This window comes from Microvirga splendida (assembly GCF_016427565.1).
Taxonomy (GTDB): domain Bacteria; phylum Pseudomonadota; class Alphaproteobacteria; order Rhizobiales; family Beijerinckiaceae; genus Microvirga; species Microvirga splendida.
This window is the reverse complement of the sequence record NZ_JAELXT010000002.1, coordinates 221200-277362: the sequence shown is the minus strand read 5'-3', so window position 1 is coordinate 277362 and position 56163 is coordinate 221200. Positions and strand designations below refer to the sequence as shown.

Genomic DNA, 56163 nt, shown 5'->3' with positions numbered 1-56163 from the left:
GCTGACGGCGATGCGGGCGCCTCCATCCTGCGCGAAGCAACCAGAACCTATGGCGGCCATGCCACCCTCGTGCGGGCGCCCACGGAAGTGCGCTCGACCCTCGACGTGTTCGAGCCGCAAACCGATGCGCTGATGACGCTGACCCGTGGCATCAAGGCGTCCTTCGATCCGGCCGGGATTCTGAATCCGGGGCGGATGTATGCGGGGATCTGAGATGGCCGGAACGACTTTGCTCACCTCGGAGGCAAGGGCCTCCAACGGTACGCGCCCAACGCTGGTCGTCGGGCTCGCGCTCGGGCTCATCGCGCTCACCGCCACCATTCTTCTCATGATGGGGCGCACGCCGATCTGCACCTGCGGCACCGTCGAGCTGTGGCATGGGACCGTGAAGGATTCCGGCAACTCGCAGCATCTGACCGATTGGTACACGCCCTCACACATCATCCACGGCTTCCTGTTCTATTGCGGCGCCTGGATGATCGGTGTTCTGCGCGGAAAGGCGCTTCCCTTCGGTATCGCGCTTCTGCTCGCCATCGGGCTGGAGGCGGCGTGGGAGATCGCCGAGAACACCGACACGATCATTAACCGCTATCGGGCAACCACCATCGCCCTCGACTACTATGGCGACAGCGTCATCAACTCCGTCTCGGACATTCTCGCCATGATCGCCGGGTTCACGTTGGCGCGGCTCTGGCCTGTCTGGCTGACGCTCCTCATCGCGTTGGTCATGGAGGCTTTCGTCGGCTTCTGGATCCGCGACAATCTCATCCTCAACATCATCATGCTGATCCACCCCATTGATGCCATCAATCAATGGCAAGGGTCGCAGTGAGATAAACCATGCAAACCAATTTCACGCCCGATCAGCTGAGAGATCCCGCCATGGCGGCGTCGGAGGCCATTCTCCGCACCTGCGTTCATTGCGGCTTCTGCACCGCCACCTGCCCGACCTACCTTCTGCTCGGGGACGAGCTCGACTCTCCCCGCGGGCGTATCTACCTGATGAAGGACATGCTGGAGAGCGGCAAGCCCGCCTCTCCCGAGGTGGTCAAGCACATCGACCGCTGCCTCTCTTGTCTGTCCTGCATGACCACGTGTCCGTCGGGCGTGCATTACATGCACCTCGTCGATCATGCCCGCGCCTACATCGAGGCCACCTACACGCGGCCCTGGCACGACCGGCTCCTGCGCTGGGTGCTCGCCACCGTGCTGCCCTATCCCAACCGCTTCCGCTTCGCGCTCGGCGCCGCGATGCTGGCCAAGCCCTTCAAGGGTCTGGTGGGCGCGCTGCCGTTCCTGGGCAGCCGCCTGCAGGCGATGATCGAGCTGGCGCCCGCGCAGGTGCCGGCCCGCACCCCCTTCGACCAGCCCGGCACCTACAAGGCGCATGGGGAGCGCCGGGGCCGTGTCGCCATCCTGTCCGGCTGCGCCCAGCCGGTGCTCAAGCCCGGCTTCAACGAGGCCGCCACCCGCCTCCTCAACCGTCACGGCATCGACGTGGTGCAGCCGAAGGGGGAGGGGTGCTGCGGCGCTCTCGTCCACCACATGGGCCGGGACGAGCAAAGCCACGATTTCGCCAAGCGCAACATCGACGCCTGGATCGCCGAGATGGACGGGGAGGGGCTGGACGCCATCGTCATCACCGCCTCCGGCTGCGGCACCACGATCAAGGATTACGGCTTCATGTTCCGGGAGGACCCCGCCTATGCCGAGAAGGCGGCCCGGGTGTCGGCGCTTGCCAAGGACATCACGGAATACGTCACGTCCCTGACGCTGATGGAGCCGGTGCGGGAGACGGACCTGGTGGTGGCCTATCATTCGGCCTGTTCCATGCAGCACGGGCAGGCGATCCGCACCGAGCCCAAGACCCTGCTGAAGAAGGCGGGCTTCACCGTGAAGGACGTGCCGGAAGGGCATATCTGCTGCGGCTCGGCCGGCACCTACAACCTGCTCCAGCCGGAGATCGCCGCCCAGCTCCGCGCCCGCAAGGTGGCCAATATCGAGCGCACCAAGCCCGACCTCATCGCCACCGGCAATATCGGCTGCATGACCCAGATCGGGAAGGGCACAGGGATCCCCATCGTCCATACGGTCGAGCTTCTGGACTGGGCGACCGGCGGTCCCATGCCGGAAACCCTGGAGGAAGCGGGCTTCGGCAAGCGCCTCGGCGAGCCGTTAACCATCGCGGCAGAGTGAGGCTGCTACACTCTTACGCAACGAAATTTTATTTCCAAACTGCGCCCATCTGGGGTAAAAGTTAGGAAAGTATGAATTTCTAGGGCGTAAGGGCCGGCACCATGTCTTCGGGATGGACGTCTTTCAGGAACCGTTTTGGCAAGAAGCAGGATGAGGCCGAGCCCGAGTCTTTGCCCCAGCAGGCGGGTGAAGCGGTTGCAGCCGCCGCGGCGCTTCCCGTGGCCGCTGCGCCGGAAAAGGGCGAGCCGGTCATCGTCCGCCCCAACGGCATGCTCGATTCCGTCGGCCAGAAGAACGAGCTGATCCGGGTCCGCTTCGCCAACATGATCGACCGGCTCGAGGAGCTTCGCAGCCTCAAGGAGGACTTCGCCCTCCTGAACGAGCCGGTGACCGAGCTCATCCGCAGCTATCCGCAGCTCCAGTCGCGGCTGCTCGAGACCGAGGCGGTGCTCAGGCAGGAGACCGAGACCGCCCAGGCCCTGCGCCGGGAGCTGGGGGATCTCGGCAGCGTCCATGCCCGCACGGTGGACGACCTGAACGCGGCCGTCTCCCAGCTGCGCAAGGCCGAGTCCAAGATCCGCGAGCAGGACAGCTTCATCGAGGACCTGCGCCTGAACGTGAAGGACAAGGAGGCGATCGTCGCCGACCTTGAAAACCAGCTCTCCATCGAGACCGAGCGCGCCCGCAACATCACGGAAGAGAACCAGGCCCTGCGCCTCGAGGCCCAGGAGGCCGACCAGACGGTGGCCCGCGCCGAGCGGGAGCTCATCGAGACCCGCGAGCGCAACGGCCTGCTCGATCACGAGGTCAAGCGCCTGCAGAAGGTGGCCGAGGAGCAGAACTACCGCCTCTCCAGCCTCGGCAACCGCTATGGCGAGCTGGAGACGCAGCTCGAATCCACCCGCCAGCGCGCCTCCGAGCTCGAGACCAAGCTCATGGCCGAGCAGGTGCTGCGCCAGCGCCTCGAAACGCAGATCGATTCCGAGCGCTCGGCCCACCAGACCGATCTCTCCTCGCTCGACATGAAGATCGAGGGCCTGACCTCGCGTCTGTCGGCCACCGACAAGATCCTGGCCCATACCCGCGATCAGCTGCGCGACAAGAACGAGGCGCTGCGCGGCGTCGAGCGCAATCTGAAAGAGACCACCATCGAGAAGAACACCCTCGACCGTCGCCTGGAAGCGACCCAGCAGGAGGTCGAGCGTCAGGTGGCCATGGTCAACGAGCTGCAGCGCTCGCGCATCGAGCTGCAGGAGCGCGTCGAGATGCTGGGCAAGGCCATCGCGGCCAAGGACTTCCAGATCGAAAGCTCCGACAACAAGGTGGCGAGCCTCTCCGAGCGCATCGACCAGCTCACCAAGCGCTTCGAGCAGGATCGCAGCACCCTGGAGGCCGCCAACCGGCGCCTCACGGAAGAGCTGCAGAACGAGAAGGCCGAGCGTTCGCTCATCCAGGGCGCCCTCGAGATCGCCCGCGAGAGCCGCACCAAGATCCAGAAGAAATACGTGGCCCTGCGCAAGAAGACCCGCCTCGACACGCAGGAGGACGATCCGATGCTCTTCGACGAGGAGGAGATCGAGACCAATGTCCGGCCGCTCAAGTCGCCGGACGCGGAATAAGCAAGCTACCTCCAAAGCCCCGCCTGTTGCGGGGCTTTCTTTTTTGCGCCTCCCCAATGTTGACCGCTCGACCGCGAGGCATGACAGCATGGATTGGCTGATCCATGCCGAATGGGTGCGGCTCTCCGCAATGAGTGATGGGACGCCATGACCTTCGACCCTGCCGCCTTCCGAAAGCATGTTCTTGTCCTCCTCGATGAGTGGACGAAAACCTTCGATATCCCCGAGGACAGCCATGCTCTCCTGCGGCGGCAGATCGCGAACGGGGATGACATCCATTCCCGCCGCACCTTTCCCGGTCACGTCACCACATCGGCGTTCATCCTCGATGCGGAGGGAAAGCGAATCCTGCTGATCCATCACCGCTCCCTCGGCCGATGGCTGCAGCCGGGCGGGCATTACGAGGCCCCGGAGGATCTGGCGGCCTCGGCCCTGCGCGAGGCCGTGGAGGAGACCGGCATGGAGGGGCTCGCGATCGATCCCTGGCACCGCACGTCCGGCCTGCCCGTCGACATCGACAGCCACCGCATTCCCGCCCGGCCCGAGCGGGACGAGCCCGAGCATTGGCACCACGACATCCGCTACGTCGTGAGAGCGCAAGAAGGCAGCGCCCTCCGGCCGGACCTGCGGGAGGTGCATGGGGCCGCGTGGCGCAGCCTTGAGGAACTGGAAGCGATTGCGCCACGGGCCTTGCGGAACCTGCGCAGGCTCGGCCTCGTGCACCCCTGACAAACCCGAAGGCCATGCTTACATCTGTCTCCGATACCCTTGAAGGAGGCTTGCCATGAACGATCAGGAACGCCAGGTCATCGGCGACATCTTCCGACGCCTCGAGCAGGTAGCGAACCAGCCGCGCGATCCTGAGGCCGAGCGCTTCATCGCCGAGAAGCTGCGCGAGCAGCCCTACGCGCCCTACGCGATGGCCCAGGCGGTCTATGTGCAGGAGCAGGCGCTCGCCAATCTCCAGGCCGAGAACGAGCACCTGCGCGCCGAGCTCGATCAGGCCAGCCGGCGCCCGCAACAGGGCGGCTTCCTGTCCGGCATCTTCGGCGGCGGCTCGCGCCCACCCGGCCCGACCTACAACACGCCGCCGGCCCGCCAGGCCTCGCCCTGGGGCCAGCCGCAGCGCCACCCGCAGCAGCCTTACGGTGCTCCCCAGGGCGGCATGATGGGCGGCGCGCCAGGCCCGTGGGGCGGCGCCATGCAGCGCGGCGGCGGGGGCTCGTTCCTGGGAACGGCGCTCTCGACGGCGGCCGGCGTCGCCGGTGGCATGATGATCGCCAACGCCCTGACCAGCGCCTTCAGCGGCGACAACAATCCGGTGAGCGACGTGGCGTCCGCGGCCGGGCTCGGAGGCGCCGATCAGGCTGCCGACAGCGGCAATGCGGGCATCACGGATTCGCTCTATCAGGATCAGGCCAACCAGGATTCCGCGCAGGATTTCTCCGATTTCGGCGGCGATGGCGGAGATGCGGGCGACTGGGCCTGAAACCTCGGATCATGACAGCGCCCGCCGCCAGGCGGGCGTTCCGCTTCAGTGGCCTGCCGTTTTCGAGAACAGGTTGATCACCAGCACGCCGGCGAGGATCAGCCCCATGCCGGCGAGAGCCGGCGCGTCCAGGGGCTGCCGGTAGAGCACGAAGCCCGCGATCGCGATCAGCACGATGCCGATGCCGGACCAGATCGCATAGGCGATGCCTATGGGAATGGTGCGCATGGTCAGGGACAGGAAGTAGAAGGCGAGCCCGTAGCCGACGATCACGACGACGGACGGCCAGAGCCGGGAGAAGCCTTCCGCCGCCTTGAGAGCCGAGGTTGCGATGACCTCGCAGATGATGGCGGCGAAGAGATAGGCGTAGTTCATGGCGGCACCAATCGAGCGGCGGATGCCGGGTTAGATCGGACGTTGCGCGATTCTCACAAGAGAATGGCCGGGCTCAAGCCCGGCCATCGCAAGGGAGATGGAACTCCGTCTTCGCGCGATCAGATCACGACGACCTTGGTTCCGACCTTCACGCGGTTGTAGAGGTCGACCACGTCGTCGTTGAGCATGCGGATGCAGCCCGAGGAGACGGCCTGGCCGATGGTGTGCGGCTCGTTGGTGCCGTGGATGCGATAGAGCGACGAGCCGAGGTAAAGGGCGCGCGCGCCGAGCGGGTTGTCGGGGCCGCCTTCCATGAACCGGGGCAGGTCCGGACGACGCTTCAGCATCTCGGCCGGCGGACGCCAGGAGGGCCACTCGCGCTTCATGGAAACGGTCTGGCGCCCGCTCCACTCGAAGCCTTCGCGGCCGACGCCGATGCCGTACCGGAGGGCGCGGCCGCCCTCCTGCACGAGATAGAGGAACCTGTTGTTGGTATCGACCACGATCGTGCCGGGGCGCTCATTGCCGCGATAGGACACGATCTGGCGCTGGAACTGCGGGGCGATCGCATAATCGATGCTGTTGTCGTAGCCGCTGCCGTTGCCGTAATCCTGCGGCAGGGACGCCACCGTGCTGCCGGTGGAGCGCACGTCATACGGGTAGCCGGTGCGATAGGCCTGGCTCCGCGACGAAGGGCGCGTGACGCGCGGATAATCTTCCGCGTAGCCGTTCTGGGCGCGGGCATAGGGATAGTAGTCGTACTGGGACGGGATGTAGGTGTTGCCGTAGAACTGCCCGGCGCGACCCATCGGCTGGGCCGAGACCGCGGCCGGCAGGAGGGTGGCTAAAAGCATTGCAGAGCAAGGGATCCAAACGCGCATTGAAGTGTCCTGTTGCTGTGTTTTGCTGAAATAACGGCAAGCGAGGCTTTTGTTTCCGCCAAGCTCTCATGAATTTAAGCGCGGAGCCCAGGATCCATTTCCTGTCGATCCTGTGAAAAGAAAGGTGAAGCCCCGGTCAAAGTGCTGTAAGAGCCTTCGCTTCGACGGCGCTCATCCCGAACGCTGCTCTTCACATCGTCGTGACATCATGAAATTCGGTCCCGCCCTGCGGGCGGCCTCGGGCATCGCAGTTCTGTCCATCATGGATGCGGTCATCAAGGGAATGGCCGCCTTCTACCCGATCTTCCAGGTAGCCTTCCTGCGCTTTGCCTGCGGCTCTCTCATCGTGGCGGCCGTTGTGTCCGTCATGCGGCCCGGCTGGCCGAGCCGCGAGACGGTTCTGGCCAATTCCCTGCGCTCAGTGATCGCCGTCGTCACGGCGGTCAGCTTCTTCTATGCGCTGGGCCAGTTGCCCCTGGCCGAAACCCTCGTCCTGTCGTTCCTCTCGCCCATGTTCATCGCCCTCTTTGGGCTCCTGATGCTCAAGGAGAGGGTGGACATCCGGATCATTGGGGCCATCGCCATCGGTTTCGCCGGAACGCTCATCGTGGTCCTGGGCCAGACCGAGGAGGCGAATGCGGCGCGGTCCTGGGGCGGCGTCGCGGCGGCGCTGACATCGGCGGTCACCTATGCGCTCAGCCTCGTGCTGCTGCGCCAGCGGGCGCAGCGAGACAAGTTCCTGCACATCGTGGTCTTCCAGAACATCGGCCCGGCGATTCTCGTGGCACCCTTCGCGTTCTTCTTCTGGCAGTCGCTCGACTTCATGCACCTGGGCTGGTTCATGCTCATGGGGCTCTTAGGCTTCACGGGCCACATGCTCATGGTCACGGCCTATGCCAAGGCCGAGGCGGCCCGCCTGGCCCCGCTCGAATACACCGCCCTGATCTGGGCGGTGCTGATCGGCTACGGGGTCTTCAGCGAGATTCCCACTTGGGCGACGCTGGGCGGCGGTCTTCTCATCGTGGCCGCGGCCGCGATGACGTCGAAGCGCTAAACGCCTTCAAGAGTTGAGCATCGGATGGGTTCCAAACGTGCACATCCACTTTCGGGTCCGATGATCTAGGCAGCCTTTTGCGCTGCTGCGCTGAAGATCATGCAGGTCTCGGTGCCGTGGGCGAGAAGCCGGCCTTTGGCGTCGAAGAGCTTGCCCTCGGAGGTGGCCAGCGTTCCGCCGCGGTGGATGAGGGTGCCCTCGCAGGTGACCTTGCCCATGTTCGGCAGGATCGGGCGCACGAAGTTGAGCTTCATCTCCACCGTCGTGTAGCCCTGTCCGGCCGCAAGCGTCGAGTGCACGGCGCAGGCCATGGCGCTGTCGAGGATGGCCGAGGTCCAGCCGCCATGGATCGTGCCGAGCGGGTTGAAGAAATTGTCCGTCGGCTCGCCCTCGAACACCACCCGGCCCTCCTCGGCCTGGATCATGTAGACATTGGTCGAGCGCGAGAAGGGCGGGGCCGGATGGCGGCCCTCCAGCATGCCCCTCAGGAAGGCAAGGCCCGGCTCGGCCGTCAGCACATCCCGCGATACGATCCCATGAACCCGCTCAAGCATCGTGCTCTCCCATCTGTGTAGATACACATTATGTGAGAAGCCGCCATGGCGCAATGTTGCTCAGGAGGGGTAGGCCGCTTTGCGCAGGGCTCTCATGGCTCTACGCGCCTCCTCCGCATCCGTTTCCTGAAGCTTGCTTTCGAGCTGCGACTGGGCCTGCTGCCAGAGAGGAATCGCGGCCGAGAGAAGTGCTTGGCCCTCAGGGGTGAGCCTGTGCCGCACACCGCGTCCCTTTTCGGAGATCGGCTCGATCCATCCGTTCTGGGTCAGGACCTTCAGGTTGCGCACAAGGGTGGTGCGCTCCAGCCCCAGCCGCTCGGCGAGCACCGTTTCGGACGCCGTCGTCCCGTGCCCGATGGCGCCCAGGATGCCGAATTGAGGCAGCGTGAGGCCCAAAGGGCGCAGGGCCGCCTCGTAGGAGCGGCTCAGGAGCCGCGCCGTCATTCGGGCGTGGAGGGCGAAGCAGCTCCGGCCGATGGCTTCCAGGTCGGTCATGAAAAGATCATGACCTGCCCTTATAGGGCGTCAAGGCCTCTTTCTGGGGCTCCCCTTGAGGCAGGCGTCTTGACTCCCCGCCGGCATGAGCCTATCTCGCGGCCAGCGTTGGCACTCCTCGAACGACAGTGCTAACAGCCACAAGACCAGGGTGCGGCCAGAGGGGTCGCGCCAACAGTCAAAGGGGAAGTTCCATGAAGTTCCGTCCGCTGCACGACCGTGTTGTCGTCCGCCGCATCGAAGCCGAAGAGAAGACGGCCGGCGGCATCATCATCCCGGACACCGCCAAGGAAAAGCCGCAAGAGGGCGAAATCGTCGCCGTCGGCCCCGGCGCCCGTGACGAAAGCGGCAAGGTTGTCGCCCTCGACGTGAAGGCCGGCGACCGCGTCCTGTTCGGCAAGTGGTCCGGCACCGAAGTGCGTATCGACGGTCAGGATCTCCTGATCATGAAGGAATCCGACATCATGGGCGTCGTCGCGAAGTAAGTTCGCCCAAAGCCCTTTCCTGAATTTTCCGAACATACCTGGAGGCAAAGCCCATGGCTGCCAAAGACGTTAAGTTCTCCTCCGATGCCCGCGACAAGATGCTTCGTGGCGTCGACATCCTCGCCGATGCCGTGAAGGTCACGCTGGGCCCCAAGGGCCGCAACGTGGTGATCGAGAAGTCGTTCGGCGCTCCGCGCATCACCAAGGACGGCGTCACCGTCGCCAAGGAGATCGAGCTCGCCGACAAGTTCGAGAACATGGGCGCCCAGATGGTGCGCGAAGTGGCCTCGAAGACCAACGACATCGCCGGTGACGGCACCACCACCGCGACGGTTCTGGCCCAGGCCATCGTCCGCGAGGGCGCCAAGGCTGTGGCCGCCGGCATGAACCCCATGGACCTCAAGCGCGGCATCGATCTCGCCACCGCCGAGGCCGTGAAGGACATCCAGGCCCGCGCCAAGAAGGTGAAGTCCTCCGACGAGGTTGCCCAGGTCGGCACGATTTCCGCCAACGGCGACAAGGACATCGGCGAGATGATCGCCCATGCCATGCAGAAGGTCGGCAACGAGGGTGTCATCACCGTCGAGGAAGCCAAGACCGCCGAGACCGAGCTCGATGTCGTCGAAGGCATGCAGTTCGACCGCGGCTACCTCTCGCCGTACTTCATCACCAATGCCGAGAAGATGGTGGCCGAGCTCGAGGATCCCTACATCCTCATCCACGAGAAGAAGCTCTCCTCGCTGCAGCCGATGCTGCCGATCCTCGAGGCCGTTGTTCAGACCGGCAAGCCGCTGCTGATCATCGCCGAGGACGTTGAGGGCGAGGCTCTCGCCACCCTCGTGGTCAACAAGCTCCGTGGCGGCCTGAAGATCGCCGCCGTGAAGGCGCCGGGCTTCGGCGATCGCCGCAAGGCCATGCTCGAGGACATCGCGATCCTGACCGCCGGTCAGACGATCTCCGAAGACCTCGGCATCAAGCTCGAGACCGTGCAGCTCCCGATGCTCGGCCGCGCCAAGCGCGTCCGCATCGAGAAGGAGAACACCACGATCATCGACGGCGCCGGCAAGAAGGCCGACATCGAGGCTCGCGTTTCGCAGATCAAGGCGCAGATCGAGGAGACCACCTCGGACTACGACCGTGAGAAGCTCCAGGAGCGCCTTGCCAAGCTCGCAGGCGGCGTCGCGGTGATCCGCGTCGGCGGCGCGACCGAGGTCGAGGTGAAGGAGAAGAAGGACCGCGTTGACGACGCCCTGAACGCCACCCGCGCTGCGGTGGAAGAAGGCATCGTCCCCGGCGGCGGCACGGCTCTGCTGCGCGCCAAGGGCGCGGTTGCGAAGCTCACCACCGACAACCCGGACGTCCAGGCCGGCATCAAGATCGTTCTGCGCGCTCTTGAGGCTCCGATCCGTCAGATCTCCGAGAACGCCGGTGTCGAAGGCTCCATCGTTGTCGGCAAGATCAACGACAACACGAAGTCCGACACCTTCGGCTTCAACGCCCAGACGGAAGAGTTCGTGGACATGCTCCAGGCCGGTATCGTCGATCCGGCGAAGGTCGTGCGCACCGCTCTGCAGGACGCCGCTTCGGTGGCCGGCCTGCTCGTGACCACCGAGGCCATGGTGGCCGAGGCTCCCAAGCGCGAAAGCGCTCCGGCGATGCCGGGCGGCGGCATGGGCGGCATGGGCGGCATGGACTTCTAAGTCCTCGCACAACGCTAAAAGAAGAAGCCCCGGAGGAAACTCCGGGGCTTTTTTGTTGTGTTGGCTCGCTTGGAAGGATGAATTCGTGCGCCCAATCTAGCCACTTAGCGCACTCGACTAAGGCAGGGATGTTATTACATCCAGAAATTGTACATACTCCTAATTGTGAAGCAAATTTGGGGGCTATGGTGACAGATCTTCCTGCTTATTTAGAGCGCGGCGAGAGAGCGCGTCTATTTCCCGTATTAGCTGATACCTCGAAGGAAGGGCGTACTGTCTCGATCCTTCTTGCATGTATATCGAACGTAAATGAATTTGGCCGAGCGCTACTGGACTCAGTTGGTCAGCGGGTTGGGCCAAGGACAAGAATTGAAACTTACACTGAGGTTTGTTTCGCAAACCAAAAAGGCAACAAAGCCTTACGTCCAGACGGCCTTATTGTCCTCTCTGTTGGAAACCGAGAGTGGAAAGCTCTGATTGAAGCTAAAGTTGGGAACTCTGACCTAGAGCCGGGCCAAATTGAAGATTATCTCGAGATAGCTCGGCATCATGGAATAGATGCTTTGATAACGATCTCAAATCAATTTGCATCAGTTCCCTCGCATCACCCTGTGGCTCTATCCGCAGCGTCCCGCCGGAAGGTGGATCTCTTCCATTGGTCCTGGATGCATGTACTAACGGAAGCGAGCCTTCTGCTGAGCAACGATGAAGTTGAAGACCGCGACCAGCGGTTTGTCTTGAACGAGTTAGTGAGGTTCTTGACGCATCCTAGTGCAGGCGTCAGAGGCTTCGATCAAATGCCTGCCGCATGGACTAGCCTAGTCAATTCAATGCAGGTCGGTGGCGCTGCATCAGCGAACTCACAAGAAGTTCGAGAGGTAATCGGTGCTTGGCACCAAAAAATTCGGGATCTTTCCCTGACTTTCAGCCGACAGTTAGGAGTGGAGGTGTCCCCTAGACTGCCGCGAGCACATGCTCTCGATCTGGATGCGAGAGTAAAAGCAGATGCAGAAAAACTTGCCTTGGATCACGTTCTTAGCGCTACCTTTAGTGTCCCAGGAGCCGCAGCCCTGATTGAGATTTGTGCGGATCTCCGGGCTCGCTCACTTTCTGTCTCGATGAGATTGAAAGCTCCTGATGAGCGTAAAGGGACGAAGGCACGTATCAACTGGTTGCTACGCCAACTAGCCAGATCTCCTGCGGATGACCTTTATGTCCGTCTGTATTGGCCTGGGCGAGGGCCGCATACGCAGAAGTCTTTAACGCAATTGCGAGATGCGACTGACTCCATAGCAGACGAGCGAAAGGGTCTCGTAGTTTCCTCCTTTGAAGTTCTCATGGTTCGAAATCTGACTGGTCGGTTTGCTCAGCGCCGCAACTTCATAGTCGATCTCGAAGCGATTTTGCCCGAATTTTATGAATCAGCTGGGCAATACCTAAGAGCTTGGCAGGCCTCAGCACCTCGCCTGCCGGAAGATAAAGTTGAGCCTGCAAGTGTCAGCACAGAAGCTATGCAGGATGAAGCTGAGCAAGAAGTTACGACCTAGCTTACACTTGTACTGGTGAAATTATACTCAAGAAAAGAAAGGCTCCGGACCATCCGGAGCCTTCGTTATAGCGATCTCTAGGCGTTGATCAGCTTCACGCCGCCTTCTTCACCAAGCCTTCAGCTTCCAGCGCCTGCTGCACAGCGGGGCGGGCGGCGATGCGGGTCTGGAAGGCCTGCAGGTTCGGGAAGGGCGAGATGTCGATGCCGTGGAAGTTCGTCCAGTTCACCACCGTGAAGAGATAGGCATCGGCGATGGTGAAGGCGTCGCCCATCAGGAAGGGCTGCTTGGCGAGCGTCTCGTCGAGATAGGCGAAGCGGCTGGCGAGACGCTCCTTCGTGGCGGCCTTCACGGCGTCCGGGGTCGTGGGGTTCCACAGGGGGCCGAAGCCCTTGTGGATCTCGGTGCTGATGAAGCCGAGCCATTCGAGCAGGCGGTAGCGCTCCATGCTGCCGGCGGCCGGCGCAAGCTTCGTCTCGGGCTGAGCATCGGCCAGGTACTGGATGATGGCGCTGACTTCCGTGAGCACGGAGTCGTCCTTCAAGCCGAGGGCCGGAACGTAGCCCTTCGGGTTGACCGCGAGATAGTTCGCGCCGGTCTCGGTGGTGCGGTTGGCGAGATCCACCTTCTCGATGCTGAGGGGGAGGCCGGCCTCGCGGGCCACGATGTGGGGCGCGAGCGAGCAGGCGCCGGGATAGTAGTAGAGCTTCATGGGGTTTCTCCAGGGTTGAGAAGGATCAGGCTGCGGTCTTGAGCGAAGCCGGAGCGGGGGAGAGGGAGAGGGGGCGGGAGGGCTTCAGGGCATAGGCCCCGTCGCCGAGAAGGGCTTGTGCGACGGAGAGCACGATCAGGTAAAGCGGATATTCCCAGCCGCCTCCTTCAGCCGAGAACACCCAGCCGTTGCCGATATGAACCCAGGCCGCGCCGAAGAGAACCGGCAGCAGGCCGAGAGCGACCCAGCGGCTCTGAATGCCGAGCACGAGCAGGATGCCGCCGACGAGCTCGGCCCAGAAGGTGGCATAGGCGAGAGCGGCGGGCAGGCCGAGGGACTCGAAATACTGCGCCGTGCCGGCGAGCGTGAAGGTCATCCACTTCAGGACGAGGCTGTGGGCGATATACATGATGCCGAGCGAGACCCTGAGCAGCAGGGCGGCATAGTCGGAATTGGTCGGTTGAGCGTGTGCCATTGCAAATCTCCATGCAGGTGCATATAAATTGATGCAGATGCATGAAGCTGTCAATGTCGATGCAATTGCATTAAAAACAGGAAAGCTTTGCCGCCATGCAAGAAGCACCCGAGGAGCCGTCCGCCGCCATCATCAGGGCCTGGGGGCGCCTCATCCGGGCGGAGCGCACGGTGGTGGGGCGGATCGAGGCGGAGCTGAAGAGCGCGGGGTTCCCATCCCTGCACTGGTACGACGTGCTGCTCGAGCTGAAGCGCGGCCCCGAGGGGCGGCTCACCCCGCGCGAGATCGAGGAGGCGGTGCTCTTCGAGCAGTACAACCTCTCCAGGCTCCTCGACCGCATGGAAAAGGAAGGCCTAGTGCGCCGCGTTCCCTATCCGGGCGACAAGCGGCGCCAGCTGGTCGAAATCACGGAGGAGGGCAAGGCTCTCCAATGGCGGATGTGGAGCGTCTATGGCGCGGCCATCAACCGCTTCATCAGTGCAAAGCTCACGGACAAGGAAGCCGGGCAGCTGTCGGCGCTGCTGCTCAAGCTCATTCAGGAATGACCTGGCTGCATGGCTCGGCCGTACAGCCCCTCGCCAAACGATCTGCCGCGCTGCGCGTTCATGTGTATAAGGCTAAGCGATAGCTGGCTAAGCGAGGAATTTGACGTGAGAGCAGGACAATCGATTCGTTGCATGGGGCGGCCAAGCCTGTGGCGCGTCCTCCTTGCGGCGCAGCTGACCGTCGCCAGCCTCGCACTGTCCTTGTCACCGGCGGCAGCCGACAGCGAGCCCCGCCCCAGCTCGGCCTCCCTCCGCACGCCGGATTTCGACGCGAGCGTCAGGTGGTATCAGGACAGGCTGGGCTTCCGCCTGCTCGGCAGCCAGAGCCTCGTGGCGGGGCGCAAGGCGGTGCTGGAGCGCAGCGGCTTCCTGCTCGAGATTTCCGAGGCCGATCACATCCTGCCTCAGGAGCCCGAGACGACGGCCGCCGTCCAGGCAACCAGGGTGCCGGTCGTCAGCCTGCTCGTGCCGGATGTGGACCGCGAGGTGCGGCGCCTCGACGAGGCCGGCGTCGACATCCTCCAGCCGCCGCAGGACGAACTGGACGGGACGTACCGGACCGCGCAGATCCGCGACAACGGCCGCCACCGGATCGAGCTGCGCGAGCCCCTCGACGATCCGTCGCGATTCAACGCCACGGGCCGGTAAGACACGAAGACTGTTGTCAGGCTTGCGGGAATAAGGGGCGCGGCCCCCGTGTCTTAGAGGGTGTGGTCAAACCCGACCTCGGAGGACACCCATGAAACAGATCCTGCGCCCCGCCATCCTGGCCGCCTCCCTCGCGGCCGCATCCGTCGCCTTCGCCCAGACCGCCGCTCCCGCGAAGGTCGCTGATACGAGCAAGGGCAAGGCCCTCGTCGATGCCAAGGGCATGACGCTCTACACCTTCGACCGCGACACGGCCGGCAAGTCGGCCTGCAACGGCCAATGCGCCCAGAACTGGCCGCCGCTGATGGCGCCCGCGAATGCCTCGGCCTCCGGCGACTGGAGCTTGGTCACCCGCGACGACGGCTCCAAGCAATGGGCCTACAAGGGCAAGCCGCTCTATCTCTGGGTGAAGGACACGAAGCCCGGCGAGGTCACGGGCGACGGCGTCAACAACGTCTGGCACGTGGCGATGCCGTAAGCCTTGCCGAGGCCGGCGGTTCGGCCTTGAATGATGCCATAGCTCGAGAGCCCACCTTGGACGAGATCGCCTCCCTTCTCGAACCGCAGATCCCGGCCCTGAGGCGTTACGCCTGGGCCCTGCTGCGCGACCGCGAGGCGGCCGACGATCTCGTTCAGGACACCCTGGAGCGGGCGATCGGACGATGGGGCCAGCGCCGGCAGGAAGGCGATCTGAGAGCCTGGCTCTTCACCATCCAGCGCAACCTGTTCCTCAACGGCCTGAGGCAGCGCAAGGCGCGCGGGACTCACGTTGGGGAAGAGGCTCTGGCCGACGTTCAGGCTCCCGGGACCAGCCCCGAGAGCCATGCGGGCCTGCGCGACGTTCTCGCCGGGCTCGATGCCCTGCCCGAGGAGCAGCGCTCCCTGCTGCTGCTGGTCGGCGTCGAGGACCTGTCCTATGAGCAGGCCGCGAAGGTTCTGGGGATCCCGCTCGGCACGGTCATGTCCCGCCTGAGCCGGGCGCGGGCACGATTGAGGGAATTCATGGAGACCGGGCGCGGGTCCGCCTTGAGGAGAGTGAAGTGACGGGCGAGCGTCCCATCGGAGAAGACGATCTGCAGGCCTATGTGGACGGCAGGCTCCCGCTGTCGCGGCGCGAGGCGGTCAGGGCCTATCTGGACGACCACCCGGCCCTGGCCGATCAGGTCGGGCAGGAGATCGAACAGCGCGAGGCCCTGCGCGCCCGGCTCGCCTTCAAGGCCGCCGAGCCCATTCCCTCACGCCTCCGGGTCGCCAACCTCATGGCCGCGCAGCGCCGTCCGCCGCGAGGTCGTCCTGCGGCCATTGCGGCCGCCGTGGCGGGTCTCCTCGTCGGCGGCGTCCTGGGAGCGGCGGGCATGGCCTGGTTGTCAACCGGCCCGAGCCGCGTGGCCGAGACGAGCGTTTCGAACAACGCCATCGCGGCCCACCGCATCTATGTGAGCGAGCGCCTGCACCCGGTGGAGGTGCCGGCCGAGCAGGAGGCGCATCTCGTGCAGTGGCTGTCCCGCCGCGTCGGCAAGCCGCTCACCGCTCCGAACCTGAACGCGCAGGGCTATCGGCTCATCGGCGGAAGGCTCCTCCCGGACAGCGGGGAGGCGGCGGCGCTCTTCATGTACGAGAATGCCGGCGGCAACCGGCTCACGCTTTATGCACGATCCGGCGGAACGGACGATCAGACCTCGTTCCGCTTCGAATCCCAGGCGGATGTGTCGGCGTTTTCCTGGATCGACAATGGCCTATCCTACGTGGTCACGGCGAAGGCCGACCGCGCGCAGCTCCTGCCGATCGCGGAGGCGATCTACAGGCAGTTCGAGGCAACGGGCGACCCTGCGAAGGGCCGCCTGTAGAAGCCGTTCCCGAGGTTCAGGCGAACACCGCCGGGTCGGGGCCGACGCGGCCCGAGGCGCTGTCGAGGGCCGCGATGGCGCGCATGTCGTCGGCATCCAGCTGGAAGTCGAACACGGCGATGTTCTCGCGGATGCGCGACGGCGTCACGGATTTCGGAATGACCACGAAGCCATGGTCGAGATGCCAGCGCAGGATGACCTGGGCTGGTGTCTTGCCGTATTTCCGGCCGATGGCCGCGAAGGTGTCCTCCGCGAGGATCTTGCCCTGACCGAGCGGCCCCCAGCATTCCGTGACGATGCCGTTCGCCTTGTGGAAGGCCTGCAGTTCCTTCTGCTGGAAGCGGGGATGCAGCTCGATCTGGTTGACGGCAGGCGTCACGCCGGTCTCGTCGATCAGGCGCTGCAGGTGCGGCACCATGAAGTTCGAGACACCGATGGATTTCGCGCGCCCGTCCTGCTGCAGCTTGATCAGCGCCCGCCAGGTGTCGCGATAGGCCTCGCTGCCCGCCACGGGCCAGTGGATGAGATAGAGGTCGACGTAATCGAGCCTCAGGCGCGCCAGGCTCTCGTCGAAGGCTTGCAGGGTGCTGTCGTAGCCCTGGCGGTCGTTCCAGACCTTGGTGGTGATGAAGAGCTCTTCACGGGGAATGGACGTGGAGCGGATCGCCTCGCCCACGCCCTCCTCGTTGCCGTAGATCGACGCCGTGTCGATGGAGCGGTAGCCCGCCTCGATCGCTCCTGCGACGGCGCCCTTGGCCTCCTCATTGGACACTCGCCAGACGCCGAAGCCCACCTGCGGCATCGTGCTTCCATCGTTCAGGCGGATCGTGGGTGTGGCGGACATCGGCGGCTCCGTTGGTGGTGCGGCAGGGAGGTAGGGCTTCGAGCCCGATAAGCAAATAGTGATGATTCCGGCGGCACGACATGCCGGAACCTGCATGGCCACCCCGCGTTCCGAGCTTGGCAACTTCGCCGCGACGCAGGAGCTGCGCCTTGTCCATTCCAGAAGCCCGGAAGGGCACCCCCGATCCGACCCTCGACGAGAAGGAATACCGCAGACGGTTTCTCGAGCAGTTCCAGGACCCGGCCTTCGAGCCGCTCTCGGGCGAGTTGCAGCGGATCGCGGATGCGGCCTGGGATGCCTACAGCCACCACCGCAAGAGCCCGAAGACCCGCAAGGCCGGTCCCGGCTTCGCCGATCCCGATTACGATCTCGCCGTCGACTGGCTCGCCGCCAAGCAGGCCATCGACGTGGCGCAGAAGCAGCACGAGGATTCAAGCGGCCCAGCCCGCTTCCTGCTGATTGCGGCCTCCTCCCGCAGCGAGCACACATGCCCGGGCGAGATGTCCAAGACCTACCGCCTCGTGGAGATCGCCCGTCAGATTCTCGGCAGCGCGGAGAACACGGAGGTCGAGGTGCTGGAGCTCAGCCGCCTCGCGGCGGAATACGGGCGTCAGATCCATCCCTGCAAGGCCTGCTTCTCGACGGCGGCGGCTTTGTGCCACTGGCCGTGTTCCTGCTATCCCAACTACTCGCTCGGGCAGACGCACGACTGGATGAACGACATCTACCCGAAATGGGTGGCGGCCCATGGGGTGATGATCGTCACGCCGGTCAACTGGTATCAGGTCTCGTCGCCCCTGAAGCTGATGATGGACCGCCTCGTCTGCGCCGATGGCGGCAACCCGGACCCGACCTCGACCGAAGGCAAGACGGTCCCCCTCGCGAAGGGCCTAGAACTCAAGGGCTGGGATTACCCCAAGCACCTCGAAGGCCGGCTTTTCTCCGTCATCGTCCATGGCGATGCCGAAGGCGCGGGCGATGTCCGCCGCAGCCTCTCCGACTGGCTGCGCGCCATGGAACTCGTGCCGGCCGGAGCGGCCGCGGAGTTCGAGCGCTATATCGGTTACTGGAAGCCCTACGCCACCAGTCATGAGGAACTCGACCGGGACGAGGCTGTGCAGGACGAGGTGCGCAACGCCGCCTGGACGCTGCTCGAAGCCGTGCAGGCCAAGAGGGCAGGGAGCTTCGTGACGGCCGGAGACAATCTGAAGGAGCCGCGGCAGAAGTGACGGGCTAAAGAAAAAGGCCGGGCACAGGCCCGGCCTTTCGGATCATCTGTCGGCAACCGGCCCTTACCAGCTGGTGAGCACCGCGCCCTTGAACTTCTCGTCCACGAACTTCTTCACCTCGGGCGAGCGATAGGCCTCGACGAGGGTCTTCACCCACGGCTTGTCCTTGTCCTCTGCGCGCACGGCGATGACGTTCACGTAGGGACCCTTGGGGTCCTCGCGGGTCAGGGCGTCCTTGACCGGGTCGAGGCCGGCCTGCGTGGCATAGTTGGTGTTGATGACGGCGGCGTCCACGTCGTCGAGCACGCGGGGCGCCTGGGCGGCGTCGATCTCGGTGAACTTCAGCTTCTTGGTGTTCTCGGTGATGTCGAGAATGGTCGGCTTGAAGCCCACGCCGTCCTTCAGCTTGATCACGCCCTTGTCCTGGAGAAGCAGAAGCGCGCGCCCGCCGTTGGTGGGATCGTTCGGGATGGCGATGCTCGCGCCGTTCGGCAGCGCATCGAAGGATTTGTGCTTCTTGGAGTAGATGCCGATCGGGAAGTTCACGGTCTGCGCGACGGTCTCGATCTTGTAGCCGCGGTTTTCCTTCTGGTTGTCCAGATAGGGCTGGTGCTGGAACGAGTTCGCTTCCAGCTCGCCGGAGGACAGGGCCTCGTTCGGCACCACGTAGTCGGAGAACTCGACGATCTTGATGTCGAGGCCCTTCTTCGCAGCAATCGGCTTCACGGCCTCCAGGATCTGCGCGTGCGGGCCGGGGGTGGCGCCGATGCGCAGGGTCTGCGTCTGCGCGAGGGCCGGCAGGGCGGCAAGGGAGAAGAGGGCTGCAAAACCCAGTTTCTTCAGGGACATCGTGTTACTCCTTGTGCGATGTTGTGACGGTGATCAGGCGTGGCGGATGCGCTTGTTGAGGCGGCGGGCGAGGCGGTCGCCGATGCTCTGCACCGCCTGGACGAGGACGATGAGCACGACCACCACGGCAAGCATCATCTCGGGCATGAAGCGCTGGTAGCCGTAGCGGATGCCGAGATCGCCGAGGCCACCGCCGCCGACCGCGCCCACCATGGCCGAGAAGCCGAGCAGCGACACGATGGCGAGGGTCAGGCCGAGCACGATGCCGGGAAGAGCCTCGGGGATCAGAACCTTCAAGACGATCTGCAGCGGGCTTGCCCCGAAGGCGCGCGCCGCTTCGATCAGCCCCTGGTCCACTTCGCGGATCGCGCCCTCGATGAGGCGCGCGATGAAGGGCGTTGCCGCAATGGTCAGCGGCACGATGGCGGCATTGGTGCCGATGGACGTGCCGGCGATCAGGCGCGTGAAGGGAATGATCGCGACCACCAGGATGATGAAGGGCGTGGAGCGCGTGGCGTTGACGATCAGGCCGAGCACCCGGTTGACCCACGGCGCGGCGAACAGCTCGCCCTTGGCCGAGGTGGCGAGAAAGACGCCGAGCGGCAGCCCGAGGATGGTTGCGATCAGGGCCGAGACGGCCACCATGTAGAGGGTTTCGCCCGTGGAGGCGGCGATGAGGCGGATCATCTCAGGCGACATAGCCGAGGACCTCCGTGTCGAGACCGTGCTTCTTCAGAAAATCGAGGGTGGCGGCAGCCGATGCCTCCGGCACGCCGACCACCAGGGTGCCGAAGGGGCGGCCGGCGATCTCGTCCACCGAGCCGGACAGGATGTTGGCCTCGATGCCGAGATCGCGGGCGAGCCGCGCGAGAACCGGATCGGTGGCATGGGGGCCGCGGAAGCCGATGCGGATCACCGCCTGGCTTCCGGCCGTTGCCTCGGTTCGCAGCCGGCTCGCCACATAAGACGGCAGCGCACGGCCGGATTCGTCGGCCAGGAAGGAGCGGGTCACCTCGTGCCGCGGCCGGGTGAAGACCTCGAACACGTCGCCCTGCTCGACGATGCCGCCGCCTTCGATCACCGCGACCTCGCGGGCGATGTTGCGGATCACCGCCATCTCGTGGGTGATGAGCAGGATGGTGAGGCCAAGCTCCTCGTTGATGCGCGCGAGCAGATCGAGAATCGACCGGGTGGTTTCCGGGTCGAGGGCCGAGGTCGCCTCGTCGGACAGAAGAACCTTGGGTTTGGTGGCGAGCGCCCGGGCGATGCCGACGCGCTGCTTCTGGCCGCCGGAGAGCTCGGACGGATAACGGTTGCGCTTGTCGGAAAGGCCGACGAGGGCGAGAAGCTCCTCGACCCTGGTTCTGATCTCCGCCTTGCCGAAGCCCGCCACTTCGAGCGGCAGGGCGATGTTGTCCGCCGCGGTGCGCGAGGAGAGCAGGTTGAAGTGCTGGAAGATCATTCCGATGGACCGGCGCGCATGGCGAAGCGCCGCCTCGGGCAGGGCCGCGATGTCGGCGCCGTCCACGATCACCTTGCCGGACGAGGGCTTCTCGAGGCCGTTCACCAGACGGATCAGGGTGGACTTGCCGGCGCCGGAGCGGCCGATCACGCCGAGGATGGAGCCCTGGGGCACTGCAAGGTCGATCCCGCGCAGGGCCGTCACAGGCTGGCCATCGCGGCCGGGGAAGGTCTTCGAGACCTTTTCCAGGCGCACGATGGGCTGCGCCGGGATCAGGCGCTGCGCCGGCGTGTCGCCGATATAGGCAAGGGGAGCGTTCATAAGCCCGTCTTCAGGATGTCTCGTCTAGGGACAGGACAGATGGGACATGGCGTTCTCCATGTCAACGGTTTTGTTCTTTTAACAGGACAGTTTGTTTTGAAGAACATTCTAACGCACCGGACACCCTGCTGTTATTGTCACAAGGCCGCTATTGCGCACCCGGAGAGGAAGTTCCTCCTTTCTTTCGCCACAAGCGCCATTGATCCGGCTGCCTCGAGTTTCTAAGAGCCGGGCAGGGATCCTGGCAGGAGATGCGTATGATCAAGGCGAGCCTCGTGCTGGCACTCGTAGGGTTAGGGGTTCTCGCGGCCTCCGTGTCCGGAGCGGTCGCCGTTCCGTTCTACCTGCCCCTCTCCACCCTGGCCCTGGCCGGAGTCATGTTCATTGGGCGCGAGATCCCGAAGTTCCTGCGCATCTTTCTGGTGATGCTCTCGGTCACGCATCTGGTGCTCGTGGCGCTGGTTCTCGGAGCCGTGCTGGGAGCGATCACGGGCGACTACACGGGCTATGTGCCGCCCCCGTCCGCCGCTCTCGGGGCGACGGCGTTCGGCGCGCTTATTTACGGTCTTTCCTATCTCCCCGTTGTGCGCACCATCTGCCGCATCACCGACCGCTACCTCGATTCCCAGGCCGACAGCGTCATCCGCATCCCGTTCATCGGCCTCGTGCGGGCGCGGGAGGGCACCATCGGCACCTGGATGTTCGGGATCCTGATCGCGATCAACCTCGCGCAGGTCGCCCTCAACGTCCGCCTCAGCTTCTTCTCGCGCGACATGTTCAATGCGCTCGAGGCCAAGGACGCCGCTGCGTTCTGGTATCAGCTCTTCGTCATCTTCACGCCGCTGGCGGCCGTCTTCGTGGCCATCGCGCTCACCGAGGTGCTGCTGCAGAACGTGCTCTCCATCCGCTGGCGCGCCTATCTCAACGGCTATTACGTCAGCGAGTGGCTGGGCGACGGAGCCCATTACCGGATGCAGCTGATCGGCCGCGGCGCGGACAACCCGGACCAGCGCATCTCCGAGGACCTGCGCAAGTTCGTCGACAGCACCTATTCGCTCTCCGTCGGCCTCATGAACCAGGCCGCGACCCTGGTGTCCTTCGTGGCGATCCTCTGGACCATCTCGGCTGGCTTCACCTTCCCGGGCACGAGTGTCGAAGTGCCTGGCCTGCTGGTGTGGGTCTGTGCGGGCTACGCGATCCTCGGCACCTGGGTGACGCACCTGATCGGCCGGCCGCTCATCGGCCTCAACTTCGAGCAGGAGCGGGTGGAGGCGAACTACCGCTTCTCCCTGGCGCGCCTGCGCGAATACACCGAGCAGGTGGCGCTCCTGTCCGGTGAACCGGCCGAGCGGGAGGGCCTTACCCGGCGCTTCGGCCAGATCGTCGACAACTACATGCGGATCGTCGTCCGCCTCATCAAGCTGAACACCTTCACGTCCGCCTATTTTCAGGCCAACGTGGTCGTGCCCTACATCCTTACGGCGCCCTACTACTTCATCGGCAGGATCACGCTTGGCCAGATGCAGCAGGTGGTCGGCGCCTTCTCGCGGGTGGAGTCGGCGCTCACCTACTTCATCACCATCTACACCACGCTCGCCGACTACAAGGCCGTGCTCGACCGCCTCACCACCTTCGAGGGCGCCATCGCGTCGGCGCAGCGGGTCGGCGGCGAGAGCAAGCTTGCCATTTCGCAGGTGCCCGGCCGCGAGCTGCGCCTGAAGGACCTGGACGTGCGCCTGCCCGACGGCAGCGCCCTCATGCACACGGACAGCCTTGCCTTCCGTCCGGGCGAGCGCACGCTCATGACCGGCCTGTCGGGCTCGGGAAAGTCCACCCTGTTCCGCACCATCGCGGGAATCTGGCCGTTCGGCGAGGGCGAGGTTCAGGTGCCGGAGGGGCAGACCATGATGCTCCTGCCGCAGCGGCCCTACATCCCCATCGGCAATCTGCGCGAGGCGGTGACGTATCCCGGGGAGGCGAACGCCTACAGCGACGCCGACATTGCAGAGGCCCTGCGGGCGGCGAAGCTGCCCCAGATCGCCGAGCGCCTCGACGAGGAGCGGGCCTGGGGCCAGACCCTGTCGCTCGGCGAACAGCAGCGCCTCGCCGTCGCCCGCGCGCTTCTCGCCAAGCCCGACTGGCTGTTCCTGGACGAGGCGACCGCGGCCCTCGATGAGCCGACCGAGGCGGAGGTCTACCGCATCATCAGGGAAAAGCTGCCGCAGACCACGGTGGTCTCCATCGGCCATCGATCGACGCTCGCGGCCTTCCATGACCGGCGCATCGACATGAAGCGGACCGAGAACGGCCTCTCCACCCCGGTGGACCTGCGCCAGGCCGAGCCTGCGGAATAGCCGAAAGCGTCATCCCGAGCGCAAACGAAAAAGGCCGGCTTCACGCCGGCCTTTTTGTTCAACCTCAGCGAAGGCCTCAGAGAGAGCGCTCGAACACCAGCTGTCCGCCGTTCTGTGTCTTGATGATCAGGTTGCGGCCCTCGATGTCCCACTTGCCCGAGGAGCGGAGCGCCACCAGGAAGGCCTGCTCGATGGCCATGGCGGACTTGTCGCAGCTCTTCTTGGTCAGGGCGAAGGGGCCGACGGCCAGCACCTGCTCGCGCAGCGGGTAGGCCGCGGTGGCATAGGTGTTGCAGCCGGAAAAGCCGGTGGCGCGCATCTGGTCGTCGAGCCTGAAGCTCGGACGCTCGCCGCTGAAGGGCTTGCCGTTCAGGCTCACGGCCACCCAGGAGGAGTTGAGCGGGAAGATCTTGCCGTTCTGTCCCGGCTGCGGAACCTTGGTGTCCACCTGGCGGGTGGGGCCGACCGGGCGGCCGAGGGTCGCGGCCGATTGGGCATGAGCTCCCGAGACGGCGGCCAGGGCCGCCAGGAATGTCGCAAGTCGAAGCGCGTTCATCGGAACCTCTACAACGGAAAAACGCCCGGACCATAAGGAACCTTGCGCCCTGAGGCAACGCCCAAGGTGGTCACAGGGTGTTGTTGTCCTAGCTCCGCGTGAAAAATCGCACCTAGCCGATGCGGTTCAGCAGTCGTTCGGTCAGGGCATTCGTCGGACGGAACAGATAGTCGAAGGCGCGGACGGAGATGTCCTGGGCCCCGAGGCCCTGCAGGGCCGTCACGATGTCGAACACGGTCGCCGTGCGGCAGTGGATCACGATCTCGCGCCCGAGGGCGTTGCCATAGGGCAGGGAGGCCCCATGCTCCCTGACGAGCGGCGCCAGGGCCGAGGCTTTCGCCGGATCGAGACACGCTCGAACCTCGCGGCTCGTGCGGGCTTCCTCCTCGGCGGCGATGCGCGTGAGCACCGCCGTCGCGGCGGCTTTGGCCCGGTCCGTCCAGGGCGCCCGGGTGGAGGCGACGAGGTTGGCCTCCGAGCGCAGCATCACGCCGTCGTCGAGGATTTTTAAGGCGTTGGCCGCAAGCGTCGCGCCTGTGGTGGTGATGTCGACGATCAGCTCCGCGGAGCCTGCGCCCGGCGCGCCTTCCGTGGCCCCCAGGCTCTCGACGATCCGGTAGTCGGACACGCCCTTCTCGGCGAAGAAGCGGCGGGTGAGGTTCACGTATTTCGTCGCGACGCGCATCTTATAGCCGTGGCGGGCGCGCAGATCGGCCGCCACCTCGTCGAGGTCGGCCATATTGCGCACATCGATCCAGGCCTGCGGCACGGCCACCACCACGTTGGCATGGCCGAAGCCGAGCGGCGTCAGCAGCTCGACGGCCGCATCCGCATCCGGGATCTGCTCGCGCACCAGGTCCTCGCCCGTGATGCCGAGATGGGCCGTGCCCGAGCTGAGCTGGCTCACGATCTCGGAGGCCGACAGGAAAGCGACCTCCACGTCGGGCACGCCCGCCAGGGTGCCACGATAGTCGCGCGCCCCGCGGGACTGGGTGAAGACGAGGCCGGCGCGGGCGAAGAACGCGGCCGCGTTCTCCTGTAGGCGCCCCTTGGAGGGAACGGCCAGGATGAGAGGGGATTGGGTCATCAGGGCCTCCCCACGATGCGGTCGAGCCAGAACGAGCAGCCGACGGCCGGGATCGGGGCTTCGGCGCCCAGGTGCTCCAGCAGGCGGTCGTAGCGCCCGCCGCCGACGACTGGCTTGCCATCGTGGCGGCGCGGGTCCTGCACCTCGAAGATGAAGCCGGTGTAGTAGTCGAGATTGCGCGCGAAGGTGGCGGCAAACGAGAAGCCCCGCACGTCGAGGCCACGGGCGGCCATGAAGCCGGTGCGCTCCTCGAACAGGGTCAGGGCCGGGCCGATGTCGAGGCCCGCGTCCCTGGCCAGGGACCGGACCGAGTGGGCCGCCTGATCAGGATCGCCGGCAATGGCAAGGTAACGCTCCAGCACCTGCCTGGCCTCGTCGGTGAGGCCGGTGCGGTTGGCCGCGCGGGCGAGGAAGCGCTCGGCGATCTCGCCGGCGCTGCGCCCGCCGACCCGGGCGATGCCCGCAATCGACAGGATGTCCTCGACGAAGGCCTTGGCCGCCTGGGGCGCCTGCCCCTCGATGGCCGCGAGAAGGCCCGCGTGCTCCTGGGCGGCCGGACCCTCGGGCTCGGCGAGGCTCGCCAGGCCCTCGCCCGACACGATGGCCCGGATCACCCGCCGCTTGGCGGCCGGCGCGACGCCGAGCGCGTCGATCAGGGCATGGAGAAGCCCCATGTCGCCAAGCTTCACGACAGGCGAGGGGCCGCCGAGCCGGGCGAGGCCTTCGAGGGCGAGGGCAAGGATTTCCGCATCGACCGCCGACACATCCGTCCGGCCGATGGATTCAAGGCCCGCCTGCAGGAACTCGCCGCTCTCGTGGGTGCGCATCCGGAAGACCGGGCCGCCATAGGAATAGCCCAGGGGCTCGGCGCCGCGCTGGGCGAGATGCTGGAGGCAGACGGGAATGGTGTATTCGGGCCGCAGGCACAGCTCCGTGCCGGCCGCATCCTGCGTGACGAACATGCGCCGCCGGATATCCTCGCCTGACAGGTCGATGAACACGTCCGCCGGCTGGAGCACCGGGGGCTCGACACGCGCATAGCCCTCGCGCTCGAAGAGCGCGATCAGCGCAACAATGGCATCCGTCTCCGTCACTGGCCCTGCCCAATCCTTGTGTTGGCATGCTCTCTAGCAATGCTCGGGCGCGAAGGCGATTGTTTTTGGCCGGAAGGGTGAACGGAGGAGGGGCGTCATCCCGGACTTGTTCCGGGGATCCACGTCTCGACCCTCTTAAAACGTGGATGGCCGGGACAAACCCGGCCATGACGAGGGGAGTTGAGGGCAGATAAACTCAGCGCTTCTCGGCCGTGGCGCTCTTCTGGGGTTTGGCCTTCGTCGTCTTGCGCTTGCTGTGGTCGCTGGAGCGGTTGACGTATTTGACCTTCTTGGGCTCCGCCTTGCCGCCCTCTTCGCCCACGAGGGTCGGGGGCAGGAAGTGGCGGGCGGCTTCCGTGACCACGCCCGCGACGGCGCCGGCGGCCGTCTGGGACAGGTCGGCGGTCTGGGAGCCGGCATCCGCCACGGCGGAGCCTGCCTTCTTCGCGGTGCGGGTCCGGGTCAGGGCGGCAGCGGCCGCGCCGGCGGCGGCGATGAGGGCGTCGGCCAGGATCTCGCGCCCGAGCTCCGAATTGACCAGATCCATGAGACCCGACTTCTTGGCCGACTTCGCCAGCTTCGTGCCGGTGCTCTTGCCTGAGGCCTTCTTCGTTTTGCTGTCGCTCTTCTTGTCCTTCGCCATGTTCATCTCCTGATGGTCAAGCTTCCCAGACAACCCCGAGCTGAGCACGGGGGTTCCCGAACGGCCAAGGCTATCCGAAGTGGCGGGCGAGAACCTCGCGCACGGCCTCGACAAGCTTGCTCTCGGCGACCGAGAACTGCGCCGGGCGGGCGGCCTTCCACTCCTCGTTGGAGGCGATGGCGCCTGCTGCCTTGGCGCCCTCGATCAGGTCCTTGATCTCGACCTCGCCGCGCTCGCGCTCGTTGGAGCCCTGAATGATCACGCAGGGGCTTCCCCGCCGGTCGGCATATTTCATCTGGGCCTTCATGCCCGAGGAGCCGAGATAGAGCTCGGCCCGGATGCCGGCCTGGCGCAGGGCTGAAACCATGCGCTGGTAGGCGGCGATCTGGTCCTTGTCCATGACGAGCACCACCACGGGACCGGGCTTCTCAGATCCGGACACGATAGGGCTTTTGACCATCTGCAGGGCCGAGAGCAGGCGCGAGACGCCGATGGAGAAGCCGGTGGCCGGAACGGGCTCGGAGCGGAAGCGGCCCACGAGGCCGTCATAGCGCCCGCCGCCGCCGACCGAACCAAAGCGGACGGGGCGCCCGTCCTCGTCCTGAACCTGGAAGGTCAGCTCGGCCTCGTAGACGGGGCCGGTGTAGTATTCGAGGCCGCGGACGACGGAAGGATCGATGGTCACGCGATCCTCGTAGCCGGAGGAGGCGACGAGCGATGCGATTTCCGCAAGCTCGTCCGCGCCTTCGAGACCCCGGGCGGAGGAGCCGACGACCTTGCGCAGGTTCTCGACCGTCGCGGCATTATCAGCGCCCTTGGCGGCCGTGAAGGCCAGAACGCGTTCGATGGCGTCAGGCTCGAGACCTGCGCCCTTCGTGAAGTCGCCGCTCTCGTCCTTGCGGCCCGCGCCCAGAAGCTGGCTCACGCCCTCGGGCCCGAGCCGGTCGAGCTTGTCGATGGCGCGCAGCACCGTGAGGCGCTGGCCCGCCTTGTCCTCTCCGCCGAGGCCGATGGCCTCGAGCACCCCGTCCAGAACCTTGCGGTTGTTGATCTTGATGATGAAGTCGCCGCGCTTCAGCCCGAGCCGCTCCATCGTGTCGGCGGCCATCATGCAGATTTCCGCATCGGCCGCGACGGAGGCAGCCCCCACCGTGTCCGCATCGAACTGCATGAACTGGCGGAAGCGGCCGGGACCCGGCTTCTCGTTGCGGAACACCCAGCCGGCCCGGTAGCTGCGATAGGGCTTGGGCAGCGCATCGAAGTTCTCGGCCACGTAGCGGGCGAGCGGCGCGGTCAGGTCGTAGCGGAGCGACAGCCACTGCTCGTCGTCGTCCTGGAACGAGAACACGCCCTCGTTCGGCCGGTCCTGGTCGGGCAGGAACTTGCCCAGCGAATCCGTGTACTCGACGAAGGGCGTCTCGACGCCCTCGAAGCCGTAGAGCTCATAGGATTCACGGATCGCCGCGAGCATGCGCTCGGTGGCGGCGAGGTCGGCGGGGGTGCGGTCGGCAAAGCCGCGCGGGGCGCGGGCCTTGATCTTGTCGGCCTTGGACATGGTTTCTTACAGCAGCTGTTGGATTGGAAAAACGTGCTGCGGTCCTACTCCCTGCGGCTGGGAGGGGCAAGGGTTGGGGTTGCGAGATATGCAACTCCACTGTCATCCCCGGCGAGCCAAAGGCGAGGGAAGGGGATCCACTCACACCCTCGGCGCTATGGATTCCCTTCCCCTCCGCTGACGCTCCGGCCGGGAATGACACCCTCTCACGTCATCACCGGCCTTGTGCCGGTGATCTCGATTGGAAAGGCGCGGCACTCTTCAGAACGAGATGGCCGGGACGAGCCCGGCCATGACGTGGAATGTGTGAGATATCTTAAGCCACCGCCTTGATCACCTTTGCGAGCTTGTCGACGATCTCGCCGATCTGCTCCTCGGTGACGATGAGCGGCGGGGAGAGGGCGATGGTGTCGCCGGTGATGCGCATCATGATGCCGTGCTCCTGGAAGCCGCGGTCCATGGCCTCGAAGGCGCGGGCGCCGACCGCATCGGGGCGCGAGGCGAGGTCGATGGCGCCGACGAGCCCGATGGTGCGGATGTCGAGCACGTTCGGCAGGCCTTTCAGCCCATGGATCGCATCGGCCCAGACTGGCTCAAGGGTTTTTGCCCGCTCAAAGAGCTTCTCGTCCCGGTAGATGTCCTGTGCCGCGAGAGCGGCCGCGCAGGCGAGCGGGTGGCCGGAATAGGTGTAGCCGTGGAACAGCTCGATCATGTGCTCCGGACCCTTCATGAAGGTGTCGTAGAGCCCCTGGCGTACCATCACGCCGCCCATGGGTACGGCACCGGAATTCACCCCCTTGGCGAAGGTGATCATGTCCGGGATCACGCCGTAGCGCTCGGCGGCGAAGGCTGTGCCGAGGCGGCCGAAGCCGGTGATGACCTCGTCGAAGATCAGCAGGATGCCATGCTTGTCGCAGATCTCGCGCAGGCGCTTGAGATAGCCCTTGGGAGCCGCCAGAACGCCCGTGGAGCCGGCCATCGGCTCGACGATCACGGCCGCGATGGTGGAGGCGTCGTGCAGCGCCACGATGCGGTCGAGTTCGTCCGCCAGATGCGCGCCCCATTCGGGCTCGCCGCGGGCGAAGGCCTGCTTCTCGCGGTTATAGGTGTGGGGCAGGTGGTCGACGCCGGCTAAGAGCGAGCCGAAGAACTGGCGGTTCTTCACGATGCCGCCCACCGAGATGCCGCCGAAGCCGACGCCGTGATAGCCGCGCTCGCGGCCGATGAGGCGCGTCTTGCTGCCCTGACCCTTGGCGTTCCAGTAGGCGAGAGCGACTTTAAGAGCGGTGTCGACCGCCTCGGAGCCCGAGTTGCAGAAGAACACGTGGTTCAGGTCGCCGGGGGCGAGCTGGGCGAGGCGGGAGGCCAGCGCAAAGCCGCCCGCATGGCCGAACTGGAAGGCGGGCGAATAGTCGAGCTCCTCGGCCTGGGCCTGGATGGCCCGGGTGATCTCGTCCCGGTTGTGGCCCGCGTTGCAGCACCAGAGGCCGGCCGCGCCGTCGATCACCTCGCGGCCCTCGGGAGTGTAGTAGTACATGCCCTTGGCGCGGGCGATCATCCTGGGCCGCTGCTTGAACGAGCGGTTGGCCGTGAACGGAAGCCACCAGGCCTCGAGATCGTTGGGTGCGAGAGAGTCGTTGGCGGCGCGGGATGTCTGGGCAGTCATGGCGTGTCCCCGGAAATGGCTGGCGGGGAGCCTAGCAGCCGTTTCCGGAGGCAGCAAAAGGAACTTTGCGCCGAGCCATGAGCGGGGCGCAGGCCTAGCCCTACATCGTCATGCCGGTCGCCTCATAGCCGGCGGCATTGAGAGCCTGGGTCACCTCGAGGGCCTGCGCCTTGGTGACCACATGCACGCGCCCATGATCCAGGTCCACCTCGACCTTGGCGCCGGGATCCAGCCGCTGGATCGCCTTGGTGACCGAGTTGACGCAGCCCTGGCAGGTCATTCCCTCAACCTGCATGAGCAGGTCTTTACGAGGTTCTTCCATCGATACGCCCTTTCCAAACTGTCCTACGGGTCCTGAGCGAGCAACGCGCGGTTGCGCAAAAATGTCCATTGCGGGAATGCGAAACTTGCCTCGCGATTCGCCGTGATTCACATTCGGTTAAGACACTGATTCGGGCATCAGCCCCGAGCCAGGGGAGCGGGGGCACCCATGGTCAACAACAAGAAAATGAATCCGGTCCTGACGGGCCGGAAGGCGGCTTTGCTCGCCTTCACGCCGGCCATCCTGACGGCATCCGCTTCGGCCTATGTGCCGATGGAGGCGGGGCTCGTCCTGCCGGTCTTCGCCGTGCTCATCACCATGGTGATCGGCGGTCTCATCCTCCTCCGGCAGCAGGCCGAGGCGGGAAGCAGGCCAGCATTCCCGGATGCTCCGCCCGCGCCGCAGCGGGCCAGGAGTGCCGGGCAGGGCGCGGCGGGTCTCCTGCGCGAGCTCGCCAAGGCTGCGGAGGCGCTGGAGGGCGCCGCGCCGTCGCTGCGCGCCAAGCCTTCCCTGACGCTCGTGGGGGGCTCCGGGGCCGGGGCTGAGAGCTTTCCCGAACCGTCGCTGCTGCCCTCGATCCGCAGGATCTCAGCGGACGAGATGAGCCGGATCAGGCTCGTCACCCAGGCCTTCGAGGCGGACCGGATCGAGCTGCACCTCCAGCCCATCGTGTCGCTGCCGCAGGGCAAGATCCGCTTCTATGAGGTGCTGGCGCGGCTGCGCCTGGCGGACGGGACGCTGCTCCCCCCGGCGGAGTTCCTGCCCGTTCTCGAATGCTCCGGCCGCGCCTCCGATTTCGACCGGCGCATCCTGATCCGCACCATGGCGGTCGCCCGCCATCTCATGGCCCGCGGCAGCGAGGCCATCGTGGGAGTGAACCTGTCGGCTCATTCCATCGTGGAGCCGGGCTTCCTCTGGTCCCTGGCGCGGCTGCTCGATTCCGCCCCGGAAGTCCTCGGAAGGATCGTGCTGGAGCTGCCCCAGCACAGCTGGCGCCACCTCGATGCCGACCTCAAGGCGGCGCTGGCGAGTCTGCGCGACCGGGGCGTGCCGTTCTCCCTCGACCGTGCCGCGGACCTCCGGTTCGACCCGCAGGCGCTGGCGGATCTCGGTGTCCGCTTCATGAAGCTGCCGGCCGACCTGATGATCCGGGCCGCCGAGCAGGAGGACGGACGCTATGCGGGGCCGGAGCTCGACGTGCGGGACTTCGCCTCCGCGCTGCGCCGCCAGGGCATCCGGCTGATCGCCGAGCGGGTGGACCGGGACGAGATGGTGCCGGTTCTGACGGAGCTCGGCATGCCGCTCGCCCAGGGCTTTGCCTTCGCGGCGCCGCGCCCGATCAAGCCGGAGATCGCCGGCGAGCAGGACCTGCCGCGGCCTTTCGGCCTCGAGGATGCGCCAACCCGTCTGCGGCAGGCCGGTTGACTTGGAAGTCGCTACGGCCTACCCGCCGGTCTCATCATCTTAAAGTGCGCATCGTGTAGACCGGAAAACCGGGTCCACTTTGTCCGCACGATGCGCGAGCGAGACCCCATGACCGCCTTGTCCCGTCCCCTTCACGTCGAGGGGCTGCAGCCCCTCGCCGAGCGCTACGACCTCATTCTCTGCGATGTCTGGGGCGTGCTGCACAACGGCATCAAAGCCTATGTGGCCGCAAGCGACGCGCTCACGCGCTTTCGCGCCAAGGGCGGTCGCGTGGTGCTCGTGTCCAATGCCCCGCGCCCCGGCGCCTCGGTGGGGACGCAGCTCGACGGGTTCCAGGTGCCGCGGACGGCCTATGACGCCATCGTCACCTCGGGCGATCTGACCCGGCTTGCCATTCAGGAGCGCATCGACAAGGTGGTGCACCATATCGGCCCGCCCCGCGACATGCCGATCTACAACGGTCTCGATGCGCGCTTCGGCTCCATCGAGGAGGCGGATTACGTGGTCTGCTCCGGCTTCGACAACGACGAGGAGGAGACGGTCGAGGATTACCGTCCGCAACTCGAGGCCATGCGCCGGCGCAACCTGCTCATGGTCTGCGCCAATCCCGATCTCGTGGTCGAGCGCGGCCACATGATCCTGCCCTGCGCGGGCACCATCGCGCTCGCCTATGAGGAGATGGGCGGCGAAGTCTTCTATGCCGGAAAGCCTCACCGCCCGGTCTACGAGCGGGCCCTCACTGTCGCGTCCGATCTGGCCGGGCATCCGATCCCGAAGGACAGGGTGCTGGCCGTCGGCGACGCGATCCGCACCGACATCGCAGGCGCCGTAGGCTTCGGCATCGACGCCCTGATGATCGCCCGCGGCATCCATGCGGAGGAGCTTGGCCTCCACAAGGGCGATCTGGTCTCGGATCACGTGCAGGATTGGGTGGACCGCCAGCCGGTACGGCCGACCGCGTTTACAGATGTGCTGTCCTGGTGAGGCCGCTTCCGCGTTGTCATCCCCGGCGGCCGTGAGGCCGGGAAGGGGATCCACGATCAGGCGTGACGCCATGGATTCCCTTCCCCTCCGCTGACGCTCCGGCCGGGAATGACACCGAGGCAGCCGCCCTCGTCTCTTCCCTTGACCCGTGGATCGGATTTCGACAGGGTCGCGCGGCACTGACAGTCCCAGATGAGTTCCGAGGTTCTCCCCTGATGCCCACCTCCTTCGCGATCTGCCGCGATGGCGAGCCCGTGCCCGGGAGCCTCAAGGGAGCCGTGGCGGCCATTGGCAATTTCGACGGGGTGCATCGCGGGCACCGGCACCTCCTGAGCATGGCCCTGACCTCCGGGCGGCCTGCTGCGGTCGTCACCTTCGAGCCGCATCCGCGCACCTTCTTCCAGCCCGACCGGCCGCTGTTTCGCCTCACGCCGGAGCCGGTGAAGCTCGCGATCTTCGCGCGTCTCGGCCTCGCGGGCGTCTTCCAGAGGCGCTTCGACGCATCGCTCGCCGCGCTCACGGCGGCGGGCTTCGTGGACGTGCTGGCGCAGGACCTTGAGCTGTCGGGCGTGGTGATCGGCCACGACTTTCACTTCGGGCGCGGGCGCGAGGGCAATCCGGCCCGCATGATGGAGCTGTGCCGGGAGCGGGGGCTGGATTGCATCATCGCGCCGGCCGTCATCGAAGGCACCGAGCCGGTCTCCTCCAGCGCCATCCGGGCCGCCCTGGAGGCGGGCGATATCGCCACCGCCAACCGGCTCCTCGGCTATCGCTGGTTCGTCCGCGCCGAGGTCCGCCACGGCGACAAGCGCGGCCGGGTCCTCGGCTACCCCACGGCCAATATGCGGCTGCCCGACGATTGCCGCCTCCGGCACGGCATCTATGCGGTGCGGGCGTCGGTGGGCGGAAAGATCGTCGACGGCGTCGCCAGCTTCGGCCGCCGCCCCACCTTCGACAACGGCGCACCGCTCCTCGAGGTGCATCTGTTCGATTTCGCCGGCGATCTCTACGGGCAGGTCCTGGATGTGGAATTCGTCGGCTGGATCCGCGGCGAGGAGAGGTTCGACGGGGTCGAGGCGCTGATCGTCCGGATGGACAGGGACTCGGTGGAGGCGAGGCGGATGCTTGCCGATGACAAGACCGTTTCGCTGATCGGGTGAACCCGTAGAGCGTCACCTCAGACGGCGGCCGATCTGGAATTGTTGGATGAGGAGCGCGCGCCGAACCGTCTCCCCTCTGCGGGAGAGGGTGGCCTGCGAAGCAGGTCGGGAGAGGGGCTGCGCTCGACCGGACTGCCCCTCTCCCGGCTCACTCCGTTCGCCACCCTCCCCCGCAGAGGGGGAGGGAAGATCCGAGCCACATTCCTCCGGCGATCTCGGATCGGCTTCGCCGTCTGGGATGACGGCCCTTTACGACACGGGCTTCAGCGCCTGCGCGGCCATGGCGTAGCCGCCCATGGCGCCGTCGACAAAATGGATGTGGTCGGCTCGGGTGGGCGAGGGGACGAAGCAGGTCATGAGAGCCGCCTCCTGCCGGTGCAGGCCATAGCGGGCGATGCCCTGTTCTTCGGCCTCCGACAGCATTGTCTCCAACCGGTCAGCGAGGGCGGGCGTGCAGTCGAGCGTCATGCGCAGGCCATCGTCGAACTTTCGGAAGTCGGTATTCTCGACAAGCTGGTGACGGTATCGAACAGGATCGAAGTCGCCGAAATGGCGACCGGTTCGGAAAACTATGAACGAGACCAAACGCCCGGCGGCGAGCCGCGCCAGGGGCCAGAGGCGAAGCCCGCCTGTCCTCACGGTCTTGGCCTCCATCGCGAACCCTTTGAACGGAGATGCCAGTGGAGGTCCCTTGTCAGAGAGCGGGCGACCGGCTTCCTGACCCTCTGCCAGGGCGAGCACCTTGCCGATGAGAGCGTTAAAAACCGCCATATCCGCCTTCGGGGCGGGCAGGATGATCAGGGAGAGGATGACGCCGCGTTCCGGCCTGATCTCATCGAAGCGGCAGCTCAGGCCGGAGAGGTCGGGCAGGGTGCCCGATGGAGCCGGCGGAATGGTGAAGGCGCCGCTCTTCATCTGCCGCTCGGCATAGGCCAGGCCGCCGCCGGAGAACATGGCGTAGGACACGTCCGGCGATGCGGCGTAGCGGGCGATGCGCACGTCGTGGCCATGCGCCCTGATCTCCGAGACCGGAATGAGGGCGATGCGCAGCTCGAAGCCGAAGGCGTCCCGCACCCAGGCGGCGACGTCGGTCAGCGCTTCCCGGGCGAGTTCGGATTGCAGGGCCGGCAGGGCGAAGCTCGCCCCGTCGCCGCCGAACACGAAGGGAAATTCGTTCGTCCCGAGCTTGTTCGCCACCGCCGCGATGACGGCGGCGGCAGCCGTGTTGACCTCCTTGTAGCGCCCCGCCCGGATCGCCGAGGTGGAGCTGACGATATCGCTGAGGCCGAGAACCCAGTCGTCCGGAACGGGCATGTAGAGGGCCGGATCGGTGAGCTGGGAAAAATGGTCGAAGACCGGCAGGCGGGCGTAGAAACCGGCGCCCGCCCCGTCATCCGTTTTCTGAAGGCCGGGCTCCATGGGGGCCTCAGCCCATCACCTCGCCCTCCGGGGCGCCGCGCCCCAGCTCGTCGGGCAGCGGGTCGCCGTCCGCGACGAAGCGCATGGAGACCGAGTTCATGCAATAGCGCTCGCCGGTCGGGGGAGGGCCGTCATTGAACACGTGGCCGAGATGGCCCTCGCAGCGGGCGCAGCGGATCTCGGTGCGGACCATGCCGTAGCTGGTATCGCGCACGAAGGCGATGTGATCGCGGTCGATCGGGTCGAAGAAGCTCGGCCAGCCGGTGCCGGATTCGAACTTGGTGCCGGCGTTGAACAGGGGCAGGCCGCACAGGCGGCAGCAATAGGTGCCCTTTTCCTTGGCCTCGTTGAAGATGCCGCAGAAGGGCCGCTCCGTGCCGTGCTCCAGGAGCACGCGGCGCTCCTCGTCGTCCAGGTTGTTCACGAGGGCGCGGAACTGCTCCGGGTTCGGGGGCGACAGGTCGAAGCCCGCGCGGGAGCGACGTTCGGTCGTGGTGGTTGCGTCTGACATGGTTCGTTCCTTCCTGCCCGCCGGGCGCGGTCATCGTAAGGCTGGTTCCTGCCCTTAAATAGGGAGCGGCCCCGGGAATCACCACGCTTTATTATCCGGCCCTGCGCTGCTAAAAGGCTCCCATGCCCATGGTTTCTCAAGCCCTGCCGGCGGCCCGGATAGGCGCGGCGCGAATTATCGGCCCGGCTTTCGCATGACCTGCGAAGGTCCGGGATCCTAGCCGTTCGCCCTGAGAGAAGCCTGATGCGCCCGCCTGTCCCGGGCCACACGAGACCTGATCGACCGTCATGACCGATAAGCCTGCAAGCGCCGCCCGCGACTATTCCGAAACCCTGTTCCTGCCTCAGACCGAGTTCCCCATGCGGGCCGGCCTGCCGCAGCGGGAGCCGCTGCTCCTGCAGCGCTGGAACGAGAAGAGGCTCTACCAGCGCCTGCGCGAGGTCCAGAAGGGCCGTCCGCGCTTCGTGCTCCACGACGGGCCTCCCTATGCCAACGGCAATATCCATATCGGCCACGCCCTCAACAAGATCCTGAAGGACCTGGTGGTCCGCTCCCAGGGCATGCTCGGCTTCGATTCCAACTACGTGCCCGGCTGGGACTGCCACGGCCTGCCGATCGAGTGGAAGATCGAGGAGGAATACCGCGCCAAGGGCAAGAACAAGGACGACGTGGACATCGTCGAGTTCCGCCGCGAGTGCCGGGCGTTTGCCGAGAAGTGGATCGACGTGCAGCGCGAGGAGTTCAAGCGCCTCGGCGTCGAGGGCGACTGGGCGAACCCCTACCAGACCATGTCGTATGATGCGGAAGCGCAGATCGCCCGCGAGATCATCAAGTTCGCCGTGAGCGACCAGCTCTATCGCGGCTCGAAGCCGGTGATGTGGTCCTCCGTGGAGAAGACCGCGCTCGCCGAGGCCGAGGTCGAGTATCACGAGAAGACCTCCACGACGATCTGGGTGAAGTTCAAGATCACCAACACGCTGGACGGCGATCTCGACGGCGCCTCCGTGGTGATCTGGACGACGACTCCCTGGACGATCCCGGCCAACCGCGCCATCGCCTATGGCGAGAACATCGCCTACGGCCTCTACACGGTGACGGACGCAGCCGACGACAACTGGGCCAAGGTGGGCGACCGTCTGGTGATCGCCGACAAGCTCGCGGCCGACGTGTTCGCTGCCGCCCGCGTCGCCGGATACGAGCGCGTCAAGGACGTGCTGCCGGTGATGATCGAGCGCTGCGCGCATCCGTTCCGCGGGCTCGAGGGCGCCAACGGCTACTGGGATTTCGGCGTGCCGGTGCTGCCGGCCGATTACGTCACCGACGACGCCGGCACGGGCTTCGTGCACACGGCTCCCGGCCACGGCGCCGACGACTACAACACCTACGTGAAGCACCGCGACGTGTTCGCGGCCTGCGGCACGAAGGAAGTGCCGCACACGGTCTCGCCCAACTCGTCCTATTTTCCCGACGTGCCGTTCTTCGCGGGCGAGCGCATCTACGACGACAAGGGCAAGGATGCGGGCGCCAACGAAGCCGTCATCAGGAAGCTCGTGGAAGTCGGTGCGCTGATCGCGCGCGGGCGCCTCAAGCACCAGTATCCCCATTCCTGGCGCTCGAAAGGTCCGCTGATCTTCCGCAACACGCCGCAATGGTTCATCTCCATGGACAAGCCGCTGGACGACAAGGGCGATACGCTCCGTCAGCGCGCGCTCCATGGCATCGAGACCGTCGAATGGGTGCCGGAATCCGGCGAGAACCGCATCAACGGCATGATCGCCAACCGTCCCGACTGGGTGGTGTCGCGCCAGCGCGCCTGGGGCGTGCCGATTGCGGTCTTCGTGAGGAAGGGCAGCAACGAAATCCTCAAGGACGAGCGCGTCAACAGCGCCATCGCGGAGGCCTTCGAGAAGGAGGGCGCCGATGCGTGGTATGCGGATGACGGCTCGCGCTTCCTCAAGGCCGGCGGCTACGACTTGAGCGATTTCGACAAGGTCAACGACATCCTCGACGTGTGGTTCGACTCCGGCTGCACCCACGCCTTCGCGCTGGAGAAGCGCGAGGACCTGAAGGTGCAACGCAAGGTGGACGGCGGGCCCGATCAGGTGATGTACCTGGAGGGCTCCGACCAGCATCGCGGCTGGTTCCACTCGTCGCTGCTCGAGAGCTGCGGCACGCGCGGCCGCGCGCCCTACGACATCGTCGTCACGCACGGCTTCACGCTCGACGAGCAGGGCCGCAAGATGTCGAAGTCGCTCGGCAACACGGTGGCGCCCCAGACCATCATCAAGGATTACGGCGCCGACATCCTGCGCCTCTGGACGGCCTCGGTGGATTACTGGGACGATCAGCGCATCGGCCCGGAGATCATCAAGACCACGGCCGAGACCTATCGCAAGCTGCGCAACACGATCCGCTGGATGCTGGGCTCGCTCGCCCATTTCCGCGAGGCCGACAAGGTCGCCTTCAAGGACATGCCCGAGCTGGAGCGCTTCGTGCTCCACCGCCTGGTGGAACTCGGCGGCGAGGTGCGCGAGGCTTACAGCAACTACGACTACAAGCGCGTCGTCGCCCTGCTGACCTCGTTCATGACCACGGACCTGTCGGCCTTCTATTTCGACATCCGCAAGGACGCGCTCTACTGCGACCCGATCTCGGGCAAGGTGCGCAAGAGCGCGCTCACCGTGATCGACCAGACCTTCCGCTGCGTGGCCACCTGGATCGCCCCGATCCTGGCCTTCACGGCCGAGGAGGCGTGGCTCGAGCGCTATCCGGAGGCCGAGTCGGTGCATCTCGAAACTTTCCCCGACGTGCCGGCGGAATGGCGCGACGAGGCGCTCGCCGAACGCTGGGCGAAGGTGCGCCGCGTGCGCCGCGTGGTCACGGGCGCGCTGGAGATCGAGCGCGCGCAGAAGCGCATCGGCGCGAGCCTGGAGGCCGCACCCATCGTGCACATCGCGGATGAGAGCCTGCTCCAGGCCGTGCAGGGCCTCGACCTCGCCGAGATCTGCATCACGTCCGGCATCCGGTTGGTGCAGGGCGAGGGGCCAACTGATGCTTTCCGCCTCGAGGACGTGAAGGGCGTGGCCGTGGTGCCGGCGCTCGCCGAGGGTCGCAAATGCGCCCGCTCGTGGAAGGTCTCGCCCGATGTCGGCGCCGATCCGGATTACCCGGACGTAACGCCCCGCGACGCGGCAGCCCTGCGGGAGTGGGACCAGCTCAAGGCGGCGGCGGAATGAGCAAGGCGAACGAGACGGGCGCGCCGCTTCCCGAGGCAGGGACGACCTCCCAGGCCGGCCCGCAGCGCCCCGGCGCTGCGACGCGTCCGCGCAGCCCGAGGAACTCCGGCCGGGGCCGCTCGGCCAGCAAAGGTCTCTCGACGGCGGCGATCCTCGGCTTCTCCTTCGCCCTGATCACGCTCGTCTTCGACCAGGCCACCAAGCTCTACACCTTCTATATCTACAATCTTCCGGTGAAAGAGCCTGTCGAGCTGACATCCTTCATCAACCTGATCGTGGTCTGGAACCGGGGCATCTCCTATGGGCTGTTCCAGCAGAGTTCCGATCTTGGCCGCTGGGTCCTGATCGTGGTCTCGATCCTCGCCGCCATAGGCCTCTCCGTCTGGATCCGCCGCACCCCGGCCAAGCTCCTGGCAGCCTCCCTCGGCCTGATTGTGGGTGGAGCCGTCGGCAACGTCATTGATCGTCTCTGGTTTGGCGCCGTGTTCGACTTCATCCAATTCCACATCGGGTCGTGGTCCTGGTACGTGTTCAACGTGGCCGACGCGGCCATCGTTGCGGGGGTGGTCGGTTTGCTCTATGACTCCTTCGTGCTGGAAGGGCGGCGGGCCAAGAAATGATATTCTGCAGCGCCCGGCTGCCATATGTTCGCCAGAATGAGCGATCAGGCCTTCCAGCCACAACGAGAAACCAGATGGTGGGTGCCATGAAGGGAATGAAAATCGTAGGGTGCGCGGGGGCTCTGGCGCTTCTGGTCGCCGCTACCGGCGCTTCGGCGCAGGAGGGTGTGGGCATGAAGAGCATCCTTGGCTCCATCGGCATCATTCCCAAGGAAAAGGAACCCATCGTCTATAACGAGCGTGCTCCGCTCGTGCTTCCGCCGAGCATGAACCTGCCGGCTCCGGCGCCGGGCGGCGGTGCCGAGGCGCGCAACGGCAACTGGCCCAAGGACCCCGATGTGGCGGCACGCCGCAAGGCAGCGGCCGAGGCCCGGACGCCGTTTACCGAGACCGAGAGCTACAAGCTCAACGAGGGCAAGCGGCTCTCCATCGACGAGATGCGCGCCGCCCGCAACCCGAACAACATCGCCACGACTCCCCCGGTCCGGTCCGGCTCGCAGGCCGACATGAGCCGCATGACCCCGGACGAGCTGCGGTCGTTCAGCAAGAACGACAAGGTCGAGCTGGAAGGCGACGGCCTGGAGCGCCGCTACCTCAGCGATCCTCCGGGAACGCTGCTCAAGGCTCAGGGCGGCGGTCGCCTCAAGGCTTCCGCCGATCCGGTGATCAACGGCGATCCGGAAGGTCCCCAGGCCTTCATCCGCCAGCAGCAAGAGCGTCGCCGGCAGTAACCATTCTCTCTTCTCTCTTTTTCAGGCGAACGGGTTCCCCCGCTTCGCCTGAAAACGTTATGGGGACCCTGAAAGGCCAAGCCTGGTTCCGCCTTCTGCCACGAACCATCCCCCCGAAAATTTCCCCGGCCTCGCTTGCGTACCCCCCCGATTTGACTATTCCCGTAGGTCTATCCTGCGAAACGATTTGATGTCGCCAAGGTTGAAACGTCATGGACACTGCCTCTAAGCCCATTCTCCGCGCCGACGCCGCTTCCTTCGGGCGAACGGAAGGCAGTGGCCCGAACCTGTCTTCCTTCACCCTCGACAACGGCCTCGACGTCGTGGTGATTCCCGACCGCCGCGTTCCCGTGGTCACGCACATGATCTGGTACCGCAACGGTTCGGCCGACGATCCGATCGGACAATCGGGTATCGCGCACTTCCTCGAGCACCTGATGTTCAAGGGCACCGAGAAGCACCCGGCCGGCGAGTTCTCGAAAGTCGTATCCGGCCTCGGCGGCCAGGAGAATGCGTTCACCTCCTTCGACTACACGGCCTATTTCCAGCGGGTCACCCGCGAGAACCTCAAGACCATGATGGAGTTCGAGGCGGACCGTATGACGAACCTCCTCCTGGAGGAGGGCGTCATCGCTCCGGAGCGCGACGTGGTGCTGGAAGAGCGCCGCATGCGGGTCGAGACCGATCCGTCGGCCCAGCTCTCCGAGGCCATGGCCGCCTCGCTCTTCGTGCATCACCCTTACGGCATTCCGATCATCGGCTGGATGCATGAGATCGAAACGCTCAACCGCGATCACGCGCTCGATTATTACCGCCGTTTCTACACGCCCGAGAACGGCATTCTCGTGGTGGCCGGCGACGTGACCGAGGACGAGGTGCGCCGCCTCGCCGACGGCACCTATGGCCGCATCGCCCCGCAGGGCAAGCGGCCGGTGCGCGTGCGCCCGCGTGAGCCGGAGCCGGTGGCGGCCCGCCATATCACGGTGGCGGATCCCAAGGTCGAGCAGCCCACCATGCAGCGGCTCTATCTCGTGCCGTCCTGCCGCACCGCCTCACAGCGCGATTGCTATTCGCTCGAGCTTCTCGCCGAGGTCATCGGCGGCGGCCCGACCTCGTATCTCTACCGCAAGCTCGTGATGGAGCGCGGCATCGCAGTGAATGCGGGCGCTTGGTACATGTCCTCCGCCATGGAGGACACGCGGTTCTGCGTCTATGCGGTTCCGTCCGAGGGCGTGTCGCTGCAGGCGCTGGAAGAGGCCGTCGATCAGGTGCTCAAGACGATTCCGTCCGAGGCGCTGGATGCGGATTCCATCGAGCGCGCCAAGACGCGCCTCGTGGCCGAGACGATCTATTCCACCGACAGCCAGTCCTCGCTGGCCCGCATCTACGGTTCGGCGCTCGCCATCGGCGAGACCATCGAGGAGGTGCGCCGCTGGCCGGTGGAGATCGAGACCGTTCTCAAGGACGATCTGGCCTCCGCGGCCGAGCGCTATCTTGTCCCCCGCCGGTCCGTGACGGGCTACCTGCAGAAGTCGGCTTCCTGAGCTGCCTGCCCCAGAATTTGAGGTCACAATGACAGCTTCTGTCGAAACCCTGTCCTCGTCTCCGACCCAGGTGAAGGCGATCACCTCGCCGGGCGGTGTCGAGGCCTGGCACGTCGAGTCCGACGTGGTGCCGCTCATCGCCGTCTCGTTCATCTTCGAGGGCGGTTCGGCTCATGACCCGGCCGACAAGCCGGGTGTGGCGCAGATGCTCGCGCGCCTGCTCGACGAGGGCGCGGGCGAATACGACTCCGATACGTTCCAGGAGCGGCTCGCAGCTCGCGCCATCGAGCTGTCCTTCAACGCGGGCAACGATGCGCTCGGCGGTTCCCTCAAGACCCTGGTCAAGCATGCGGACGAGGCCTTCGAGCTGCTGCGCCTGGCGCTGGCCGAGCCGCGCTTCGATCAGGATTCCATCGAGCGCGTGCGCGCCCAGACGATTGCCGGCCTGAAATACCAGCAGAACGATCCGGGCGTCATGGCCACCCGCCGCTTCTTCGAAGAAGGCTATGCGGGGCACCCCTACGGCCGCCCGACTTCCGGCACGCCGGAGAGCGTCGCGGCGATCACCCGCGACGATCTCGTGGCCATGCACCGGGCGATCATCGCCCGCGGTCGCGTCAAGGTCGCGATCGTCGGTGCCATCAATTCCGATAATCTGTCGGCGCTGCTCGACAGGGTGTTCGGCTCCCTGCCCGAGGCGAAGCCGCTGGGCATCATCGAGCCCGCGATGCTGCAGAAGATCGGCTCGCGCATCGTGGTCGATCTCGACGTACCGCAATCGGTCATCCGCTTCGGCATGAACGGCGTCGCTTGGCGCGATCCGGACTTCATCCCGGCCTATGTGCTCAACCACATCCTCGGCGGCGGCGCCTTCACGTCGCGCCTGTTCCAGGAGGTGCGCGAGAAGCGCGGCCTCGCCTACAGCGTCGGCACGTCGCTGGTGAGCTACCGCTCCGCCGCCATGACCTGGGGCTATACCGCGACCAAGAACGAGCGCGTCGTCGAGGCTCTCGACGTGATCGCCGGTGAGATGGCGAAGCTCACGAGCGAGGGTCCGTCGGACGACGAGCTCCAGAAGGCCAAGGACTATCTCATCGGCTCCTATGCGCTCGGCTTCGACACCTCGACCAAGATCGCCCATACCCTGGCGCAGATTGCCTTCGAGGGTCTCGGCATCGACTACATCGGCCGCCGCAACGCGCTCGTCGGCGCGGTGACCCAGGCCGACATCCGCAGCGCCGCCGAGCGCATCTTCGGCGACGGGAAGATGCTGACGGTGATCGCGGGGCGCCCGACCGGCGTGTGAGTTCGTCCCGGTGGGTCGGAATAAGTCCCGGTGGGCCGGGATAAGTCCCGGCCAGGGGCCCTCAGTGAGCGGCTGGCTCCCCTGAGCAGTGGGCAGTCGGGCTTGTACCCTAGCCGTGCCCGGCTCGGTGCCCTAATCTTGCGCTCCAACTTGCAACGAGTCGGAGTACGCCTATGGCCCTGCAGCAATCGATCAATCTTGCCCTCGAATCCAGCATCGGGGAAGGCGGTCTGCCGCAGGCGGCTCTCGACGAGGCGCTTCAACGGGTCGGCGAGGCCATGAAGCGGCTGGCGGAGGATGACTCCTCCGGCCGGCTGCCGCTGCTCCACATGCCCCGCACGACGGACGACATGGCCAGCATCCGCGAGGCCGCAACCTTCCTGCGGGACGATGCCACCGACGTGGTCTTCCTCGGCACCGGCGGCTCGAGCCTCGGCGGCCAGACCGTGGCCCAGCTGAAGGATTATGCGGTTCCGGGCGCCGGGCGGTTCACCGAGAGCCCGCGGGTCCATTTCCTCGACAATCTCGACCCCATCACGTTTGATCGCATCCTCCACAAGCTGCCGCTCTCCTCGACCAAGTTCGTGGCGATCTCGAAATCCGGCGGCACGGGCGAGACCCTGATGCAGACGATTGCCGTGCTCACGGCCCTCGACAAGGCAGGCCTGAGCGCGCATCCCAAGGACGTGTTCCTCGGCCTCTCCGAGCCGCGCAAGGACGGCGGGCGGAATGCCCTGCGCGATCTGCTGGAGCCGGAAGGCGTGCGGTTCCTCGAACATCACACCGGCATCGGCGGGCGCTATTCGGTGCTCACCAATGTGGGCCTGCTCCCGGCAGCCGTGCTCGGCCTCGACATCGCGGCCATCCGCCAGGGGGCTGCGGAAGCCTATGAGCCGTTCCGCAACGGCGCCGCCGCCAAGGACGCGCCGGCGGCGCTCGGTGCGGCGCTCAACGTGGCCATGGCCCGGAGCGGCAAGGGCATCACGGTGGCGATGGCCTATGCGGACCGGCTCGAGCGCTTCACCCGCTGGTGGGTGCAGCTCTGGGCCGAGAGCGTCGGCAAGGACGGCCACGGCACCCAGCCGGTGGCGGCCATCGGGCCGGTCGATCAGCACAGCCAGCTCCAGCTTTATCTCGCAGGCCCCAACGACAAGCTCTTCACGGTCATGACCACGGGCGTGGCGGGCAAGGGGCCGCTCATGGACGAGAAGCTCGCCAAGCGGGCCGGAGAGGCGGGCTTCGGCGGCAAGCATATCGGCGATCTCGTGGCCGCGCAGGGACGCGCCACTGCCGACACGCTGGCCCGGAACGGCCGCCCGACGCGGCAGATCCACATCGAAAAGCTCGACGAGCGCGCGGTGGGCGAACTGCTCATGCATTTCATGCTGGAGACGATTCTGGCCGGCTACGCCCTGGGGGTCGACCCGTTCGACCAGCCTGCCGTGGAAGAGGGCAAGATCCTGGCGAAGCAGTACCTGGCGCAGGGGTAGCGCTCTGGGCGTCATCCCGGACGCCACAGGCGATCCGGGATCGTTCGACAAGTGTGGCTCCCTTTTACCTCTCCCCTCAGGGAGAGGGAGACTTTCACCACATCCTGCACGCGATCCCGGATCTGCGCTGCGCTTCGTCCGAGATGACGAATGGGGTACGGGAATAACGTCGCGCATTCTGGTTTCCGCCGCCTTCAACGCCTATCTTCCCTTCATCGAATCCTTGAGACCCGCGATCCTCATGCACGTCCGCCGCCTCGATCCCATCCTCGTCGACCGCATCGCTGCGGGCGAGGTCGTCGAGCGCCCGGCGGCGGCCGTGAAGGAACTGGTCGAGAACGCCGTCGATGCGGGCGCCAGCTCCATCGAGATCACCGTGGAGGCGGGCGGGCGCCGCCTGATCCGCATCGTCGACGACGGAAGGGGCATGACGCCCGAGGATCTGGAACTCGCGGTCGAGCGCCACGCGACCTCGAAGCTACCGGACGGCGACCTGTTCGCCATCAACACCCTGGGCTTTCGCGGCGAGGCCCTGCCGTCTATCGGCGCGGTGGCGCGCCTGTCCATCGTGTCGCGGACAGCGGAAGCCGAGACCGGCAGCGCCATCGTGGTGGAAGCGGGCATCAAGAGCCCGGTGCGGCCCGCGCCCGCGCCCAAGGGCACCCGCGTCGAGGTGACGGACCTGTTTTCCGCCACGCCCGCGCGCCTGAAATTCCTGAAGAGCGACCGCTCGGAGGCGCAGGCCGTGGCGGAGATCGTCAAGCGCCTTGCCATCGCGCATCCCACCGTGCGCTTCACCCTGTCGGGCGAGCACATCACCGCCTTCACCTATCCGCCGGAGGAGCCCGGCGAGCATGGCTTCCTGCGCCGCCTGTCGCGGGTGCTGGGCGCGGAGTTCCACGAGAACGCCATGGCCATCGGCGTGGAGCGCGAGGGCGTGCGGCTTTCCGGTTTTGCCAGCCTGCCGACCTATCACCGCGGCACCGGCACGGCGATCCACTTCGTGGTCAACGGGCGGCCCGTGCGCGACAAGCTGCTGCTCGGCGCCGTGCGCGGCGCCTATGCGGACGTCATGGCCTCCGACCGCCATCCGGTGCTCGCAATCATGATCGAGCTCGATCCGCGCAGCGTCGACGTGAACGTGCATCCGGCGAAGACCGAAGTGCGCTTCCGCGATCCCGCCTTCGTGCGCGGCTTCGTGGTGGCGGCCCTCAAGGAGGCGATCACCCGCCATGCCTTCCGGGCCTCGTCCACCGGCGGCACGCGCACGCTCGAAAGCCTGCGCCCGCAAGGCGCGCTGCCCATGCGCTCCGCCTATCCGCAGCGCACGCACCCGATCCGTCCGACCGGCGCCTTCGCCGATTGGCAGGCCCCGCTCGATGCGCCGGATCCAGTCTATGCATCCGCTCCGGGCCTTGCCGAGCGGCAGGCGAGCCTGCCCGATCTTGCAGCACCCTCCGCCGACAGCCGCGCGACGTTGCAGGAGGCCGAATCTCGGGAAGGGGACGCGCCGCTGGGCGCCGCCCGTGCGCAGCTGCACGGCACCTATATCGTGGCCCAGACGCAGGACGGCATCGTCATCGTCGATCAGCACGCCGCGCATGAGCGCCTCGTCTACGAGCGGCTGAAGCGCGAGCGCGCCTCGTCCGGCATCGCCCGGCAATTGCTGCTCATCCCCGAGGTGGTCGATCTCGATCCCGTGGATGCGGACCGGGTGCTGGCGGAATCGGCTGCCCTGGAGGGCCTCGGCCTCGTGGTCGAGCCGTTCGGGCATGGTGCACTTCTCGTGCGCGAAGTGCCGTCCGCGCTCGCGGGCGGGCGCATCAAGGCGCTGGTGCAGGATGTGGCGGATGCGCTCGCGGAATGGGGGCAGGGGTCCTCGAACCCGCTCGAGGAGCGGCTCGATGCCGTGCTCTCGCGCATGTCGTGCCACGGCTCCATCCGTGCGGGCCGCCGCATGCGGCCCGAGGAGATGAATGCGCTCCTGCGCGAGATGGAATCCACGCCGCTGTCGGGCCAGTGCAACCACGGCCGGCCGACTTACGTGGAGCTCAAGCTCACGGACATCGAACGCCTGTTCGGGCGCCGCTGAGGCGTTTTTCGATCGAGCGCTCCCCGTTGGAAGCGCTCAAGTGACGGTCAGACGCTCGTCTGCCAGAGCTTGAGGTTCTTGCGCGCCGGTTTGGCCGCAAGATGGGCCGGCATGGCGGCTTGATCCAGGCAATCCTCGAAGGTGAGCGTCCGGGGCGCTTCCACATTCATCGCGGCATCGGCCTCGTCGGAGCTGAACGCGATGCCGGCGAAGTCGCCCCTGCGCCAGCACACCCGCGCCCGCCGGACCTGCAGGTCGTGGGCTGCGATGAACAATTCGAAAGTCTCGGGCAGGTCCATCTGCGGCTTCAGGGCGATCCTGGCACCACCGGTCGAGATGTCCCGCACGGTGCAGGGGATCATCGCGTCGGGTCCCAGCATGATCTGCGCCGGGTGATGGGCAGGAAAGCGCCTGGCGTTCCGGCGATTGTCGGTAGCGGTGGCAGGGACCATGGAAGAGACCTGGGACAGATGGCCAATGAAGCTTTGCATTAACCACTTGTTAACCGGCTTCTCAAGTCCCTCGAAAGAGGTATCCCCGAAGAGTCTGGGGATTCCGGCCCGCCCTATCTCGATGGACCCTTCCGCTCCGCCGAGGCGGCCCAGATGTTCAGGTTGCCCTCTCCGGCGAAACGGTCGATCTCGGCAAGCTCCTCGGGGGTGAAGGACAGGTTCTTGAGCGCGCCCACGCAATCGACCACCTGCTCGGGGCGGCTCGCGCCGATGAGCGCCGAGGTCACGCGCCCGCCGCGCAGCACCCAGGCGAGCGCCATCTGGGCCAGACTCTGCCCGCGCCGCTCGGCAATGTCGTTGAGGCCGCGGATGCGGGCGAGATTGTCCTCGTTCAGGAAGGTGGTGCGCAGGGACTTGCCCTGTGCGGCGCGGCTCTCCTCAGGAATGCCGTTCAGATATTTCGTCGTCAGCATGCCCTGGGCCAGCGGCGAGAACACGATGGAGCCCATGCCGAGATCGTCGAGGGTGTCGAGGAGCCCGTCTTCCTCGATCCAGCGGTTGAGCATAGAATAGCTCGGCTGGTGGATGATGCACGGCGTCTTCAGTTCGCGCAGGATCGCAACGGCCTCGCGGGTGCGCTGGCTGTTGTAGGAGGAGAGGCCCACATAGAGCGCCTTGCCCTGTCGCACCGCGGAGTCAAGCGCCATCATGGTCTCCTCCAGCGGCGTGTCCGGATCGAAGCGGTGGGAATAGAAGATGTCCACGTAGTCGAGCCCCATCCGCTTGAGGCTCTGGTCGAGGCTGGAGAGAAGATACTTGCGGCTGCCCCACTCGCCATAGGGGCCCGGCCACATGCGGTAGCCCGCCTTGGTGGAGATCACCATCTCGTCCCGCAGGCCGTGGAAGTCGTGGCGCAGGATGTCGCCGAACAGGGTTTCCGCCGAGCCCGGAGGTGGGCCGTAATTGTTGGCGAGGTCGAAATGCGTGATGCCGAGATCGAACGCCGTGCGGCAGATCTCCCGCGCCGTGGCGGCGGACTTGTCCTCGCCGAAATTGTGCCAGAGCCCGAGCGAGATCGCCGGCAGCAGCAGCCCGCTGCGGCCGCACCGGTTGTAGGTCATCGACTCGTAGCGATTTTCGGCGGGCAGATAGGCCATCGAACTCTCCAGCGCGGCAATGCGGCAGACGACTTACATAGCGCGCTTCAAGCGCGTTCAACAATGCGGTGCGGCTATTCTCAAAACCGTGTGACGACGCTGATGCCGAGGCCTTCGAAGCGATCCATGGCCATGAGGGCGGCAGGCGCTTCCTCCAAGCTCAGGTGCTTGCCGACCAGCTTTTGCGGCGCGAGCTTGCCCGTGCGGATCATCGCCATCATGTCCTGATACCGGAAGGCCTGCATGCCATGGCTGCCGTAGATCTCGAGCTCATGTGCGATGACCTGCGCCATCGGCACGACTGCCCGGGCATGATCGCCCAGCATCAGCCCGATCTGCACGTGACGCCCGCGCCGGCGCAGGTTGGCGATGGAGTTGAAGCAGGTCGCGGGGCTGCCCAATGCATCGATGGACACATGGGCGCCGCCCCTGGTGATCTCCTTCACGGCGCCAACCACGTCAGCGGCGTCGCGGGCATTGACGGTCGCGACAGCGCCCATCTCCCGCGCGAAGGCGAGCTTCTCGTCGGTCAGATCGACGGCGATCACGTTCGCCCCCATGGCGCTTGCGATCATGATGGCCGACAGCCCGACGCCGCCGCAGCCATGAACCGCCACCCACTCGCCGGGCTTCACCCGGCCCTGGTCGACGACGGCGCGAAACGACGTGACAAAGCGACAGCCGAGGCTTGCCGCGGTGGCGAAGTCGAGTTCCTCGGGCAGGGCGACGAGGTTCGTGTCGGCATAGTCGACCGCCACATATTCCGCAAACGAGCCCCAGGCGGTGAAGCCCGGCTGGAACTGCTGCTCGCAGACCTGATGGTTGCCGGAATTGCATTCATGGCAGTGGCCGCATCCACCGACGAACGGCACGGTGACACGGTCGCCCTTCCTCCAGCGCGTCACCTGCTTGCCCGTGGCGAGCACCGTGCCGGCGAGCTCGTGCCCCGGCACATGCGGCAGCACCACGTCGGGATCGTGCCCCATCCAGCCATGCCAGTCGCTGCGGCAAAGACCCGTGGCCTCCACCTTGATCACGACGCCTTCCGGAGCGGGCGTAGGATCGGGCACGTTCTGCACGCGCGGCGGCTGGCCGAACTGCTCGAAGAGAACCGCTTTCATGATGAGCCCTTCCTCCGCGACGATGGAGAGGACGGTATAGAGGGTGCTTAAAGGGAGGGCAAATGCTGACACGGTGATGCTGGCGAGCTCTTGTGCCGCCACTGTCATTCCCGCGCAGGCGGGGATCCATCAACACTACGCGTCAGAAGAGGACCGGCAGCGGGATGCCTCATCCTGCACCGTCAGCGGCTATGGATCCCGGGCTCTGCTGCGCAGCCCCGGGATGACAGTGCGGAAACGCCTGCAGCCTTCACTATTGCTCAGATCACGAAGAAGTCGTGATAGGAGAGCTTGAGGTTCTTGGACAAGGTTGCAATCTTCACCTGGGCCTTCGATCCGGTGCCGTCCTGGTCGTAAGAGAGTGCGCCTGTCTTGTTGTCGTAGATGATGCGGTCCTCCTTGTCCTTGGCCGCATCGCCCTTCACGAACATGTCCTTCTTGAATTTCACGCCCTTGGTCGAGCCCTTGGTCGAGCCCTTGCCGAGTTTCGTGAAAATCTTGTTCTCTAACTGGATGGAGTCGTATTTCGGGTTGAAGTCGTAAATCCGATCGACATTGGTGCTCTTGCTGGGCTTGGTGTCGAATACGAACACGTCCCTGCCTGTGCCGCCGTAGAGCTTGTCCTTGCCAGAGCCGCCGTGCAGCTTGTCGGCACCGGCATCGCCCTTGAGCGTATCGTTGCCGGACAAAGCTTTCAGCACGTCATTGCCGCTCAAGCCCCTGAGGGTGTTCTTGCCCCCATGGCCGACGATCTCGTTGGCGGTTTCCGAACCGGTGAGGTTGGCTCTCGTCTTTGACGAGATGCCGAAGAGCCTCAGAACCTCCACCTCTGCATCCGCGCGCAGTTTATAGCTGCCGCCGACAAGCACCGTGTCGCGTCCCTCATGGGCGGATTCTTCGAGAATGTCTCCCGCCTTGATACGATAAGTATCGTCGCCGCTGCGGCCTTTCAGGATCGAGGAGCCGTTGCCGGTGAAGACATCGCCGAAGGATGAGCCGATGATGCCCTCGATGGAGATCCAGGTGTCGCCGACACCGTCGCCGGAGGCGCCTGAAAGGCTCGCCGTTACACCGATGCTTGAACTCGCAAACGACACGAAGTCGATTCCACCCGCGCCATTTAGAACATCGGAACCAGCTCCGCCATCGAGAGTGTCGTTGAAGGCGGTGCCGATGTAATGATCGTCTCTGGCGGTCCCTTTCAATGAAACCGCTTCGCCGCGAGGATCGACGATCTGGATGCCTTGCGAGTGACGAACGAGAATGCGTCCATCCGCCATGGGGTGGAGTTCGTGCAGATAGATGGATGCAGTTGTTGCCTTTTGGCTGACACGGAGGTCGTCGCTCACACGTGCGCCATGCTCGTCGAAGATCGCAAGATGGACCTCAAATCCTGGCACGCCGCCGACAAGTTCTGTTGCCTTCTCATAAGCGACCGCAAACCCGCCGCTTGGAAGTGACAGCACGTCGGAATGTCCGGCGGAGAGAAGGTCTGGAAGTGCAAGAGGCGACACGGGCTTTACATCGGAGGCCGTACCATCGGGCCTGTAGACTCTGAAGAAGGCATTAAAAGCAGGTTCTTCAGCCGAGCCTTGCTCCATCCAAGTCACCACGAAGCCGCCGCCTCGAAGAGCCGTGACCTTGACCGCTTCCTTCTGGATTGATGTGCTTGTTGAGATCTCAAAATACGGTGGTGAAGCTGGGTTGCCGACATCGGATGGCGTGAGCACGTAGCCTTTGAGGGACGACGTGCCTTCGCGCACCACCACGGCGACATTGCCGTTGGCCAGGGCGGTAACGTCCGTCAGAGCAACTCCCGGCGCAGAACCGCCGGCCAAGCCCAAGTCCAAGGCCGCCGAGCGCGTCCCGTCCGGGCTGAACACGCGCAAATAGGCGTGGCCGTCCTTCTCGTTGCGGGCGCTGACCACCAATGTTCCATCATCAAGGGCGATGATGGACTCCGCATAGTCCCTGGCGCCAGAGACCGGATCGAAAACCGGCTTCGGTGCTCCCGTCGGCGCCAGATCGGCACTGTAGATACACATCCAGGGGGCCACGTAGGTGTTCCCGGAACTAGGCGTATTCACGGTCCAGGTGATCGCAATCCGACCGTCCGGCAGCTCCGCCGCCATCGGGTCGATGGCAGGAATCTCCAAGTCTCCATAGACACCCGGCACCTCGTGATCAGGAACGTCGAGGTCCTGCCTGGCTTTCAAGGATCCATCCGCATTGTAGATCCAGGCCGTGAGTGTGAAATCGGGATATCTCCCGGTCTTGCCCAGGATCAGAAAGGTGCCGTTGCTGAGCGGCGTCATACGCGGGAGACCGATCACGGACGGAGGCGAGAAGGCGGATCCCCAAAGAAACGGCTCGGCCATGGCGATCCCTCACTGCAGTCGAAAAAGAAAGGCGCCCGTTGGCACCGCGACGCAATGTTATGCAGAATCGGCGATAGGACAAGCTTCTTGATGATGGTTGGATAACGTTGCATCATGTTGACAGGATAAGCTTCGCTGTTCGCAAAGGTGATCGATGAGGTTTGTGTTGCTTGTGTGCGTTTCGATAGCAGGCTGCGTGATCGCCTCGATGCCTGCTTTGGCGCACCGGCCATACTACTCTCAGGTCGAGCGTATTCGCCTTGCCGATAATGAAATCGGTGAGGTGAGGTTGCTTCATGGAGACGGAATCTTCTTCACCGATCCTGTCCGCCCCCTTATCGTCGACGCGAAGGGGCGGCTTGTGGCGAGGGGTCCGAAAGCTCGTTCCATTGTGATCTCATGCAGTGACGAGCATGAGTGCCTCATCGTCGATCTGTGGGACGAGCGTGTCTATGACCTCGAGCCCGGATCCTTCAGGCAAGGGCCGGTGCAGCCTGAAGTCCGGGATGGTGACAGAACGGACGATTGGGATCTGGAGGACGGGGACGAGAACTGGGGTTTCACAATGCGTGAAGCCGGCGCTCGCGAGATTCTGACAGCCAACTTGATCTTGGCACGTCAGTCGATCTTCGGAGTCGGGATGATTGCGGTTTTCGCGGCCATTGGAGCATTTGCTCTTGTGCCATTTCGCTTGAACCACCGGTCCCGACGCGTCCGTCTCTTTGTTCGGATCATCCTGTCGCTTGTCGGCTCAATGATCTTCCTGTTTCTCGTGATCGTGACGTTCTGGCTCTCGATGCTGAACGGCCTCAGCTTCGAACTCTGGCTCGTTCCAACCGTGCTTGGAGCTGGAGCCGTCTGGCTTGCTGCAGGAATTGTTCGACGGCGTGCTCCTCGCGCCGCTCGATCATGAGGGAAGCCTGCAAACCATTCACCCCCTGAACCGCCCGAACACCACCTTGGTCTCCCCATAATCCCGCCGCTCGATCTCCTCGAAGCGTTCCGGCAATGAGACTTCGACGCCCTGCGCCTCTTCCACGATCACCAGCGCATCGGGCACGAGCCAGCCGCCTTCGGCGCAGGAGCGGAGCGCTTTTGGCGCGAGGTCACGGCCGTAGGGCGGGTCGCAGAACACGAGCGAGAAGGGAGCATTGGGCGCGGCCTCGCCCATGCGCGTCGCATCGCGGCGGAAGAGGCGGGTGGCGCCGCCAGCGCCGAGGGCTTCTACGTTCTCGCGGATGATGCCGCGGGCCTGCGCGCCGTCGTCGACGAAGAGCGCGAAGGCGGCGCCGCGCGAGAGCGCCTCCAGCCCCAGGGCGCCGGTGCCGGCGAACAGGTCGAGCACCCGCGCGCCCTCGATAGGGTCGTCATAGGAATGCTGGAGGATGTTGAAGAGCGTCTCGCGCAGGCGGTCCGAGGTCGGGCGGATGGCGTCCGAGCTCGGCCCCTTGAGCGAGCGGCCGCGCCAGCGCCCGCCCACGATTCTCATGGTCTGAACCTCATGGAGTCTCACAAACTCAACAAGAGCCTCATCCTGAGGGGCCATCGGGCCGTCTCGAAGGACGAGGCGTCTCCAGCGTTCTCTGGATCATCCTTCGAGACGCCTGCTCCGCAGGCTCCTCAGGATGAGGTTGGGGTTTCCTCGCAACCCTAGCGGCGACCTCGCGGGCCGCCTTTGGAACCGCCCTTCGAGGCTCCGCCCTTGGACGCGCCACGAGGGCCGCTTTTGAACCCACCGCCGGCGCCGCCTCTCGGCCCGCCACGGGACGGGCCATCGCCGCGCGGAGGTCCGCGACGGGGACGGTCATCGTCGCCGCGAGCGCGGAACGGGCGATCTCCCTGCGGCTTGCGGGGGCGATCATCGCCGCCCTCGCGAGAGCGGAAGGGGCGGTCGCCCTGCGGCCTGCGGGGACGATCCTCAGATCCCTCATCCCGGGCGCGGAACGGCCTGTCGCCGGCGGGGCGGCGCGGGCGGTCGTCATCGCGCCGTGGCGGGCGAGGGGCGCCCTCGCGGCTGCGCCTCGGCGGCGCGGCCTCGCGGTCGTCACGGCGACGGGGACGGTCCTCGGCTCCGGCAGCAGCCCGGCCCCTGCGCGGGGCCGGAGCCTCCTCCGCCTCGGGCTGGCGCACCAGGCGCTCCACCCGGACCTTGCGGCCTTCCTTGGAGGTAATCGCGCCCATGCGCTCGCGCTGGCGCTCTCCGGCCGCGGCACGGGCCTCGCGCGGATCGGCGCCGCGGCGGGGCATCTTCTTGCTCGGGGCACCCTCGTCGGTCTCGCCGGCGCGCCACACGCTGCGCTTCGGGTCGAGGCGGGAAGGACGCTTTTCAGGCTCCTCCTCGTCGCGGCCGCGACGTTCGCCGTCGCGGGCGCGGTACGGCCGCTCGTCATCGTCGCGACGGCGGCGCGGACGCTCCTCGTCACGCCCGCGAGGGGCGCGGGCCGGGCGCTCGTCCCGCTCCGTGCGCTCCTTGGTCGAGCCGAAGGGCGCGATGGGCTCGCGCACGGGGCTTTCGAAATCGACGCCCGCTTCCGCGGCCAAGGCCGCGCCGAGCTGGTCCTTCAGGATCTTGGTGCGCACCTCTTCCACAAGGCCGACCTCGAGATCGCCGAGCTGGAACGGCCCGAAGGACATGCGGATCAGGCGGTTCACCTGCATGCCGAGATGCTCGAGGATCCGCTTGATCTCGCGGTTCTTGCCTTCGCGCAGGCCCATGGTGATCCAGGCGTTGTCGCCCTGCAGCCGGTCGAGCCGCGCTTCGATGGGGCCGTAATCGATGCCATCGATGGAGATGCCGTTGCGGAGCCCGTCGAGATCCGCCTGGTTGATCTCGCCATGGGCGCGCACCTTGTAGCGGCGCAGCCAGCCCGTGTCGGGATGGGCGATGACGCGGGCAAGCCCGCCGTCATTGGTGAGGAGCAGCAGCCCTTCCGTGTTGATGTCGAGGCGCCCGATTGCCACCACGCGGGGCAGGTCCTCGGGCAGGTTGTCGAACACGGTGGGGCGGCCTTCCGGGTCCTTCGCCGTGGTCACGAGGCCGCGCGGCTTGTGGAAGAGCCACAGGCGGGTGCGCTCCTTGGCTGGCAGGGGCTCGCCGTCCACGGTGATCGTGTCGGCGGCGGTCACGTTGACCGCGGGGGTGTCCAGCACCTTGCCGTTGAGGGTCACGCGGCCTTCCGCGATCATCGCCTCCACGTCACGGCGGGAGGCGATGCCCGCGCGGGCGATCACCTTGGCGATGCGGTCCTCGACCGGTTCCTGCGGCTCAGCCTGCACAGCGGGCTGCTCCTCGCGGGCGTTGCGGCGCGGGCGATCCTCGCTCGCGCGGTCGAAACGGCGCGGGCGCTCGTCGCCACGGCCCCGGGCGGGGCGGTCGCCCTCGTCGCGTCGCGGACGGAAGGGCTTGTCGCCGCCTTCACCGCGAGGGCGGAACGGCTTGTCCCCGGCGCTGCGGGCGCGAAACGGCTTGTCGCCGCCCTCGGAACGGCGCGGGCGCTCGTCATTGTCACGGCTGCGGAACGGCTTGTCGCCTGCAGGGCGTGGGCGGAAAGGCTTGTCCCCATCGCGGCTGCGGAAGGGTTTGTCCCCGGCATCACGGGGCTTGCGCGGGCGGTCATCGTCGCCACGGGCGCGGAAGGGGCGCTCGCCGCTTTCGCGGGGCTTGCGGGGGCGGTCGCCGGAGGAAGGGCGGCCACGGTCGGAGCGTCCCGGCGGACGGCCCCTGCGATTATCGTCGTTGCTGTCGGTCATGGGAGCCTGATAGCAGAGGTGCTCAAGAGAAGCGAGGGCCAAGGGAACACGAGCGCAATGGACAACGCCGATCACAAGCCGCTTGATCCGGGACAGGACCCCATGAGCGTGGCCTTCGACGAGGCCCGCGCCGCGGCCGCGCGCGGGGAGGTGCCGGTGGGTGCCGTGATTGTCAGGGACGGG

Annotated in this window: 54 protein-coding genes (2 of these 54 cut by a window edge); 29 read left to right on the top strand and 25 right to left on the bottom strand. The window is 65.8% G+C overall.

Annotation, left to right across the window (positions count from 1 at the left end):
* From glcE to JAO75_RS03450, 6 genes are all read left to right on the top strand, one after another.
* Window positions 1-213 carry the end of a glycolate oxidase subunit GlcE gene (gene glcE, locus JAO75_RS03475; protein ID WP_199046708.1) on the top strand. It extends 972 nt beyond the left edge of the window, so 213 of the gene's 1185 nt are visible here — the last part of the coding sequence; its start codon lies beyond the left edge, outside the window; it ends in the stop codon at window positions 211-213.
* A 1-nt stretch (window position 214) separates the two neighbouring features.
* Window positions 215-832 (top strand): DUF2585 domain-containing protein, encoded by a 618-nt coding sequence (locus tag JAO75_RS03470; RefSeq protein WP_199046706.1) that lies wholly within the window; start codon window positions 215-217, stop codon window positions 830-832.
* A gap of 8 nt (window positions 833-840) precedes the next feature.
* On the top strand, window positions 841-2196 hold the full coding sequence (glcF, locus tag JAO75_RS03465; RefSeq protein ID WP_199046704.1) for a glycolate oxidase subunit GlcF: 1356 nt from the start codon (window positions 841-843) through the stop codon (window positions 2194-2196).
* Window positions 2197-2297: 101 nt separating this feature from the next.
* Window positions 2298-3815, top strand: coding sequence for a hypothetical protein (locus JAO75_RS03460; RefSeq protein WP_199046702.1), 1518 nt, complete (start codon window positions 2298-2300; stop codon window positions 3813-3815).
* A 147-nt stretch (window positions 3816-3962) separates the two neighbouring features.
* Entirely contained in the window at window positions 3963-4544 is a 582-nt protein-coding gene (locus JAO75_RS03455) for an NUDIX hydrolase (RefSeq protein ID WP_199046700.1), read from the top strand.
* A 55-nt stretch (window positions 4545-4599) separates the two neighbouring features.
* Complete coding sequence (locus JAO75_RS03450) at window positions 4600-5304, top strand: DUF2076 domain-containing protein (protein ID WP_199046699.1); 705 nt, start codon at window positions 4600-4602, stop codon at window positions 5302-5304.
* Between the two features lie 45 nt (window positions 5305-5349).
* Here the strand turns inward: JAO75_RS03450 and JAO75_RS03445 are convergent, their stop codons facing one another.
* On the bottom strand, window positions 5350-5679 hold the full coding sequence (locus tag JAO75_RS03445; RefSeq protein ID WP_199046698.1) for a DMT family transporter: 330 nt from the start codon (window positions 5677-5679) through the stop codon (window positions 5350-5352).
* 119 nt (window positions 5680-5798) lie between these two features.
* On the bottom strand, window positions 5799-6533 hold the full coding sequence (locus JAO75_RS03440; protein ID WP_199046697.1) for a L,D-transpeptidase: 735 nt from the start codon (window positions 6531-6533) through the stop codon (window positions 5799-5801).
* 235 nt (window positions 6534-6768) lie between these two features.
* Between JAO75_RS03440 and JAO75_RS03435 the strand changes: the two genes are divergently transcribed.
* Complete coding sequence (locus tag JAO75_RS03435) at window positions 6769-7614, top strand: DMT family transporter (protein WP_199046696.1); 846 nt, start codon at window positions 6769-6771, stop codon at window positions 7612-7614.
* A gap of 65 nt (window positions 7615-7679) precedes the next feature.
* On the opposite strand, the gene JAO75_RS03430 is transcribed toward JAO75_RS03435, so the two are convergent.
* Together JAO75_RS03430 and JAO75_RS03425 are read right to left on the bottom strand one after the other, a co-directional pair.
* Window positions 7680-8168, bottom strand: coding sequence for a PaaI family thioesterase (locus JAO75_RS03430; RefSeq protein WP_199046695.1), 489 nt, complete (start codon window positions 8166-8168; stop codon window positions 7680-7682).
* 60 nt (window positions 8169-8228) lie between these two features.
* Window positions 8229-8663 carry a MarR family winged helix-turn-helix transcriptional regulator gene (locus JAO75_RS03425; protein ID WP_199046694.1) on the bottom strand — a complete coding sequence of 145 codons (435 nt, stop codon included), beginning with the start codon at window positions 8661-8663 and terminating at the stop codon, window positions 8229-8231.
* Window positions 8664-8857: 194 nt separating this feature from the next.
* Between JAO75_RS03425 and groES the strand changes: the two genes are divergently transcribed.
* The 3 genes from groES to JAO75_RS03410 all read left to right on the top strand — a co-directional run bounded on the left by groES (window position 8858) and on the right by JAO75_RS03410 (window position 12395).
* Window positions 8858-9148, top strand: a complete 291-nt coding sequence (gene groES, locus JAO75_RS03420; RefSeq protein ID WP_036357429.1) for a co-chaperone GroES — start codon at window positions 8858-8860, stop codon at window positions 9146-9148.
* 53 nt (window positions 9149-9201) lie between these two features.
* Complete coding sequence (gene groL, locus JAO75_RS03415; RefSeq protein ID WP_199046692.1) at window positions 9202-10848, top strand: chaperonin GroEL; 1647 nt, start codon at window positions 9202-9204, stop codon at window positions 10846-10848.
* A 128-nt stretch (window positions 10849-10976) separates the two neighbouring features.
* Window positions 10977-12395 carry a hypothetical protein gene (locus tag JAO75_RS03410; protein ID WP_199046690.1) on the top strand — a complete coding sequence of 473 codons (1419 nt, stop codon included), beginning with the start codon at window positions 10977-10979 and terminating at the stop codon, window positions 12393-12395.
* Window positions 12396-12489: 94 nt separating this feature from the next.
* Here JAO75_RS03410 and gstA read toward each other — a convergent pair whose 3' ends face one another.
* Window positions 12490-13107 carry a glutathione transferase GstA gene (gstA, locus tag JAO75_RS03405; protein WP_199046688.1) on the bottom strand — a complete coding sequence of 206 codons (618 nt, stop codon included), beginning with the start codon at window positions 13105-13107 and terminating at the stop codon, window positions 12490-12492.
* Between the two features lie 25 nt (window positions 13108-13132).
* Window positions 13133-13582, bottom strand: a complete 450-nt coding sequence (locus tag JAO75_RS03400) for a DoxX family protein (RefSeq protein WP_199046686.1) — start codon at window positions 13580-13582, stop codon at window positions 13133-13135.
* 95 nt (window positions 13583-13677) lie between these two features.
* Here JAO75_RS03400 and JAO75_RS03395 point away from each other — a divergent pair, with 95 nt between their 5' ends.
* The 5 genes from JAO75_RS03395 (at window position 13678) to JAO75_RS03375 (ending at window position 16622) form a co-directional block, all read left to right on the top strand.
* On the top strand, window positions 13678-14127 hold the full coding sequence (locus tag JAO75_RS03395; protein ID WP_199046684.1) for a MarR family winged helix-turn-helix transcriptional regulator: 450 nt from the start codon (window positions 13678-13680) through the stop codon (window positions 14125-14127).
* A 105-nt stretch (window positions 14128-14232) separates the two neighbouring features.
* Window positions 14233-14775: a VOC family protein gene (locus JAO75_RS03390; RefSeq protein ID WP_199046682.1), complete on the top strand. Its 543-nt coding sequence runs from the start codon at window positions 14233-14235 to the stop codon at window positions 14773-14775.
* Window positions 14776-14866: 91 nt separating this feature from the next.
* Window positions 14867-15253, top strand: a complete 387-nt coding sequence (locus JAO75_RS03385; protein ID WP_199046680.1) for a COG4315 family predicted lipoprotein — start codon at window positions 14867-14869, stop codon at window positions 15251-15253.
* Between the two features lie 56 nt (window positions 15254-15309).
* Complete coding sequence (locus JAO75_RS03380) at window positions 15310-15819, top strand: RNA polymerase sigma factor (protein WP_199046678.1); 510 nt, start codon at window positions 15310-15312, stop codon at window positions 15817-15819.
* Complete coding sequence (locus JAO75_RS03375) at window positions 15816-16622, top strand: anti-sigma factor (RefSeq protein WP_199046676.1); 807 nt, start codon at window positions 15816-15818, stop codon at window positions 16620-16622. Before JAO75_RS03380 ends, JAO75_RS03375 begins: the two co-directional genes overlap by 4 nt.
* Before the next feature lie 16 nt (window positions 16623-16638).
* Here the strand turns inward: JAO75_RS03375 and JAO75_RS03370 are convergent, their stop codons facing one another.
* Window positions 16639-17466: an aldo/keto reductase gene (locus JAO75_RS03370; protein WP_199046675.1), complete on the bottom strand. Its 828-nt coding sequence runs from the start codon at window positions 17464-17466 to the stop codon at window positions 16639-16641.
* A 149-nt stretch (window positions 17467-17615) separates the two neighbouring features.
* Between JAO75_RS03370 and JAO75_RS03365 the strand changes: the two genes are divergently transcribed.
* The gene (locus tag JAO75_RS03365) at window positions 17616-18695 is read left to right on the top strand and encodes a flavodoxin family protein (RefSeq protein WP_246742341.1); all 1080 of its coding nucleotides are present in this window, start codon (window positions 17616-17618) and stop codon (window positions 18693-18695) included.
* A 63-nt stretch (window positions 18696-18758) separates the two neighbouring features.
* Here JAO75_RS03365 and JAO75_RS03360 read toward each other — a convergent pair whose 3' ends face one another.
* Genes JAO75_RS03360 through JAO75_RS03350 form a run of 3 tightly spaced genes read right to left on the bottom strand, consistent with a single transcriptional unit; the run spans window position 18759 to window position 21327 of the window.
* Window positions 18759-19544: a MetQ/NlpA family ABC transporter substrate-binding protein gene (locus tag JAO75_RS03360; RefSeq protein WP_199046673.1), complete on the bottom strand. Its 786-nt coding sequence runs from the start codon at window positions 19542-19544 to the stop codon at window positions 18759-18761.
* 33 nt (window positions 19545-19577) lie between these two features.
* Complete coding sequence (locus tag JAO75_RS03355) at window positions 19578-20243, bottom strand: methionine ABC transporter permease (RefSeq protein WP_199046672.1); 666 nt, start codon at window positions 20241-20243, stop codon at window positions 19578-19580.
* Window positions 20233-21327: a methionine ABC transporter ATP-binding protein gene (locus JAO75_RS03350; protein WP_246742340.1), complete on the bottom strand. Its 1095-nt coding sequence runs from the start codon at window positions 21325-21327 to the stop codon at window positions 20233-20235. The genes JAO75_RS03355 and JAO75_RS03350 overlap by 11 nt, the downstream gene beginning before the upstream one ends.
* Before the next feature lie 257 nt (window positions 21328-21584).
* Between JAO75_RS03350 and JAO75_RS03345 the strand changes: the two genes are divergently transcribed.
* On the top strand, window positions 21585-23681 hold the full coding sequence (locus JAO75_RS03345) for an ABC transporter ATP-binding protein/permease (RefSeq protein ID WP_199046671.1): 2097 nt from the start codon (window positions 21585-21587) through the stop codon (window positions 23679-23681).
* A gap of 76 nt (window positions 23682-23757) precedes the next feature.
* Here JAO75_RS03345 and JAO75_RS03340 read toward each other — a convergent pair whose 3' ends face one another.
* The 7 genes from JAO75_RS03340 to JAO75_RS03310 form a co-directional block, all read right to left on the bottom strand.
* Entirely contained in the window at window positions 23758-24237 is a 480-nt protein-coding gene (locus tag JAO75_RS03340) for an META domain-containing protein (protein ID WP_199046670.1), read from the bottom strand.
* A 112-nt stretch (window positions 24238-24349) separates the two neighbouring features.
* A complete protein-coding gene (gene hisG, locus JAO75_RS03335) occupies window positions 24350-25324 on the bottom strand; it encodes an ATP phosphoribosyltransferase (protein WP_199046668.1) in 975 nt (324 codons plus the stop codon).
* Window positions 25324-26418, bottom strand: a complete 1095-nt coding sequence (locus JAO75_RS03330) for an ATP phosphoribosyltransferase regulatory subunit (protein WP_199046666.1) — start codon at window positions 26416-26418, stop codon at window positions 25324-25326. The genes hisG and JAO75_RS03330 overlap by 1 nt, the downstream gene beginning before the upstream one ends.
* Before the next feature lie 196 nt (window positions 26419-26614).
* Window positions 26615-27061 (bottom strand): hypothetical protein, encoded by a 447-nt coding sequence (locus JAO75_RS03325; protein ID WP_199046665.1) that lies wholly within the window; start codon window positions 27059-27061, stop codon window positions 26615-26617.
* A 70-nt stretch (window positions 27062-27131) separates the two neighbouring features.
* On the bottom strand, window positions 27132-28616 hold the full coding sequence (gene hisS / locus JAO75_RS03320; RefSeq protein ID WP_199046664.1) for a histidine--tRNA ligase: 1485 nt from the start codon (window positions 28614-28616) through the stop codon (window positions 27132-27134).
* Window positions 28617-28932: 316 nt separating this feature from the next.
* The gene (gene aptA / locus JAO75_RS03315; protein ID WP_199046663.1) at window positions 28933-30282 is read right to left on the bottom strand and encodes an omega-aminotransferase AptA; all 1350 of its coding nucleotides are present in this window, start codon (window positions 30280-30282) and stop codon (window positions 28933-28935) included.
* A 100-nt stretch (window positions 30283-30382) separates the two neighbouring features.
* Window positions 30383-30604 (bottom strand): heavy-metal-associated domain-containing protein, encoded by a 222-nt coding sequence (locus JAO75_RS03310; RefSeq protein WP_199046662.1) that lies wholly within the window; start codon window positions 30602-30604, stop codon window positions 30383-30385.
* Between the two features lie 168 nt (window positions 30605-30772).
* Here JAO75_RS03310 and JAO75_RS03305 point away from each other — a divergent pair, with 168 nt between their 5' ends.
* From JAO75_RS03305 to JAO75_RS03295, 3 genes are all read left to right on the top strand, one after another.
* Window positions 30773-32029 (top strand): EAL domain-containing protein, encoded by a 1257-nt coding sequence (locus JAO75_RS03305; protein WP_199046661.1) that lies wholly within the window; start codon window positions 30773-30775, stop codon window positions 32027-32029.
* A 108-nt stretch (window positions 32030-32137) separates the two neighbouring features.
* Window positions 32138-33013 (top strand): TIGR01459 family HAD-type hydrolase, encoded by an 876-nt coding sequence (locus JAO75_RS03300; RefSeq protein WP_199046660.1) that lies wholly within the window; start codon window positions 32138-32140, stop codon window positions 33011-33013.
* Window positions 33014-33228: 215 nt separating this feature from the next.
* Window positions 33229-34173, top strand: a complete 945-nt coding sequence (locus tag JAO75_RS03295) for a bifunctional riboflavin kinase/FAD synthetase (RefSeq protein WP_199046658.1) — start codon at window positions 33229-33231, stop codon at window positions 34171-34173.
* A gap of 249 nt (window positions 34174-34422) precedes the next feature.
* On the opposite strand, the gene JAO75_RS03290 is transcribed toward JAO75_RS03295, so the two are convergent.
* On the bottom strand, window positions 34423-35592 hold the full coding sequence (locus JAO75_RS03290; protein WP_199046657.1) for a DUF3095 domain-containing protein: 1170 nt from the start codon (window positions 35590-35592) through the stop codon (window positions 34423-34425).
* 7 nt (window positions 35593-35599) lie between these two features.
* On the bottom strand, window positions 35600-36103 hold the full coding sequence (gene msrB / locus JAO75_RS03285; RefSeq protein ID WP_246742339.1) for a peptide-methionine (R)-S-oxide reductase MsrB: 504 nt from the start codon (window positions 36101-36103) through the stop codon (window positions 35600-35602).
* A 287-nt stretch (window positions 36104-36390) separates the two neighbouring features.
* Between msrB and ileS the strand changes: the two genes are divergently transcribed.
* The 7 genes from ileS to mutL all read left to right on the top strand — a co-directional run bounded on the left by ileS (window position 36391) and on the right by mutL (window position 47122).
* Window positions 36391-39339 (top strand): isoleucine--tRNA ligase, encoded by a 2949-nt coding sequence (ileS, locus tag JAO75_RS03280; protein WP_199046656.1) that lies wholly within the window; start codon window positions 36391-36393, stop codon window positions 39337-39339.
* Between the two features lie 149 nt (window positions 39340-39488).
* Entirely contained in the window at window positions 39489-39959 is a 471-nt protein-coding gene (gene lspA / locus JAO75_RS03275) for a signal peptidase II (RefSeq protein ID WP_343234547.1), read from the top strand.
* A gap of 86 nt (window positions 39960-40045) precedes the next feature.
* On the top strand, window positions 40046-40690 hold the full coding sequence (locus JAO75_RS03270; protein ID WP_199046654.1) for a hypothetical protein: 645 nt from the start codon (window positions 40046-40048) through the stop codon (window positions 40688-40690).
* Between the two features lie 212 nt (window positions 40691-40902).
* Window positions 40903-42234, top strand: a complete 1332-nt coding sequence (locus JAO75_RS03265; protein WP_199046653.1) for a M16 family metallopeptidase — start codon at window positions 40903-40905, stop codon at window positions 42232-42234.
* Between the two features lie 28 nt (window positions 42235-42262).
* The gene (locus tag JAO75_RS03260) at window positions 42263-43540 is read left to right on the top strand and encodes a M16 family metallopeptidase (protein WP_199046652.1); all 1278 of its coding nucleotides are present in this window, start codon (window positions 42263-42265) and stop codon (window positions 43538-43540) included.
* 173 nt (window positions 43541-43713) lie between these two features.
* Window positions 43714-45030 (top strand): glucose-6-phosphate isomerase, encoded by a 1317-nt coding sequence (locus tag JAO75_RS03255; protein ID WP_199046651.1) that lies wholly within the window; start codon window positions 43714-43716, stop codon window positions 45028-45030.
* Window positions 45031-45271: 241 nt separating this feature from the next.
* Entirely contained in the window at window positions 45272-47122 is a 1851-nt protein-coding gene (gene mutL, locus JAO75_RS03250; RefSeq protein ID WP_199046649.1) for a DNA mismatch repair endonuclease MutL, read from the top strand.
* Window positions 47123-47169: 47 nt separating this feature from the next.
* Here mutL and JAO75_RS03245 read toward each other — a convergent pair whose 3' ends face one another.
* The 4 genes from JAO75_RS03245 to JAO75_RS03230 all read right to left on the bottom strand — a co-directional run bounded on the left by JAO75_RS03245 (window position 47170) and on the right by JAO75_RS03230 (window position 52230).
* Window positions 47170-47574 carry a PilZ domain-containing protein gene (locus tag JAO75_RS03245; protein ID WP_199046647.1) on the bottom strand — a complete coding sequence of 135 codons (405 nt, stop codon included), beginning with the start codon at window positions 47572-47574 and terminating at the stop codon, window positions 47170-47172.
* A 113-nt stretch (window positions 47575-47687) separates the two neighbouring features.
* Window positions 47688-48731, bottom strand: a complete 1044-nt coding sequence (gene mgrA, locus JAO75_RS03240) for an L-glyceraldehyde 3-phosphate reductase (protein WP_199046645.1) — start codon at window positions 48729-48731, stop codon at window positions 47688-47690.
* An 80-nt stretch (window positions 48732-48811) separates the two neighbouring features.
* Window positions 48812-49852: a zinc-dependent alcohol dehydrogenase family protein gene (locus tag JAO75_RS03235; protein WP_199046643.1), complete on the bottom strand. Its 1041-nt coding sequence runs from the start codon at window positions 49850-49852 to the stop codon at window positions 48812-48814.
* A 260-nt stretch (window positions 49853-50112) separates the two neighbouring features.
* Window positions 50113-52230, bottom strand: coding sequence for a calcium-binding protein (locus tag JAO75_RS03230; protein WP_199046641.1), 2118 nt, complete (start codon window positions 52228-52230; stop codon window positions 50113-50115).
* A gap of 196 nt (window positions 52231-52426) precedes the next feature.
* Between JAO75_RS03230 and JAO75_RS03225 the strand changes: the two genes are divergently transcribed.
* Window positions 52427-53143, top strand: coding sequence for a hypothetical protein (locus tag JAO75_RS03225; RefSeq protein ID WP_199046639.1), 717 nt, complete (start codon window positions 52427-52429; stop codon window positions 53141-53143).
* Window positions 53144-53161: 18 nt separating this feature from the next.
* On the opposite strand, the gene rsmD is transcribed toward JAO75_RS03225, so the two are convergent.
* Window positions 53162-53776, bottom strand: coding sequence for a 16S rRNA (guanine(966)-N(2))-methyltransferase RsmD (gene rsmD / locus JAO75_RS03220; RefSeq protein ID WP_281433485.1), 615 nt, complete (start codon window positions 53774-53776; stop codon window positions 53162-53164).
* Between the two features lie 104 nt (window positions 53777-53880).
* A complete protein-coding gene (locus tag JAO75_RS03215; RefSeq protein WP_199046634.1) occupies window positions 53881-55980 on the bottom strand; it encodes a pseudouridine synthase in 2100 nt (699 codons plus the stop codon).
* 57 nt (window positions 55981-56037) lie between these two features.
* On the opposite strand from JAO75_RS03215, the gene JAO75_RS03210 reads away from it, so the two are divergent.
* Window positions 56038-56163 carry the beginning of a nucleoside deaminase gene (locus JAO75_RS03210; RefSeq protein WP_246742338.1) on the top strand. It continues 348 nt past the right edge of the window, so 126 of the gene's 474 nt are visible here — the first part of the coding sequence; it begins with the start codon at window positions 56038-56040; the stop codon falls past the right edge of the window.

Excerpts from the sequence above, each read along its gene's own strand:
- JAO75_RS03470 (WP_199046706.1), top strand. The coding sequence starts at position 215 with ATGGCCGGAACGACTTTGCTCACCTCGGAGGCAAGGGCCTCCAACGGT.
- glcF (WP_199046704.1), top strand. The coding sequence starts at position 841 with ATGCAAACCAATTTCACGCCCGATCAGCTGAGAGATCCCGCCATGGCG.
- JAO75_RS03460 (WP_199046702.1), top strand. The coding sequence starts at position 2,298 with ATGTCTTCGGGATGGACGTCTTTCAGGAACCGTTTTGGCAAGAAGCAG.
- JAO75_RS03455 (WP_199046700.1), top strand. The coding sequence starts at position 3,963 with ATGACCTTCGACCCTGCCGCCTTCCGAAAGCATGTTCTTGTCCTCCTC.
- JAO75_RS03450 (WP_199046699.1), top strand. The coding sequence starts at position 4,600 with ATGAACGATCAGGAACGCCAGGTCATCGGCGACATCTTCCGACGCCTC.
- JAO75_RS03445 (WP_199046698.1), bottom strand. The coding sequence starts at position 5,679 with ATGAACTACGCCTATCTCTTCGCCGCCATCATCTGCGAGGTCATCGCA.
- JAO75_RS03440 (WP_199046697.1), bottom strand. The coding sequence starts at position 6,533 with ATGCTTTTAGCCACCCTCCTGCCGGCCGCGGTCTCGGCCCAGCCGATG.
- JAO75_RS03435 (WP_199046696.1), top strand. The coding sequence starts at position 6,769 with ATGAAATTCGGTCCCGCCCTGCGGGCGGCCTCGGGCATCGCAGTTCTG.
- JAO75_RS03430 (WP_199046695.1), bottom strand. The coding sequence starts at position 8,168 with ATGCTTGAGCGGGTTCATGGGATCGTATCGCGGGATGTGCTGACGGCC.
- JAO75_RS03425 (WP_199046694.1), bottom strand. The coding sequence starts at position 8,663 with ATGACCGACCTGGAAGCCATCGGCCGGAGCTGCTTCGCCCTCCACGCC.
- groES (WP_036357429.1), top strand. The coding sequence starts at position 8,858 with ATGAAGTTCCGTCCGCTGCACGACCGTGTTGTCGTCCGCCGCATCGAA.
- groL (WP_199046692.1), top strand. The coding sequence starts at position 9,202 with ATGGCTGCCAAAGACGTTAAGTTCTCCTCCGATGCCCGCGACAAGATG.
- JAO75_RS03410 (WP_199046690.1), top strand. The coding sequence starts at position 10,977 with ATGTTATTACATCCAGAAATTGTACATACTCCTAATTGTGAAGCAAAT.
- gstA (WP_199046688.1), bottom strand. The coding sequence starts at position 13,107 with ATGAAGCTCTACTACTATCCCGGCGCCTGCTCGCTCGCGCCCCACATC.
- JAO75_RS03400 (WP_199046686.1), bottom strand. The coding sequence starts at position 13,582 with ATGGCACACGCTCAACCGACCAATTCCGACTATGCCGCCCTGCTGCTC.
- JAO75_RS03395 (WP_199046684.1), top strand. The coding sequence starts at position 13,678 with ATGCAAGAAGCACCCGAGGAGCCGTCCGCCGCCATCATCAGGGCCTGG.
- JAO75_RS03385 (WP_199046680.1), top strand. The coding sequence starts at position 14,867 with ATGAAACAGATCCTGCGCCCCGCCATCCTGGCCGCCTCCCTCGCGGCC.
- JAO75_RS03370 (WP_199046675.1), bottom strand. The coding sequence starts at position 17,466 with ATGTCCGCCACACCCACGATCCGCCTGAACGATGGAAGCACGATGCCG.
- JAO75_RS03360 (WP_199046673.1), bottom strand. The coding sequence starts at position 19,544 with ATGTCCCTGAAGAAACTGGGTTTTGCAGCCCTCTTCTCCCTTGCCGCC.
- JAO75_RS03355 (WP_199046672.1), bottom strand. The coding sequence starts at position 20,243 with ATGTCGCCTGAGATGATCCGCCTCATCGCCGCCTCCACGGGCGAAACC.
- JAO75_RS03350 (WP_246742340.1), bottom strand. The coding sequence starts at position 21,327 with ATGAACGCTCCCCTTGCCTATATCGGCGACACGCCGGCGCAGCGCCTG.
- JAO75_RS03345 (WP_199046671.1), top strand. The coding sequence starts at position 21,585 with ATGATCAAGGCGAGCCTCGTGCTGGCACTCGTAGGGTTAGGGGTTCTC.
- JAO75_RS03340 (WP_199046670.1), bottom strand. The coding sequence starts at position 24,237 with ATGAACGCGCTTCGACTTGCGACATTCCTGGCGGCCCTGGCCGCCGTC.
- hisG (WP_199046668.1), bottom strand. The coding sequence starts at position 25,324 with ATGACCCAATCCCCTCTCATCCTGGCCGTTCCCTCCAAGGGGCGCCTA.
- JAO75_RS03325 (WP_199046665.1), bottom strand. The coding sequence starts at position 27,061 with ATGGCGAAGGACAAGAAGAGCGACAGCAAAACGAAGAAGGCCTCAGGC.
- hisS (WP_199046664.1), bottom strand. The coding sequence starts at position 28,616 with ATGTCCAAGGCCGACAAGATCAAGGCCCGCGCCCCGCGCGGCTTTGCC.
- aptA (WP_199046663.1), bottom strand. The coding sequence starts at position 30,282 with ATGACTGCCCAGACATCCCGCGCCGCCAACGACTCTCTCGCACCCAAC.
- JAO75_RS03310 (WP_199046662.1), bottom strand. The coding sequence starts at position 30,604 with ATGGAAGAACCTCGTAAAGACCTGCTCATGCAGGTTGAGGGAATGACC.
- JAO75_RS03305 (WP_199046661.1), top strand. The coding sequence starts at position 30,773 with ATGGTCAACAACAAGAAAATGAATCCGGTCCTGACGGGCCGGAAGGCG.
- JAO75_RS03300 (WP_199046660.1), top strand. The coding sequence starts at position 32,138 with ATGACCGCCTTGTCCCGTCCCCTTCACGTCGAGGGGCTGCAGCCCCTC.
- JAO75_RS03295 (WP_199046658.1), top strand. The coding sequence starts at position 33,229 with ATGCCCACCTCCTTCGCGATCTGCCGCGATGGCGAGCCCGTGCCCGGG.
- JAO75_RS03290 (WP_199046657.1), bottom strand. The coding sequence starts at position 35,592 with ATGGAGCCCGGCCTTCAGAAAACGGATGACGGGGCGGGCGCCGGTTTC.
- msrB (WP_246742339.1), bottom strand. The coding sequence starts at position 36,103 with ATGTCAGACGCAACCACCACGACCGAACGTCGCTCCCGCGCGGGCTTC.
- ileS (WP_199046656.1), top strand. The coding sequence starts at position 36,391 with ATGACCGATAAGCCTGCAAGCGCCGCCCGCGACTATTCCGAAACCCTG.
- JAO75_RS03270 (WP_199046654.1), top strand. The coding sequence starts at position 40,046 with ATGAAGGGAATGAAAATCGTAGGGTGCGCGGGGGCTCTGGCGCTTCTG.
- JAO75_RS03265 (WP_199046653.1), top strand. The coding sequence starts at position 40,903 with ATGGACACTGCCTCTAAGCCCATTCTCCGCGCCGACGCCGCTTCCTTC.
- JAO75_RS03260 (WP_199046652.1), top strand. The coding sequence starts at position 42,263 with ATGACAGCTTCTGTCGAAACCCTGTCCTCGTCTCCGACCCAGGTGAAG.
- JAO75_RS03255 (WP_199046651.1), top strand. The coding sequence starts at position 43,714 with ATGGCCCTGCAGCAATCGATCAATCTTGCCCTCGAATCCAGCATCGGG.
- mutL (WP_199046649.1), top strand. The coding sequence starts at position 45,272 with ATGCACGTCCGCCGCCTCGATCCCATCCTCGTCGACCGCATCGCTGCG.
- JAO75_RS03245 (WP_199046647.1), bottom strand. The coding sequence starts at position 47,574 with ATGGTCCCTGCCACCGCTACCGACAATCGCCGGAACGCCAGGCGCTTT.
- mgrA (WP_199046645.1), bottom strand. The coding sequence starts at position 48,731 with ATGGCCTATCTGCCCGCCGAAAATCGCTACGAGTCGATGACCTACAAC.
- JAO75_RS03235 (WP_199046643.1), bottom strand. The coding sequence starts at position 49,852 with ATGAAAGCGGTTCTCTTCGAGCAGTTCGGCCAGCCGCCGCGCGTGCAG.
- JAO75_RS03230 (WP_199046641.1), bottom strand. The coding sequence starts at position 52,230 with ATGGCCGAGCCGTTTCTTTGGGGATCCGCCTTCTCGCCTCCGTCCGTG.
- rsmD (WP_281433485.1), bottom strand. The coding sequence starts at position 53,776 with ATGGCCCCTCAGGATGAGGCTCTTGTTGAGTTTGTGAGACTCCATGAG.
- JAO75_RS03215 (WP_199046634.1), bottom strand. The coding sequence starts at position 55,980 with ATGACCGACAGCAACGACGATAATCGCAGGGGCCGTCCGCCGGGACGC.